At 73.3% G+C, this 57,671-nt stretch carries 28 protein-coding genes (1 of these 28 running past the window's edge); 26 read left to right on the forward strand and 2 right to left on the reverse strand.

Annotated elements, in window-relative coordinates:
* The 3 genes from ACWCYY_RS23720 to ACWCYY_RS23730 all read left to right on the forward strand — a co-directional run.
* Positions 1-717, forward strand: a 717-nt coding sequence (locus ACWCYY_RS23720) for a ferritin-like domain-containing protein (RefSeq protein WP_449797157.1), incomplete at its 5' end; no start/stop codon positions are given.
* 71 nt (positions 718-788) lie between these two features.
* A complete protein-coding gene (locus ACWCYY_RS23725; protein ID WP_345287869.1) occupies positions 789-1,193 on the forward strand; it encodes a cupredoxin domain-containing protein in 405 nt (134 codons plus the stop codon).
* Between the two features lie 122 nt (positions 1,194-1,315).
* Entirely contained in the window at positions 1,316-1,897 is a 582-nt protein-coding gene (locus ACWCYY_RS23730; RefSeq protein WP_449797158.1) for a hypothetical protein, read from the forward strand.
* Positions 1,898-1,916: 19 nt separating this feature from the next.
* Here the strand turns inward: ACWCYY_RS23730 and ACWCYY_RS23735 are convergent, their stop codons facing one another.
* Positions 1,917-2,711, reverse strand: a complete 795-nt coding sequence (locus ACWCYY_RS23735; RefSeq protein WP_345287872.1) for an SDR family NAD(P)-dependent oxidoreductase — start codon at positions 2,709-2,711, stop codon at positions 1,917-1,919.
* Positions 2,704-3,234: a cupin domain-containing protein gene (locus tag ACWCYY_RS23740; RefSeq protein WP_345287873.1), complete on the reverse strand. Its 531-nt coding sequence runs from the start codon at positions 3,232-3,234 to the stop codon at positions 2,704-2,706. The genes ACWCYY_RS23735 and ACWCYY_RS23740 overlap by 8 nt, the downstream gene beginning before the upstream one ends.
* Positions 3,235-3,464: 230 nt before the next feature.
* On the opposite strand from ACWCYY_RS23740, the gene ACWCYY_RS23745 reads away from it, so the two are divergent.
* From ACWCYY_RS23745 to ACWCYY_RS23855, 23 genes are all read left to right on the forward strand, one after another.
* Positions 3,465-5,750: a M9 family metallopeptidase gene (locus ACWCYY_RS23745; RefSeq protein ID WP_449797159.1), complete on the forward strand. Its 2,286-nt coding sequence runs from the start codon at positions 3,465-3,467 to the stop codon at positions 5,748-5,750.
* A 330-nt stretch (positions 5,751-6,080) separates the two neighbouring features.
* Complete coding sequence (locus ACWCYY_RS23750; protein WP_449797160.1) at positions 6,081-7,031, forward strand: LysR family transcriptional regulator; 951 nt, start codon at positions 6,081-6,083, stop codon at positions 7,029-7,031.
* 164 nt (positions 7,032-7,195) lie between these two features.
* Complete coding sequence (locus ACWCYY_RS23755) at positions 7,196-7,621, forward strand: ATP-binding protein (protein WP_345287877.1); 426 nt, start codon at positions 7,196-7,198, stop codon at positions 7,619-7,621.
* Positions 7,622-7,652: 31 nt separating this feature from the next.
* Positions 7,653-8,036, forward strand: coding sequence for a VOC family protein (locus ACWCYY_RS23760; RefSeq protein WP_449797161.1), 384 nt, complete (start codon positions 7,653-7,655; stop codon positions 8,034-8,036).
* 152 nt (positions 8,037-8,188) lie between these two features.
* The gene (locus ACWCYY_RS23765; RefSeq protein WP_449797162.1) at positions 8,189-11,140 is read left to right on the forward strand and encodes an ATP-binding protein; all 2,952 of its coding nucleotides are present in this window, start codon (positions 8,189-8,191) and stop codon (positions 11,138-11,140) included.
* 49 nt (positions 11,141-11,189) lie between these two features.
* Positions 11,190-11,417, forward strand: a complete 228-nt coding sequence (locus tag ACWCYY_RS23770; RefSeq protein ID WP_449797163.1) for a hypothetical protein — start codon at positions 11,190-11,192, stop codon at positions 11,415-11,417.
* 132 nt (positions 11,418-11,549) lie between these two features.
* The gene (locus ACWCYY_RS23775) at positions 11,550-12,233 is read left to right on the forward strand and encodes a Tat pathway signal sequence domain protein (protein ID WP_449797164.1); all 684 of its coding nucleotides are present in this window, start codon (positions 11,550-11,552) and stop codon (positions 12,231-12,233) included.
* Between the two features lie 79 nt (positions 12,234-12,312).
* Entirely contained in the window at positions 12,313-13,032 is a 720-nt protein-coding gene (locus ACWCYY_RS23780; protein WP_345282683.1) for a hypothetical protein, read from the forward strand.
* Between the two features lie 159 nt (positions 13,033-13,191).
* The gene (locus ACWCYY_RS23785; protein ID WP_449797165.1) at positions 13,192-16,227 is read left to right on the forward strand and encodes a discoidin domain-containing protein; all 3,036 of its coding nucleotides are present in this window, start codon (positions 13,192-13,194) and stop codon (positions 16,225-16,227) included.
* A 226-nt stretch (positions 16,228-16,453) separates the two neighbouring features.
* The gene (locus tag ACWCYY_RS23790; protein WP_449797166.1) at positions 16,454-17,845 is read left to right on the forward strand and encodes a DUF1996 domain-containing protein; all 1,392 of its coding nucleotides are present in this window, start codon (positions 16,454-16,456) and stop codon (positions 17,843-17,845) included.
* 386 nt (positions 17,846-18,231) lie between these two features.
* Positions 18,232-18,510 carry a hypothetical protein gene (locus ACWCYY_RS23795; protein ID WP_449797167.1) on the forward strand — a complete coding sequence of 93 codons (279 nt, stop codon included), beginning with the start codon at positions 18,232-18,234 and terminating at the stop codon, positions 18,508-18,510.
* A gap of 225 nt (positions 18,511-18,735) precedes the next feature.
* Entirely contained in the window at positions 18,736-27,078 is an 8,343-nt protein-coding gene (locus ACWCYY_RS23800; protein ID WP_449797168.1) for a DNRLRE domain-containing protein, read from the forward strand.
* Between the two features lie 18 nt (positions 27,079-27,096).
* Positions 27,097-27,432 carry a hypothetical protein gene (locus ACWCYY_RS23805; RefSeq protein ID WP_345282690.1) on the forward strand — a complete coding sequence of 112 codons (336 nt, stop codon included), beginning with the start codon at positions 27,097-27,099 and terminating at the stop codon, positions 27,430-27,432.
* A 469-nt stretch (positions 27,433-27,901) separates the two neighbouring features.
* Complete coding sequence (locus ACWCYY_RS23810; protein WP_449797261.1) at positions 27,902-29,725, forward strand: phosphodiester glycosidase family protein; 1,824 nt, start codon at positions 27,902-27,904, stop codon at positions 29,723-29,725.
* A 508-nt stretch (positions 29,726-30,233) separates the two neighbouring features.
* Positions 30,234-32,372 carry a collagenase gene (locus ACWCYY_RS23815; protein WP_449797169.1) on the forward strand — a complete coding sequence of 713 codons (2,139 nt, stop codon included), beginning with the start codon at positions 30,234-30,236 and terminating at the stop codon, positions 32,370-32,372.
* 182 nt (positions 32,373-32,554) lie between these two features.
* A complete protein-coding gene (argB, locus tag ACWCYY_RS23820) occupies positions 32,555-33,358 on the forward strand; it encodes an acetylglutamate kinase (protein ID WP_380149772.1) in 804 nt (267 codons plus the stop codon).
* A 115-nt stretch (positions 33,359-33,473) separates the two neighbouring features.
* Entirely contained in the window at positions 33,474-34,805 is a 1,332-nt protein-coding gene (locus ACWCYY_RS23825; protein ID WP_449797262.1) for a lysine N(6)-hydroxylase/L-ornithine N(5)-oxygenase family protein, read from the forward strand.
* A 226-nt stretch (positions 34,806-35,031) separates the two neighbouring features.
* Entirely contained in the window at positions 35,032-35,265 is a 234-nt protein-coding gene (locus ACWCYY_RS23830) for a phosphopantetheine-binding protein (RefSeq protein WP_449797170.1), read from the forward strand.
* A 47-nt stretch (positions 35,266-35,312) separates the two neighbouring features.
* Positions 35,313-36,302 carry an ABC transporter substrate-binding protein gene (locus tag ACWCYY_RS23835; RefSeq protein ID WP_449797171.1) on the forward strand — a complete coding sequence of 330 codons (990 nt, stop codon included), beginning with the start codon at positions 35,313-35,315 and terminating at the stop codon, positions 36,300-36,302.
* Between the two features lie 120 nt (positions 36,303-36,422).
* Positions 36,423-47,408, forward strand: a complete 10,986-nt coding sequence (locus ACWCYY_RS23840) for an amino acid adenylation domain-containing protein (RefSeq protein ID WP_449797172.1) — start codon at positions 36,423-36,425, stop codon at positions 47,406-47,408.
* The gene (locus ACWCYY_RS23845; protein ID WP_449797173.1) at positions 47,405-57,064 is read left to right on the forward strand and encodes an amino acid adenylation domain-containing protein; all 9,660 of its coding nucleotides are present in this window, start codon (positions 47,405-47,407) and stop codon (positions 57,062-57,064) included. The genes ACWCYY_RS23840 and ACWCYY_RS23845 overlap by 4 nt, the downstream gene beginning before the upstream one ends.
* 38 nt (positions 57,065-57,102) lie before the next feature.
* Positions 57,103-57,327, forward strand: coding sequence for an MbtH family protein (locus ACWCYY_RS23850; protein WP_380149775.1), 225 nt, complete (start codon positions 57,103-57,105; stop codon positions 57,325-57,327).
* Between the two features lie 81 nt (positions 57,328-57,408).
* Positions 57,409-57,671, forward strand: partial view of an ABC transporter ATP-binding protein gene (locus ACWCYY_RS23855; RefSeq protein WP_380149776.1) — the beginning only. Its footprint extends 1,519 nt past the window's final position; 263 of the gene's 1,782 nt are visible here — the first part of the coding sequence; the start codon lies at positions 57,409-57,411; its stop codon lies beyond the right edge, outside the window.

Below are 57,671 nucleotides of genomic sequence, written 5' to 3' on the forward strand. Positions count from 1 at the left end.
AGCGCGGTCGACCTCGCCGAGGAGATCCGCACCCGCCGCCACGATCAGGGCCTGGCGGACCAGGGCCGCCGCCGCTTCCTGCTGGGCGTGGGCGGGGTGGGAGCGGCGATGGTGCTGGCCGCCTGCTCCAGCGACCCCAAGAGCTCGACCGCGTCCCCGTCCGCCTCCGGCGGGAGCGGCTCCGGCTCGCCGATGGCGTCCGCCTCCGGCCAGTACACCGGTGACCTGAAGGTGGTCGCGCTGGCCACCGCGCTGGAGAACCAGGCGGTCGGCGCCTACCAGGCGGCGCTGGACGCGGCCAAGGCCGGCAAGCTCGGCACCGTGCCGTCGGCGGTGGCCACCTTCGTGACCACCGCGATGGCCCAGCACGCCGACCACGCCAAGGCTTGGAACGCGGTGCTCACCGGGGCGGGCAAGCCCGCCGTCACCAACGTGCCGCTGTCCAACCAGGCCGACGTCACCGCGGCCCTCGGCAAGGTCACCGACGTCGGGTCGGTCGCCAAGCTGGCCCTGCAGCTGGAGGACCAGGCCGCGCAGACCTACCTGTTCGCGACCTACAACGTCACCAGCCCGGCAGGGATCGCCACCGCCGCCACCATCGCGCCGGTGGAGGCGATGCACGCCGCGATCCTGCACTACGTGCTGGGCGAGTACCCCGTCCCGGCCGACTTCCTGCCCGTCGACAAGGCCGCCAGCCCCAGCCTCCTGACGGTCTGACGACTCCGGGGCAGGGTCGCGGACGGGAATCGCGCGACCCTGCCCCGGCCCTGCACCTGGAGAGCACGCCCGTGCACACATCCCCCGCCCGTGCCCTGATCGCCGCTGCGGTCACCGTCCTGCTGATGCTCGCGGTGGGTTGTTCCGGCTCGACCGGTCCCACCCGGGTCAACCCGGTCGCCACGGTGAGCACTTCGCCCCCGACCGGGGAGACCTCCACCGCCTCGGCCGTGAACCTCACGATCAAGGACTTCGCGTTCGCCCCCGCCGACCTCACCGTCGCCCCGGGGACCCGGATCGTGGTCGCCAACCAGGACAGTGCTCCGCACACCGTCTCCGCCACCGGCAAGGCCTTCGACACCGGCCGGGTCGAGGCCGGTGCGTCCGCGACCTTCACCGCCCCCGCCGCCCCCGGCAGTTACCCGTACCTCTGCGACATCCACCCGTTCATGGGCGGCACCCTCACCGTCCGATGACCACGCCGTACGCGGCGGAGCCCGGCCTGGGCAGTCCGCGGCCCCGCGGGATCCGGTCCGGTACCGAAGGCAGAGTGCGATCCACCGCCGCGGGGCCGAGCACCCGTCCAGGAGTCCCGAGCGTGACGCCCGCCCTCGTGCCCGTCCCGATCCGCTGCGGCAGCCGCCACCCTCAGGAGTGCGCCCTGCTCCTGCGGCGCTCCGTCGCCGAGTCCACCGGGTGGCGACCCACCGCGGCCGTCCTGGCCGTCGGTGAGCGGGCCGCCTGCCTGGCGCACCGGCTGGCCGAACGCCACACGCCCGCCTTCACGCTCGGCACCGGCCGGGCGGCGTCCGGCGTCCGGGGGCCGTACACAACCGACCTCGGTGCCGAGGCGCTGCTCCTGCCGACCCTCGGCCTGCCGCGGCTGTCCCTCGCGCTGGTCAGCGGCTACTCACCGGGCCGCACCGAACAACTCCTGCTGGACCTGGACGTGTTGCTGCGCCCGGACGCGCCGGTGCTGTTCCTGCCGAGCCGGCGCGTGCCCGGTCTGCGACCGTACACGGCTCCGGCCGGTGCCTCGGCGTTCCACCGGCTGCGGGTGGTGCGGCTCGCCCACGTGGGCTGTGCCGACCCGGGCGACCTGGCACCCGTCGGGCTGCCGTACCAGCACGACAGCCCCGTCCTGGCGGCGGGCCGTCCGTCCCGGCGCACCGTCGGGTGACCGGGGCACGGCCGTCCGGTCACCAGCCGGGACGGGCACCGACGCCGCCGTCGACGACCAGGTCGTGGCCGGTGATCCAGGAGGCGAGGGGGGAAGCGAGGAAGAGGCAGGCGTCGGCGACGTCGCGGGGGGTGCCGAGGCGGGTGAGCGGGGCGGCGCTCCGCCAGCGGGTGACGCCGTCGGGCCAGGCCTCGGTGAGGCCGGGGCGGTCGATGAGGCCGGGCGAGACGGTGTTGACCCGCAGGCCGCGGGGGCCGAGTTCCAGGGCGGCGGCGCGGGCGAACATCAGGAGGGCGGCCTTGGCGGTGGCGTAGTGGGCGTGGCCGACGGCCGGCCGGCTCCCCTCGATGGAGGCCAGGTGGGTGATGGAGCCGCCCGGGGGGAGGAGGGGTACGGCGGCCCGGGTGAGGCGGACGGGGCCGTGCAGGTCGGTGTCGACCACCGACTGCCAGTCGGAGTCGGTGAGTTGGTCGAGGGCGGTGACGGGCTGGATGCCCGCGCAGTTGACCACGGCGTCCAGGCGGCCGTGGTGCTCGGCGGCGCGCTGGACGGCAAGGGCGGTCTCGGTCTCGCTGCCCAGGTCGCCGTGGACGGTGGCGGCGCGGCCGCCCCGGGCGGTGATCCGGTCGGCCATCCCGGCCAGCGCCGGGGTCGAGCGGCGGCCGTGCAGGACCACTGCCGCGCCGACCTCGGCGAAGCGTTCGGCGACGCCGGCGCCGATCCCGCCGGTGGCGCCGACCACGAGGACGGCCAGGCCGGCCAGGCCGAGGGGGTCGGCACCGCCGGAGCCCGAGGGGTGGCGGGGGTCAGTCACGGCGGCCCTTCCAGTGGTCGTCGGTCGCCATGGTGAGCGGCCCGTCAGGGCGGCACAACTGCCGGATCAGCTCCGCCCGTTGCGGGTAGGCGGCCGCCAACTCGGGTGCGGTGCCGCCGTGGTAGTCCGAGGGGAGGAAGCCCGGGGCCATGCTGGCGCCGAACAGTGACCAGCCGCCGCCGGGTGCGACCCGGGCGCCCATCCAGCTGCCGCCGGGCACCACGTGCTGGACGCGCGGGGCGGGGCCGTCGCCACCGAGGAGCACCAACTCGTCGGTGCCGTCCGGGTGGAGGAGCAGCAGCTCCAGCGGATCGCCCCGGTAGAAGTGCCAGACCTCGTCCCGGGGGAGCCGGTGCAGGGCGGAGAAGTCGCCGGGTCCGGGGCCGAGGAGGGCGAGGATCACCGAACCGGCGGGACGGCCGGCGGCGTCCTCGGGCCCGGCCCAGATCCGGTCGAACCGCCCGCCCTCGGCGGGCAGCGGCACCAGCCCGTACGCCCGGGCCACCTCGTCCGCGGTGCTCATCCGGCACTCCCCTCCTCCGCCCGTCGGTGCGACGGCACCGGACGATCCTAGGGACACGGAGGGCCCGGAGGTGGGAGGCCACGCCTGGTCCCGGTCGAGGGCTAACGCTGTTATGGCCCGGACAAGTTGGGGGTTATCCCCTTCCTGAACAGCCAATGGGCGTGCAATGGTACATGTCACCCAGCACCCCCCACTGCTGTCGGAGGACCTTCACCATGCGCTTCACACGCATGCCCAGAGCACTGTTCACAGCGGCGCTCACCTGCACGATGGCGCTCGGCGCCCTCTCGGCCCAGAGCCAGGCTGTCCCCAACAGCCCGTTCCAGGCGCCGAGCAGCGCGAACAGCGCGAGCACCGCCGGCCCCAGCCGCCCGGCCCCGCAGCCCGCCGCGGCCACCGTGGCCAAGGAGCAGGCGGCGCACGCCAAGGAGGACGCCAAGCTCGACCTCAGCCTGCGGGCGCCGCGCACCGCGCCCCGTACCCAGGACGCGGTGGACGTCAAGTCCAAGACGCAGCAGGCCCCGAGCGCCCAGGCCGCGGCCGCCTGCAACACCTCGGACTTCACCTCCCGCACCGGAAGCGCGCTGGTGACGGCGGTCAAGGGCGCCACGGTGGACTGCGTGAACACGCTGTTCACCCTCACCGGCACCGACGCCAACAAGGCGTTCCGCGAGGCCCAGATGGTCACCATCGCCAACGCGCTGCGCGACGTGGCCGTCAACTACCCGGGCAACAACACCACGTCGACCGCGCAGCTGGTGCTCTACCTGCGCGCCGGGTACTACGTGCAGTTCTACAACTCCGGCGCCGTCGGCAGTTACGGCACCACGCTGAAGAACGCGATCCGGCCCGCGCTGGACGCCTTCTACGCGGCCCCGCGCTCCAGCGACGTCACCGACGCCAACGGCGACATCCTGAGCGAGGCCGTCACGCTGATCGACAGCTCCGGCGAGAACGCCCGCTACCTGTACGTCGTCAAGCGCCTGCTCAACGGCTACGGCACCTCGTACGACGCGTACTGGGGCATGAAGGCGGCCGTCAACAACGTCTACACGGTGCTCTGGCGCGGCCACCAGGTGCCCGAGTTCGTCACCGCCGTGCAGAACGACACCAGCGTGCTCACCCAGCTGGACTCGTTCGCCACCAAGTGGAACGCCAAGCTCGGCTCCGACACCGGCTACTTGGTCTCCAACGCCGGCCGCGAGCTCGGCCGCTTCCTCCAGGAGGCGCCGCTCCAGCCCACCGTCCGCCCGCTGGCCAAGCACCTGCTCGACCAGAGCCAGCTGACCGGCCGCACCTCCGCGCTCTGGATGGGCGTGGCCGAGATGGCCGACCAGTACGACCAGGCCAACTGCTCGTACTACGGCACCTGCGACCTGCCCAACCGGGTCAAGGCGGCCATCCTGACCGTGCGTCAGACCTGCAGCCCCAGCCTGAAGATCCAGGCCCAGCAGATGAGCGCCGCCGAGCTCGGCGCCACCTGCACCAGCCTGGCCAACCAGGACGCCTTCTTCCACAACCTGGTGCGCGACAACGGCCCCGTCGCCGGTGACAACAACACCAACCTCGAGGTCTCGGTCTTCGACTCCAGCAGCGACTACCAGACCTACGCCGGCGTCATCTTCGGCATCGACACCGACAACGGCGGCATGTACCTGGAGGGCAACCCGGCGACGGTGGGCAACCAGGCCCGCTTCATCGCGTACGAGGCTGAGTGGGTCCGCCCCGCCTTCCAGATCTGGAACCTCAACCACGAGTACACCCACTACCTCGACGGCCGCTTCGACACCTACGGCGACTTCGACGCCGGCCAGGTCAAGCCGATCATCTGGTGGGTGGAGGGCTTCGCCGAGTACGTCTCCTACCACTACCGCGGCGTCAAGTACGACGACGCGATCACGGAGGCGGGCACCCACCGCTACGCGCTCTCCACGCTCTTCGACACCACCTACGACAACACCGACCAGACCCGCACCTACAACTGGGGCTACCTGGCGACCCGTTACATGCTCCAGTCGCACCGCTCCGACGTGGACGCCGTGCTCGCCAAGTACCGCACCGGCGACTACGCGGGCGCCTACACCTACCTGAAGTCCACCATCGGCACCCGCTACGACGCCGACTTCAACAGCTGGCTCACCGCCTGCAACGCCGGCAACTGCGGGACCGTCACCACCCCGCCGGCGAACGAGTGCACCAACGCGGACAGCCGCCAGCTCGACAAGAACTGCGGCCGCTCCAACCTCTCCGCCACCACCGGGAACCTCGCCTACCTGTACATCTACCTCCCGGCCGGCACCCCCAAGCTCACCATCACCAGCACCGGCGGCACCGGCAACGCCGACCTGTACTACAACGCCAACGGCTGGGCCACCAGCACCTCGTACACCGCGCGGTCCACCGGCGCCACAAACGCCGAGACCCTGACCATCAGCAACCCGCCGGCGGGCTGGAACTACATCAGCCTCTACGCCCAGCAGGGGTTCAGCGGGGCGTCGGTCGTCACCACGTACTGACCGACCCCCGCGTGACCGGCGGGACCCCGGGCGGAGCGGGGAGTGGGTAACCCGCACCGCCCGGTACGCAGGACGGCCCGGCCCAGCACGGTGGGCCGGGCCGTCCGGCACGTCCGGCCCCGGCGGCAGTGCGGTCCGGCCGCATCCGACCCTTGGGAGAGCAAGTGGAGCGGGCCGGATAACAGGAATCTCCGGACGGTGTTTCAGCAGGTCGGGACGGGTTTCGGCCGCGCTCGACGGGTTCGCCTCGGGCTCTTGGCGGGACGGCGGATCTCCCATAACCTCCCGGCGGGAGCAGTGGTGCTCACCCGAGGAGATGGGGGACCGCGCGTGGAACTGGAGCTGCGGCACCTGCGCACCCTGTGCGTGATCGCCGAGGCGGGCAGCCTCGGCCGGGCGGCGGCCGTGCTCGGCCACAGCCAACCGGCCGTCAGCACCCAACTCGGCCGGATCGAGCGGCACTTCGGCGAGGACCTGTTCCTGCGCACGCCCACCGGCGTGAAGCCCACCGCGTACGGCGCCCAGGTGTTGGCCCGGTCCCGCGAGGTGCTCGCCGCCGTGGAGCGGATCGGTCGCCGGGAGGACGAGGCCCCGGCCGCACCGACCGGACGCGCCCTGCGGCTGGCCGCCACCAACACGCCCGTGCTGCCCGGCCTGGTCCGGCGGCTGCGCGGCCAGCTGCCCGAGGTCCCGCTGACCGTCAGCAGCGTCTACGCCTCGTCCGCCATCGTGGACCTGCTGGAGCACGAGGAGATCGACGCCGCGCTGGCCGTCGACTACCCCGGCCAGGAGCTCCCGCACTCCGCCGCCGTCGAGCACCGCGGCATCATCACCGAACCGGTCTTCCTGGCCCTCCCCGCCGGGCACCGGCTGCGTCACCGGGCCGAGGTCTCCCTCGCCGAGCTCGCCGACGAGGCCTGGTTCCTCACCCCGGACGACGGGGCCGGCTGGCCCGGCTTCTTCCACGCCGCGTGTGCGGCGGCCGGCTTCACTCCGGCGGTGGTGCACGAGTTCCTCGGTGACCAGGTGCAGCTGCAGCGGATGATCGCCGAGGGCCTGGGCGTCTCCGTCGTGCAGGCCACCATCCAGCCGATCCCCGGGGTGATCGTGAAGCCGCTGACCGGCACCCCGCTGTGGACCAGGTACCTGCTGGTCTGGCGCCGGGACGGCCGGGCCGGGGAGGTGGCCGAGACCCTCTACCGCTCGGCCGTGGAGTCCTACCGGGAGCTGATCAGCCGGGCCCCGCACTTCCAGACCTGGATGGCGCGGACCTACGGCTGAGCAGGGCCGGAGGCCGACGAGGGGAGGGCCGGGGCGGACCGGAAGGCGGGGCTCCGCCCATTAAATAGGTACCCGTGACTTGGGCACCCCCGGTTGATCCGGTGCCGGGTTCGGGCGAGGCTGTCCGGCAGGAGGCCCGCCCCACACGCCTTCAGGAGTCGCGAATGATCGCCATCGACCAGACCGCCCCCGACCTCGCGGTACGCGAGGGATCGGCAGCGTGCGCCATGCCGGCCGATCCCGCCGCCGTCCCGGCCCTGAGGCACTTCGCCCAGGTGCTGGCCCGGCAGTGGGGGGTGCCCGACAGCGTCGAGGAGGCCCTCGCGCTGATCGTGACCGAGCTGGTGGCCAACGCGGTGCGGCACAGCGGGAGCCCCGAGGTGGCCGTGCTGCTCGCCAGCGACGGTCTCACCGTGGTCGTCCAGGTGCGGGACAACGGCCACTGGCGCCCGCAGGCCACCACCGGCCCCGAGGACTGCACCGGCCGCGGCCTGATGCTGGTCGAGGCCTACGCGGCCGGCTGCACCATCCGGCGCACCGCCACCGGCACCCAGGTGACGGCCGAGCTGCTGGTGCCCGAGGCCGCGTGAGCACGTCACCGCCGCGTGCGAAGCTGCCGGGATGAGATCACGCACCAAGGGCATGTGGTGGGGCACGACGATCGAGGCCCCCGACCCCTCCGCGCTGGCACGGTTCTACGTCGACCTGCTGGGCTGGCACCTCGGCCACGAGGAACCCGGCACCGCCGTGGTCGCCTCCTCGCCCCAGGGCCCCTTCCTGGTCTTCCAGCAGGCGGACGGCTACCGGCCCCCGGTCTGGCCCCCGAGCGAGGGCGCGCAGCGCCCGATGATGCACCTCGACTTCCAGGTGGGGGACCTGGAGGAGTCGGTGGCCGAGGCCCTCGCCCTCGGCGCCACCCTGGCGGACCACCAACCGCAGGCCCACGTCCGGGTGCTGTTCGACCCGGCCGGTCACCCCTTCTGCCTCTGCCGCGACGACGGCTGACCACCGGGCCAGCCGCACCCCCCGGGTCGGCTGGCCCGCCGGGCCTGCTGAGTCTCCGCGCCGGCGGTGCGGGGAGGCCCCGCCGGACGGCCTCGCCGTTTGCCCCCTGACCTGCGCCGATCTAGCGTGGCCAGGACAGGGAAGGTGATCGCGTGGCAGCAGGCCCCGGGCGACCGGCCCCCGGCAGGAGCTTCGAGTTCGTCGGCCGTCAGCGGGAGCTCGGGCTCCTGCTGGCGGCCGTGCGGCACCCGCCTGCCGTGGTCCTGGTCGAGGGGGAGGCCGGGATCGGGAAGTCCCGGCTGGTCCACGAGGCCGCGCTCGCCCTGACCGCGGAGGGCCACCGGGTGCTCACCGGCCACTGCCACCCGCTGCGCGAGCCCTTCCCCTACGGCCCGGTGATGGACGCGCTGCGCAAGGGCGGCCGCTGGCTCCCCGCCGAGGGCGTCCCACCCACCGCCGGTGCCCTCGCCCCGCTGCTGCCCGACCTCGCCGACCGCCTGCCCTCCCCGCCGCCCCGGGCCCGCGACGCCCAGGCCGAGCGGTACCAACTCGTCCACGGTGTAAGGGCGTTCCTCTCCGCGATCGGCCCGGCCGTGCTGGTGGTCGAGGACCTGCACTGGGTCGACGAGGCCACCCGGGAGCTCCTGCTGCTGCTCGCCCGCGACCTGCCCGAGCGGCTCGGCCTGGTCGGCACCTACCGGGCCGAGGACCTGCCGCCCCGCACCCCCGTCCTCGGCGCCGCCTACCGGCGCCCGCCCGGCACCAGCGGCGCCGTCATCCGGCTCGCCCCGCTCTCCGAGGCGGCGATCGGCGAACTGGCCGCCGCCGCCCTCGGCGGGCAGGCCACCCCCGACCTGACCGCCGCCCTCTACCAGCGCAGCGAGGGCCTGCCGCTGGTCGCCGAGGAGGACCTGATCACCCTGGCCGAGCAGAGCCTGCACGGCCGGGCGGCCGAGGCCGCCGCCCACCTGGCCCACGCCGAGGTGCCCCGGGGCCTGCGCGAGGCCGTCACCGAACGCCTGGCCACCCTCTCCGAGACCGGCGCCGCCGTGGTGGACGCGGCCGCCGTGCTGGCCGTCCCCGCCGGCGAGGAGCTGCTCGCCGCCGTCGCCGGGCTCGACGCGGAGCGCGGCGCGCAGGGGCTGACCGAGGCGCTCCAGGCGGCCGTCCTGCGCGAGACCGGGCACCGTGACGGTGCGCGGGGAGAGGGGCCGCAGCGGGAGGACGTGCCCCCGCCGCACGGGGTCCGGCACGGGGCGGGGCACGGCGGGCAGTACGTCTTCCGGCACGTGCTGGCCCAGCAGGTGGCGTACCGTCACGTGCCCGGACCGCAGCGGGCCCGGCTGCACCGCCAGGCCGTCGAGGCGCTGCGAGCCCTGACGCCCCCTCCGCTGGTCCAGATCGCCCACCACACGCTGGCCGCCGGGGACCGCGAGGCCTGGCTGCCCAGGGTGGAGGAGGCGGCCGAGCAGTCCATCGCGCTGGGCGACACCGGCACCGCCGCCGCCCTGCTCCACCAGGTGCTGGAACAGCCCCACCTCTCCGCCGGCGACCGCTCCCGCACCGCCCTGGCCCTCGGCCGGATCGCGGTCAACGGGCCGGACCACCTGGCCAACGCCGCCGTGCTGCGCTCCATCCTGGCCGACCCCCGGCTGCCCACCGCCACCTGCGGCGAGATCCGGATGGACCTCGGCCTGCTGATGGTCAACCACGGTGGCGACCGCTCGGGTTACGAGGAGATCGCCCGCTCCATCGGCGAGTTGGAGTCCAAGCCGGAGAAGGCCGCCCGGGCGATGATCGCGATGGCGATGAACGAACGGGACGAGGCGGCGGCCCACTCCCGGGCCTGGCTGGAACGCGCCGAGCAGACCCTCGCCGCGAGCCCCGACCAGGCCGTGCGGGCGGCAGCCCGGGCCACCCGGCTGACCCTGCTGGCCCGGGACGGCGACCCGGCGGTCTGGGCCGAACTCGACCGCCTGCCGCGGCAGTCGGAGGACACCGACCTGCTGCGCCAGACCACCCGGGCGGTCTACAACGTCGGCGAGCTCGCCATCGAACTGGGCCACGACCAGCGGGCCGCCGAACTCCTGGCCGAGAGCCGGGAGTTGGCCCGCCGGGCGGACATCCCCTACCTGGAGTGCTACAGCCGGATCGCCCTGCTGCGGCTGGACGGGGTGGCCGGCCGGTGGGAGGGGATCGAACGGGGCTTCGCCGAACTGGCCGACCAGTACCCGGACATGGCGATGGCCGGGACGGAGCAGAGCCTCACCCTGGGCCGGCTGGCCACGGCCCGGGGCCGCACCGCCGAGGCCCTGCGCCACTACCGGGCCGCCGCCGAGTACGGCGAACGGGAGTCCCAGGTGACCTCCGCCGTCCGTGCCGCGGTCGGCCTGGCCGCCGTCCGGCTGGCCGAGGGCGCTCCGGAGGATGCCTGGGCCACCGTCACCCCGGCGGTGCGGCTGCTGGCCCGGGCGGGTGCGTGGGCGCGGGCCACCGGCCTGCTGCCGGTGGCGGCGGCCGCGGGCCTCGCCTGCGGGCAGGAGGCGGCCGCGACAGCCTTGGTGGAGCAGGCGGGGAAGGGCCTGCGAGGCCGGGACGGGCCAGGGGCGCGGGCCGAGCTGCACCTGGCCCACGGCCTGATCCAGGCGCAGGCCCAACCGGCTCTGGCGGTCGAGCACCTCACCACCGCCCGGGACATCTGGCGGGCCGTCGGCCGCCCCTACGAGGCCGCCAGGGCCGCCGAACTGCTGGCCCGCGCCCTGGCGGCCACCGAACGGGACCGGGCGGCCGCACACCTCACCGAGGCCGTCGACTCCTTCACCCGCCTCGGCGCCACCGCCGACACCGCCCGCTGCGGCCCCCTCCTCCGCGAGCTCGGCCTCACCCGCCCCGCCGCCCGCGGCCGCCAGGGCTACGGCTCCCGCCTCTCGCCCCGCGAACGCCAGGTCGCCGACCTCCTGGTCGAGGGCGCCACCAACCAGGCGATCGCCCAGGCGCTCTTCCTCTCCCCGCGCACCGTCGAACAGCACGTCGCCCACGTCCTGAAGAAGCTCGACACCACCCGCAAGACCATCTCCGACGTCCACCCGGGCGACTCGGCGTAAGCCGCGAAACCGTTCGACGGCGGGGCGGGTGGTGCGGGAGGGTCGGGGCATGACCTTCTCCTTCGAGCGGAACGTCCCGGTGTCCCGTATGGTGATGATCTCCGGGTTCGAGCTCAACTCCGACTACCACGTCGAGATGGAGCCGCCCGTGTTCGTCGCGGTCGGCGAGAGCATCGACTACGAGAGCGGGGACCTGGTGGTGACGGCGCCCTCCGGGGCGCGGCGGCGGTACGTCGCGGGAGGTCACTGGATCTGCCGGATCGGTGGCCGTCGCTGACAATTCGTCAGCAAGGGTTGACCGCGCACCGACGCGGGCCTACAACGTAGGGACGCCGTCCGGAGGGCCCCAAGTCTTCGGGCGGGCACGAAAGTTCACCTTCTCGCCCCTACCGAGAAAGAGGCCTTTCCCATGCGCGCTCGCACCCACCTCGCCCTCGCGGCGGCGGCCGCCACCCTCGCCGTCGGTGCCCTCCCGGCCTCGGCGGCGGCCCCTGCCTCGCCGGTGGCCGCCGCCGTACTCAGCACCGGCGGCGCGGCCGGCCCGGCCGTCGCGGTCGGCGACGTCCTCACCGCTCCGCTGGTGTCCGGTGCCAAGGCCACCTTCTACTCGACCGCCGCCGGTGGCACCGGTGTCACCTGCGCGGTCTCCCAGTACACCTCCAAGGTCACCTCCAACCCCGCCGCTCCCGGCGTCGCGACCGCCGCGCTGACCGGACAGACCTTCAGTTCCTGTACGGCGAACGTCACCGGTGTCACCTCCGTCAAGAGCCTGACGGTCGGGAACCTGCCCTACACCGTCTCGGTCAGCGACGCGGCCGGCCTCCCGGTCACGATGGCCGGCGGCTCGGCCGGTCCGATCCAGGCGACGGCCGTGCTCAACTCCTGGTTCGGGACGCTGACCTGCACGTACCAGCTGAGCGGCGCCTTCACCGGCAGTGCCGACAACACGGCCCACAGCCTCTCCTTCCGCAACGAGTACTTCGTCAAGAGCGGCGGCTCGGGCCTCTGCCCCGGGGAGGGCTACTTCTCCGCGTCCTACGGTCCGGTCGCCGATAGCAGCCAGGCCGGCAGCCCGGTGGTCACCGTCAACTGACCAGCCCCGCAAGGCCTGTGCCCCGGCCGGACCCGCATCCGGCCGGGGCCTCGCCGTGCCGGTCCGGTACCGTCCCGGTATGGAGAGGACCACCGCGCTGCGCGGCATCGCCGCGAACGGCTCCCGGCTGACGCCGGAGGAGCTCGCCCGGAAGGCCACCGAGCTGGAGCTGCCGCTCGCCGACCTGTACGTGCTGGCGGGCCGTCAGGTGCCGGACGGGCTGCTGCCGCCGGAGCGTGACGCCGAGGTGGCGAGGGAGTTCGGGTACCGTGCCAGCCTCTGCGACCACGGGGCGCTCGCTGAGCTGGAGGAGTTCGTGCGCGGGCTGCCGAGGCTGGCGGCGCCGGGGCCGTTCACGCAGTCGGGCATCGGGCACGACCGGCCGTACGGCCCGGGGTTCGCCACGGTGTTCGCCGGGCTGATGCGCAACCGTGGCTTCGGGATCCGCTCGCTGCCGTTCGTCGGGCTGTCCCGGAGCACCCTGGTCCAGATGGTGCGGAACTACGAGGACGAGGGCATGAAGCCTCACCACGAGTACCAACTGTGCGCGGTGGCCGGGGTGTTGGGATGGACGCTGCGGGACCTCTTCGCGGTCGCGGGGGACCCGTTCGAGGAGCGCCTCAGGCCGGTGATCCTCTGCCGTCACCTGGGCCGGGTGTTCGTGGCCGCCACCCACCTGACCACGGATCAGCTGGTCCAGGCCCTCGGGGAGGCTGACCGGCTGAGCGGCAGGCGGTACCAGGGAGTGTGGCGCGGGGTTTCCGAGGGCGACGTCGAGGGGTGTCCGGACTACCGCTGACGGCCACCGTCTTCGGGAGGTGTCGGCATGGGCGCCTCCATCTGCCTTTATTCGTACGACTCTTGACAGCGAGTCGGGGGCACAGCACGCTCTGAGCAATGGGAGAGCGCTCTCCCGTTCATGTTCCGGTCACCCCCACCCCGACGCCGGAGAGTTCCCATGCCCGCATCACCAGTGCGCCCACCCGCCCTGGCCCTGCTGCTGGCGGTCACGCTGACCGCGGCCGCGCTGCTGTTCCTCCCGTCCGCCCGCGCCCAGGCCGCGCCGGTCCTGCTCTCGCAGGGCCGGCCGGTGACGGCCTCCAGTACCGAGCACTACGGCACCGTCCCCGGCAACGCGGTGGACGGCGACGCCGGCACCCGGTGGTCCAGCGCGGCCGCCGATCCGCAGTGGCTCCAGGTCGACCTGGGCGCGGTCCGGACCGTCGGTCAGGTGGTCATCCGCTGGGAGACCGCGTACGCGAAGGCGTACCGGATCGAGCTCTCGGCGGACGCCACCTCCTGGACGACGGCCTACTCGACCACTACCGGACCGGGAGGTGTCGAGACGCTCGCGGTCTCGGGTCAGGGCCGCTACGTGCGCCTGTACGGGACCCAGCGGGCGACCCAGTACGGGTACTCCCTCTGGGAGTTCCAGGTCTACGGAAGCGACGGCGGAACGCCCACGCCCAGCCCGACCCCCAGCCCGACCCCCACGCCGACCCCCACGTCGACACCCACCCAGGAGCCCGGCTGGAGCACGGTCTTCGCCGACACCTTCGACGGCGCCGCCGGTACCCGGCCGGCCGCCGCCGACTGGACCGTGCAGACCGGCCGGTCCTACCCCGGTGGTCCGGCCGGCTGGGGCACCGGCGAGGTGCAGACCGCCACCGACGCCGCCGCCAACGTCGGGCTCGACGGTGCCGGACGGCTGGCCCTGACGGCGCGCCGGGACGGTGCCGGGGCCTGGACCTCGGGGCGGGTGGAGAGCCGCCGCTCCGACTTCGCGGCCCCGGCGGGCGGCAAGCTGATGATCACCGTGAACGCCCGTCAGCCCGACGCCGCCGACGCCACCGGCTACTGGCCGTCGGTCCGTGTGATGGGCGCGGGGAACCGCGACGGGCTCAACACCTGGCCGGGAGCAGGGGAGTTGGACCTGCTGGAGGCGGTGAACGGCCACGACCGGCTCGGTGCCACCCTGCACTGCGGCAGCAACCCGGGCGGGGTCTGCAACGAGCCGAACGGTCTGACCAGCGGCCTGGCGAGCTGCCCGGGCTGCCGGAGCGCCGTGCACGAGTACGCGGTCGTGCTGGACCGCTCGACCGCCGACGAGCAGGTGCGGTGGTACCTCGACGGCCGTCAGGTCTGGCAGGTGAACGAGTCGCAGGTCGGCGTCGCGGCCTGGGACCGGGCCGTCCACCGTGGCTTCTACCTGGTGCTCAACCTCGGCATCGGCGGCGGCTACCCGGACGCGGTCTGCGGCTGCACCACGCCGACGGCCGCCACGACCCCCGGCGGGACGCTGGCCGTGGACTCCGTCACGGTCCGCAAGGCCGAGGGCCCGGCCTCGGCGCCGATGACCGACCCGGCGGTGCCGAGCGGCCGCTCGGTCGTCAAGGTGACCGGATCGCAGGGTAGTTGGGGTCTCTCGGTGAACGGTGCGCCGTACCAGGTGAAGGGCGTGACCTGGGGCCCGGCGGCCGCCGACGCCGTCGCGTACGTGCGCGAGCTCAAGGCGGCCGGGGTCAACACGGTGCGCACCTGGGGCACCGACGCGGGCAGCCGCCCGCTGCTGGACGCGGCCGCCGCGCACGGCCTCAAGGTGGTGGCCGGCTTCTGGCTCAACCAGGGGGCGGACTACGTGAACGACACGGCGTACAAGAACGCCACCCTGGACTCCGTCCGCCAGTGGGTCACCACCTACAAGGACCACCCCGGCGTCCTGATGTGGGACCTGGGCAACGAGGTGATCCTCACCGCGCAGGACCACACCTACAACGGCACCACGGTCGAGCAGCAGCGGGTCGCCTACGCGCAGTTCGTCGAGCAACTCGCCCGCGCCGTCCACGCGGTGGACCCCGACCACCCGGTCACCTCCACCGACGCCTACACCGGTGCCTGGGCCTACTACCGGGACCACACACCCAGCCTGGACCTGCTGGCCGTGAACGCCTACGGCTCGGTCTGCAACGTCCGGCAGGACTGGCTGAACGGCGGGTACGCCAAGCCCTACATCGTCACCGAGACCGGCCCGCGCGGCGAGTGGGAGGTGCCGAACGACGCCAACGGCGCCCCGACCGAGCCGACCGACGTGGAGAAGCGCGACGGCTACACCCGGGCCTGGGGCTGCATCACCGGCCACCCCGGCGTCGCGCTCGGCGCCACGATGTTCAACTACGGCCAGGAGTACGACTTCGCGGGCGTCTGGTACAACCTGACGCCGAACCGGTGGAAGCGGCTCGGCTTCCACGCCCTCGCGGCGGCGTACGGCGGATCGGCGGCGCAGGGGAACACCCCGCCGGTGATCTCCGCCCTGACGGCCGACGCCACGGTGGCGGCGGGCGGGAAGCTCACCCTGCGCGCCACCGTGACCGACCCGGACGCCGATCTGATCCGCTACCAAGTCCTGTACGGGACCCGCACCTTGGACGGTGGCGGCGGGCTCCGGCAGGCTGAGTGGACCGAGGGCGGCGACGGCACCTTCACCGTCACGGCTCCCCGGACGCTCGGGGTCTGGAAGGTCTACCTCCAGGCCCACGACGGCCACGGCAACGTCGGCATCGAGACCCGCACCGTCCGGGTGGTGCCCGGCTCCGCGCCGGGCACCGACCTCTCCACCGGCCGCCCGGCCACCGCCTCCTCCTACCAGGCCAACGGCAACGGCGCGCCCTACCCGCCGGCCAACGCCACCGACGGGAACTGGTCGACCCGGTGGGCCAGCGAGTGGAGCGACCCGCAGTGGCTCCAGGTGGACCTCGGCCGGGTGGCCACCGTGCGGCACGTCCGGCTCGGTTGGGAGTCCGCGTACGCCAAGGCGTACCAGGTGCAGTTCTCCTCCGACGGGACGCAGTGGACCACCGGGTACGCGACCACGACGGGCACCGGCGGGCTGGAGGACCTGGACGTCTCCGGCAGCGGGCGGTACGTGCGGGTGCTGATGACCCAGCGCGGCACCGCCTACGGCTACTCGTTGCACGAGTTCGGCGTCTACGCCTGACGGCTCGGCGGCTCGACGGTCTGACGGCCTGACGGCCGGCCCGGCGGCTGTCAGGCCGGTCACGGGGCTGCGTCCCTCCGTTCCTGACGGCCGGTCAGCCCGGGCCGGCTTCCGCGCCCGACGGGCGGTCGAACAGCGGGAGCGCGCCCCCACATTCCCCCCGGCCCGGGCCTGCCCCACCCCGCCCGGTCCGGGGCCCCACCCATCCACCCGACCTGGAGGTCCGATGCGACCCCGATTCCTCTCGCGCGGTGCCCCGCGCGCGGCGCTGGCCGCCGCGTTCACCGCCGCGCTCGCCTTCGCCGGTCTGACCGGCGCGACCTGGCACGCGGCCGCGGCCGCCGATCCGCTGATCTCGCTCTCCAAGCCGGTGACGGCGTCCTCGATCGAGAGCGCCAACTTCCCGGCGGGGGCGGTGGTCGACAACGACCCCGCCACCCGGTGGGCCAGTGCGTGGAGCGACCCGCAGTGGATCCAGATCGACCTCGGCGGCCCGGCGACGGTCAGCAAGGTCGAGCTCCAGTGGGAGGCCGCGTACGCCAAGGCGTTCCGGATCCAGACCTCGCCGGACACGGTCAGCTGGAGCACGGTCTACGAGAACGCCGCCGCCACCGGCGGCACCCAGAGCCTGCCGGTCTCCGGCACCGGCCGGTACGTCCGGCTGACCGCCACCCAGCGGGCGAACGGCTACGGGTACTCGCTGTTCGAGTTCAAGGTCTACGGGCAGGTCACCACCCCGACCACGGGGTACGTGTACGCCGACCCGCCGGTGACCGGGGTGGTGCCCTCCACCTACCAGCCGCCGCACGCGTACTTCCACGAGTTCCAGGCCAACTGCACCGCCACCCACAACCTGCCGGACGACCCGATCGTCTACCCGGGCAAGGCCGGCGCCTCCCACCTGCACACCTTCCTCGGCAACCCGACCGTGACCGCGGGCTCCACGCTCGCCTCGCTGCAGTCCGGCACCACCACCTGCCTGGCACCCGGCGACAAGTCCGGGTACTGGATGCCGGCCGTGCTGGACGGCAACACCCCGGTGATGCCGAACAACCTCCAGACCATCTACTACAAGGGCGCGGTCACCGACTACACCAGCGTGCGGCCGTTCCCGCCGGGCCTGCGGTTCGTGGTCGGCAGCCCGACGGCCAGCGCCACCGAGTTCGCCACCAGCCCCGGCTACGTGGCCGGTTGGGAGTGCGGCGACGGCTACCACAGCGTCGACCTGCCGACGGCCTGCCCCGGCGGCGGTGACGTGGCGATCCGCTACCAGGCGCCGAGCTGCTGGAACGGCATCCACCTGGACACCCCCGACCACAAGAGCCACATGGCCTACCCGATCAACGGCGTCTGCCCGTCCACCCACCCGGTGGCGGTGCCGATGATCGAGTTCAAGGTCGGCTTCCCGGCCGACCTCAACCACCTGGCGCAGCTCCACCTCTCCAGCGGACGGGGCTTCACCTTCCACTACGACTTCTTCAACGCCTGGGACCCGCCGACCCTGGCGGCCCTGGTGAACCACTGCATCGTGGGCGGCCTCCAGTGCGACCCGCGCGGCTACGACCAGAACCAGCCGCAGAAGGGTGCCGCGCTGAACGCGCAGTACCGCCTGCCGTAGTCGGCCCGGCCGACCCACCGTCAGGCTCCGTGGTCCGCCCGCCCTCCACCTCCTACGGGGCGGGCGGGCGGGCCACGGGGCCGTTCACATCCCCAGGAGGGGCCATGACCTGCCAACGCCGCATCCGACCGCCGCTCGCCGTCCTCGCCCTCCTGCTGGTGTCGGCGGGGTGCGGTGGTGGTGCTCCGGCGGAGGAGCACCACCACCGTGTCGGGGCACCGGCCAGTGCTTCGGCGTCCGGGCCCTCGGAGGCGTCACGGATGGTCTGCGGGGGTTTCGTGCTGCGGCAGTTGGCCGGTGCACTCGGGAGCGAACCGGTCACGACACCGGCCGGGAGCTGGGACGGCCGTGTGTACAGGTGCCCGTACGTCTACGGAGAAGGGGAGTTGGTGATCACCGTCCGGGAGTCGGGGGTGGACGCGGGTGCGGACTTCGAGGGGCTGCGGGCCTCCGGGGGAGTGGTGCGGGAGCTGACCGGGCTCGGGGAGGCGGCCTTCGTGCGGGCCGACGGGTCGACGGTGGTCCGCAAGGACGGGATGGTGCTGGTCGTGGACGTGAGCGGGCTGCCGGATCCTTTCGGGTTCCCGGCGCGCGGGAGGGTCGACCTTTCGGTCATGGCGGCGACCACGGTCATGACCTGTTGGAAGGAGCACGTTGTGAAGTAAGTGAGGAGGTCGTGAGTTGACTTGGCGTCAGATGACCGATTGTGGCCGATTTTTCATCATTGACGGTCGGTTGCCGGACATCCCCCAGAAGATTGGACGCCTCCTCCGTATGAGAGGTTGGCCCCGCCCATGCCATGGGCTTATGTATCCTTTATCTGATCTTGGGGAGTAGTTTTGCTACGCAACTCCCAGGCTTCGCACGCATACGCGGGCGGAGCCTTCTCTGTGCGCAGGGTGCGGCGAATAGCCGTGCTCGCCGCACTCGGGCTGGTGGTGGAGACCGGTGTCGCCCTGGGCGCGCTGAGTCCCGCCGTCGCCGTCGCCGACACCAAGCCGCCGGTGGCCTCGCCCGTCAACGAGGCGCCTGACGAGGCATCGGCGCTGCTCGCCGCCCGGCTCAACAAGCGCCGGATCGAGGTGACCGGGGCCCGGACCGCCAACACCACGCTCTGGGCCAACCCCGAGGGCACGCTCACCCAGGAGGTGGCCGGCGGTCCGGTCCGCATGAAGGTCGGCGAGGCGTGGGTCCCGGTGGACACCACCCTGGTCGAGACGGCGGACGGCTCGGTCGCGCCGAAGGCGCACCCGGAGGGCCTGAAGTTCTCCGGCGGTGACGCGGCCGTCCAGGTCGGTGACGCCCTGCCGGGCACCACCCCGGCCGCGCCGGCCGACGTTCCGTCAGCGTTCGCGGCGCCCTCCGCCACGGCGACGCCCAGTGCGACGGCCTCGGCCCAGCAGCACGCCGCCCGTTCGGCGCTGCGCGCCGCCGCGCCTGCCGCCGACCCGAAGACCCCGGCCGCCCCCGCCGAGCGCGAGCTCGTGAAGGTCGGCAACGGCGAGGCCCAGGTCGAGCTCGGCTGGCTGGGCAAGTTGCCCAAGCCCAAGCTGTCCGGCAGCAAGGCCACCTACGTCAACGCCCGCCCGGGCGTCGACCTGGTGCTGGAGGCCACCCGGACCGGCTTCGAGCAGTTCCTGGTGGTGAAGGACCGCAGCGCGGTCTCCCAGGCCGGGACGCTCAACCTCCCGCTGGACACCACCGGTTACTCGGTCGAGAAGCAGGACGACGGCGCGATCCACCTGGTGGACCACGTCGGCCACAAGCCCACCGTCAAGGTGCCGGCCCCCGTGATGTGGGACGCCGCCGTGGACGAGAAGTCCGGCGAGCACCTGAACCGCGGCGCGGTCTCGATGGAGCTGCGCGGTCAAGGTGCGGACGCCGAGCTGGTGTTCACCGCCGACGCCGCGTTCCTCGCGGACCCGAAGACCGTGTACCCGGTCACCATCGACCCGACGGTGGACCTGGGCACCAACTTCGACACCTTCGTGCAGAAGGGCACCACCAGCGACCAGTCGTCCTCGACCGACCTCAAGGTCGGCACGTACGACGGCGGCACGACGGTGGCCCGCTCGTTCCTGCACTTCCCGACGTACGGGTTCCGCGGCAAGCAGATCCTCGGCGCCACGCTGAACCTGTACAACTACCACTCCTCCTCCTGCACGGCGAAGGAGTGGGAGGTCTGGAACACCAACTACGCCTCCACCGGCACCCGGTGGACCGCGCAGCCCGCCTGGGGCCAGGAGTACGCGTGGTCCTTCGACACCCGTGACACCGACACCGGTGACGCGTACCAGTGCGCCAACAGCGACGGCAGCGGCTGGGTCAAGGCGGACGTCAAGAACCTGGCCGCCGCCTGGGCGGCGAACTCCAACGACTACAACGCCCTGGGTCTGAAGGCCGACAACGAGTCGGACTCGCTCAGTTGGAAGCGCTTCTACTCCTCGGAGGGCGCCGCACCGCCCTACCTGTCGGTGACGTACAACTCCGTCCCGCCGACGCCGAGTTCGATGGACGTGCTGCCGTCGGTGCCGGGCAACCCGGCCTACACCAGCTCGGCCACCCCGCGCTTCCAGGTGCTGGCGGCCGACGCGGACGGCGGCAACGTCGGCGTCAACGTCGACCTCTGGAAGGGCTCCACCTTCGTCAACGGCATCTACCGGACCGTGCCCGCGGGCACCTACCTCCAGGTGACGCCGGCCGACCTCGGTGTGGCCAAGCTCGACGAGGACACCACCTACTCGATCTGGGGCCGCGTCTCCGACGCCAACTCCCAGTCCGGCTGGGTCGGCACCTCCTTCCTGGTGGACACCGTCAAGCCCGGTGCGCCGTTCGTCACTTCGCCGACCTACCCGGCCGACGGCCTGTGGCACGGCGGGGCCGGACAGGCGGGCCAGTTCACCTTCACGCCGGTGGCCGGCCAGACCGACCTGATCGGGTTCGTCTACACCCTGGACGGCGGGGCACCGGTGACGGTCGCCGCCAACCAGACGATCACCACCTCCATCACCCCGGCCACCGACGGCAAGCACACCCTCAAGGTGCAGGCCAAGGACCGGGCGGGGAACCTCTCGGACGCGACCAGCTTCGCCTTCCAGGTGGGCCGGGCGGGTCTGACCTCACCGGTGGACGGCAGCCAGTCCGCGAAGCGCGTGAAGCTCTCGGTGGACGCGCAGGCCGACCTCAAGCGGGTGGTCTACCAGTACCGCCGCGGTCCGGGCGCGACCGAGTACAACGTGCCGCTCACCAACCTGACCAAGGCGGACAACACCCCGGTCACCGACCCGAAGCCGCGCCTGGCGGACCTCGGCACGCACGCCAACTGGACGGTGGTCGACACGCTCGGCAACGTCGGCGGCGTGGTCCAGGTCCGGGCCCTGATGTTCCCGGAGGACGGCTCCGGCGCCGGTGTGGCCACCGGCTGGAACACCATGACGGTGGACCAGAACGCCGACGGTGCGGCCAGGTCTGACGTCGGGCCCGGCGCGGTCAACCTGCTCACCGGTGACTACTCGACCGACGTCACGGACGCGGACGAGTTCGGCATATCGGTCAAGCGCACGTTCTCCTCGCGCGGCCTCGGCCGCGGCTGGGAGACCCAGGGCGAGCGTCTGACGGCCAATCAGCGTCAGGTCGGCACCGACACCACCGGCTTCACCGCCGGGCAGGCGACGGTCGAGCGTTCCACGGTGCGCGGCCACGACAACTCGACCGACTCGCTCAGGGTGGTGCCGGCCGCGAGTGGCTGGGACTCCTTCGCGGCGCTCGGCCCGGAGTACACGCTCGGCCAGGGCATGAAGCCGGGCAAGACCTACCGGCTGAGCGCCTGGATCTACGTCCCGTCGGCGACGGGTCTGGACACCAGCGCGCTGCCGCATCGTGGTCTGAAGATCGTCGGTGTCTACAAGAGCGGTGGCACCTACGGCGAGACGGCCTCCTCGAAGGCCTCGTTCACCGACGGCTGGCAGCAGCTGACGCTGGACATGGTCGTGCCCAAGGACGCCACCGAGGCGTGGTTCCGCCTCTACAACGGCAACGTGGGCGGCAGCGGGAAGGAGGTCTTCTTCGACGACATCTCGCTGAAGGAGATCGTCGCCCCGTTCGGCCCGCAGTGGGCCGGTGGCCCCGACGCGGGCACCGGCTCCGAGTACCGGTCGCTCTCCTTCCCGGAGTCCGACCTGGTCGAGATCAAGCACACCGACGACTCGGTCACCACCTTCGCCAAGGGCACCGACGGGACCTTCTTCCCCGAGCCCGGCGCGGAGTCGGTGACCCTGACCACCGTCCCCGCACCCTCGGGCGCGTTGGTCACGTCCTTCGGGCAGTGCCTGGAGGTGCCGAACGGCGCTCCGGGCAACGGCGTGAACCCGCAGTACGCGCCCTGCACCGGTGCGCCCAACCAGCAGTGGACCTACGGGGACGACCTGTCCCTGAAGGTGATGGGCTACTGCCTGGACAACCCGTGGGGCGCCACCGCCGACAACACCCGGATGGTGCTGTGGTCCTGCGGTTCGGGCAGCCCGAACCAGCAGTGGCGCCTGCAGGCCAACAAGTCGTTGGTCAACGGCCAGTCCGGCAAGTGCCTGGACGCCAACCTCGGCGGCACCATCTGGTCGTGCTGGGGCGGCTCCTGGCAGCTCTGGGACCTGCAGACCAACGGGACCGCGTACAAGCTCTCCGACCTGGACGGCTCGTACACGCTGTTCTCCCGTCAGGCGGGCTCCGAGGTCTACCAGGTGACGACGGAGACCGGTCCCGACGCCGCGTCGACCACCCGGTACTCCTACGACACCACCGACGGGCGCTCGCTGCCCAAGCGCGTGATCGCTCCCGTCGAGCCCGGGGTCGACGACCTCAACGGCTGTACGCTGAACCCGCTGCCGCGCGGCTGCGAGGTCATGGACTACGACTACCCGGCCGTCACGACGGCCGTGGCCGGCACCCCCGGCGACTACGTCGACCGGGTCCGCTCGGTCAAGGTCTGGTCGTGGAACCCGGCCACCTCCCAGCAGGAGGCAGTGGAGGTCGCGCACTACGCGTACGACGAGCAGGGTCGACTGGCGCAGGTCTGGGACCCGCGTCTGGCCACCCCGCTCAAGACCACCTACAGCTACGACACGTCGGGCCGGGTCACCAGGGTCGCCCCGGCCGGTGAGCTGCCCTGGTCCTTCGACTACGGTCGTGCCAGCGCCACCGACACCGATCAGGGGCGTCTGCTCAAGGTCCGCCGCGAGAGTCTCGTGCCCGGCACCAAGAGCACCGTCAACGGTGAGATCGCCACCAAGGTCGTTTACGAGGTCCCCCTGACCCCGGCGGCCGGCGGTCCCTACGACCTGTCCGGTCCGACCGTGGCCACCTGGGCGCAGACGGACGCGCCGACGGATGCCACCGCCGTCTTCGGCCCCGAGGACGAGCCCGGAATCCATGCGGCCACCGCCGCCAGCCCGGGCACCGGCGGCTACAAGGCGGCCACCGTCCACTACCTCAACGCCTCCGGGCAGGAGGTCAACACCGCGACACCGTCGGTGACTTCGGGCGGTGACATCGACACCAGCGAGTACGACCGCTTCGGACACGTCATCAGGTCCCTCGAGGCGACCAACCGTTCCATCGCGCTCGGCATCCACCCCGACACCGCGCGGTTCGAGGCCGAGCTCGGACTGCCGGCCGGTTCTGCGGACCGGGCCCGCTTGCTGGATTCGCGGACCACGTACACCGCTGACGGCCAGGACGTCGCCGAGACGCTCGGCCCGCTGTACCGGGCGACCCTCTCGGAGACCATGGCGGGGCAGACCAACCCGGTCACCGTCACCTCGGAGGCGGAGACCCTTCCCCAGCTGGGTGCCAACTACCCGCTGAAGATGGACGCCGACTGCTGCGGCCTGACCTGGTCGGGCGGTGCGCAGCTGAGCCTGCGCGGCACCGCGGCCGGCGCCGAGGACACCGTGCGGGTGACCGTGCCGGAGGAGGGCGACTACGTCCTCAGCGGCCAGCTCACGAAGTACAACGACCACGGCATCGTGCAGCTGTCGATCGACGGCACCAACCTCGGCTCGCCGATCGACGAGTACGCCGCGACGCCGGCGGTGGCGCCGTTCACCACCGGTGCGCCGATCCACCTGACCCGCGGTGACCACTCGCTCAAGATGCTGGTGACCGGCACCAACGCCGCCTCCACCGGCGAGCGGTTCCACGCCGGGTTCGACACCTTCACCCTGACCAAGACCACCGTCAACCCGACCCTCCCGGTGGGCACTTCGGTGCTCGCCCGGGACCACAACGCCAACACCTACGACGAGGGCAAGCCCGACGGCCAGGCCTACCACCTGATCACCACCTCCACCGACGGTGCCCGCATCGACGGCTACGCCACCGACGCCGAGCTGCGGGTCACCAAGAACGGCTACGGCACCCCGATCGGCGGCACCTCCGGTTGGGTCCTGAAGACCCCGACCTCGGTCACGTCCGATGCGGCGAGTCAGACGCCGCTGACCGCGACCATCAAGTACGACGCGTCGGGCCGTGCACTGGAGTCCCGCAAGCCGGGCGCCACGGGCGCGGATGCCTCGACGGTGAAGACGGTCTTCTACACCGCCGGCGCCAACCCGGACGACTCGGCCTGTGCCAACCGCCCGGAGTGGGCGGGCAACCCGTGCGTCACCGGCCCCGGTGGCGCGATCACCGGTGCGGACTCGGCGCGGATGCCGACCACCCTCCCGGCCAAGCGGATTACCCGGTACTCCCGCTTCGGCGACGCCGAGGAGACGACGGAGACCAACGCCGGCAAGTCCCGCAAGAGCGTCACCACCTACGACGGCGCGGACCGCATCACCTCCATCGAGATCACCTCGGACGAGGGCCTGGCCCTGCCGAAGGTCACCACCGAGTACGACCCGGCGACCGGCGACGCGGTGAAGACCACGGCGGGCGGCAAGTCGCTCACGCGTGTGATGGACGACCTCGGCCGTCTGATCTCCTACACGGACTCCGACGGTGGCACCACCACCACGGAGTACGACAAGTTCGGCAAGCCGACCAAGGTCTCCGACCCGACCGGCTTCACCACCTACACCTACGACCGGGCCAAGGAACCCCGGGGCATGGTGACCTCCATCAGCGACAGCCTCGCCGGTGAGTTCACCGCCAAGTACGGCTCCGACGGCCAGCTCGTCGAACAGTCCTACCCGGGCGGCATCGTCCGCAAGGACAGCTTCAACGCGGTCGGCGCGGCCACCAGCCGCACCTACACCCGCACCTCGGACAACAAGGACGTCTGGTCCCAGAGCGTCGACGTCTCCACCCAGGGGGCCGTCGCCAAGGACACCAGCTCCACCTACACCAAGTCCTACACCTACGACCGCGTCGGCCACCTCACCAAGGCCGAGCACTCCTCCGTCACCACCGGCTGCGTGACGCGTCAGTACACCTTCGACGCCCACTCCAACCGGACCAAGAAGGCCACCTCGCAGACCGGCAACGCCGCCGCCTGCAGCGCGGCCAACCCGACGGAGGAGACCCACACCTACGACAGCGCCGACCGCCTGACCGACGCGGGCTTCACCTACGACGCTTTTGGTCGCACCGTCACCACTGGCACCGGCTTGACCAACACCTACTGGGCCAACGACAAGGTCGCCTCCCAGGAGAAGGGCGACACCAAGCAGCAGTGGGCCGTCGACGCCGCCCACCGCCTGACCGCGTTCACCACGGCCAAGAAGCAGGCCGACGGCTCCTGGGCGAACGCCACCTCCAAGCTCAACCACTACGGCGACGACTCCGACGAGGTCCGCTGGACCATCGAGGACACCACCCAGGGCACCCTGACCCGCAACGTCTCCGGGCCCGACGCCGACCTCGTCGCCACCACCTCCAAGACCGGAGACACCAAGCTCCAACTCACCAACCTCTTCGGCTCGGTCGTCCTCACCACCGACGCCGCCCTCACCACCCCCGTCGTCCTCGACTTCGACGAGTTCGGCATCCCGCTGGAGGGCCAGGCCGGCGTCCGCTACGGCTGGCTTGGCGGCAAGCAGCGCTCCGCCGAGGCGCTCGACGGCGACATCCTCATGGGTGCCCGCCTCTACAGCCCGGCTCTCGGCCGCTTCCTCCAGATCGACCCGGTCCCGGGCGGCAACGCCAGCCCGTACGACTACTGCACCGGCGACCCGGTCAACTGCACCGACCTCGACGGCAACTGGGGCTTCTCCTTCAAGAAGGTCCTCAACGTTGTCGCCAAGGTCGCCGAAGTCGCCTCCTACATCCCAGGCCCCATCGGCGCAGCGGCAGCTGCGGTCTCAGCCGTCTCCTACGCCGCAACCGGCAACTGGGCCAAGGCCGCCGAGATGGCGGTGACCGCCGCGGCCCAGGTCGTCGGGGCGGGGGCAGCCGTCAAGGCTGCTGCCACGGCGGTCAAGTCCATCAGGGCTGCCAGTCGCGTCGGTCGGGTGGCTGCGCGGGCAAGGGTCAGCACCCGGGCGAGTGGGGGAGCCTGCCGGTTCCCCAACTCCTTCGCCCCGGGCACCCAGGTCCTGATGGCGGACGGTGGATACCTGTCGATCTCCGCGCTCCGGGTCGGTGACTTCGTCACTGCCGTGGACCCGGTGACGGGCGTCCGTACTGCCGAACCCGTTCTGGACGTCATCGTCGGCTACGGCGTCAAGCACCTGGTCACCATCGACACCGATGGTGACCCGGAAGCCCCGCCGGTCGTGGCAACCTCCAACCACCCGTTCTGGGTCGAGGGCCGGGGCTGGGTCCAGGCCGGCGATGTCCGGTCGGGAGACGGTCTGCTGACGGCGGACGGTGGGATTTCCACCGTGACGGCCACCGAGGATCTCGGTGGTGTCACCGACCAGCTGGTCTTCAACCTCAATGTCGGAAACCAGCACACCTACGCGGTCCAGATTCCTGGCGGCGATGCGGTTGTCCACAACTGCAACTCTGCGGTTCTGACCGAGCATCAGTACAGCACCCACATTCATCCGCGCCACGTTTCACGTGCTGGTTGGGCGAACAAGTCGAAGTTCAAGACCCAGGATCCGCGCAAGGTCAAGCGCATGATCAAAACTGCGATCAAGAAGGCTCAGGCCCAGCCGAACACGAATGGAACGCCGGGTCACATTCATGTCCACGACTTCAAGCGAACGACCGGGTACGATAACCGGGGCCGGGCGAAGACCCGTGTCAAGGTGGTGGTCCGAAACGGCAAGGTCGTCACGGCCTACCCGTACTGAGATCGAAGGAGGTATTCCGTGGGAATCGATGTCGAATGGCATTCCGAGGATTCCGATCTGAGCGACTGGGAGGCTTCCCGCCGCACGCTGATCGGAGACGTAGGGGATGACGACGAGATCCTCTCGGACTTGGTCTCCGGGCTGAACCCCGCGGACTACCCTGCCCTGGGAGCGGTGGACCCGTACGGGGACACCCACCTCGACAGCGCCGGAGCCGAGAAGCTCCTCGCCGAGGTCCTGAGGTTGACGAGCTCGCAACCGGCAGAGATCGCAACGATGTTGACCAGCGTTGCGACACTGTTGGAGAACTGCATCGATCGGCCGGGAACGTTCGTCGTGTTCGCTGGCGATTAGCAGTGACGAACAGCGGTAACGACCGCCGGTAGAGAGACGCGACGGCCCGCCGGATCATCCGGCGGGCCGTTGCGTCTACTCAGCCACAGGGGAGGACCAGGGACGGGATGTCGCCGGGCAGGCGGTCGACCTGACGGCGGATGAGCTGGTGGAGCTGATGGCGAGCGGGGGAGGCACGGTTCCGGTTCGGCCCGGTCGACCTGACTGTTCACGCCCGGAACACCGAGCTGCGTCTGGTCAAGGCGTACCGGGCCCGTTGTCGGAAGCGGCGGCTGACGGAGGAACGGCGGGAGCTGGTAGCGGAGTTCGCGAGGGGAGGCTTCGACGTTTCGGAGCTCTCCTCGATCCTGGCGGGCGGCTGACGGTCTCCGGAGGGTAGGGGCCCTCGGGGTGCGCGTGGGAAGATCATCGGCGGTCGCGGACCAAGTGGTCCGGTCCTTCTGCTGTCGTACGAACCACGAGGGTGAAGATGCGCAAGATCCGCTCCCTGCTTCCGGCGCTCCTGGTGCTGGGCATGGTGCCCGTCGTGGTGCCGTCGAGCTCGTTCGCGGTCGGGACCCCGCCGGTCTCCCCGCCGCCGGGTCAGATGCCGGTCGGTCCGTACGATCCGGCCGACCCGCGGACGTGGACGGTGGCGTGGCCGAAGGACGGGCCGCAGCAGATCGCGGACGGGATCGGCTACCGGACGTACAGTCAGGGCTTCGCCTCGGGTGCGCCGTTCGGGGAGGCCGCCGGCGATCACTGGAGTCTGTCGGTCCGTTACCAGCCGGAGGGGACCGAGGTCCTGAAGACCCGGAAGGCGGATGCGGACGCGCAGGTGGCCAAGCTCGTCCAGGACGTGCCCGCGCTGGCCGGGCTCGTGCGCGCCGTGCCGGTCTCCGCCCCCACGGCCGCGGGCGGTTGGAGCGGGGACGTCGCGGCGTCGGCGGAGCCGGTGGCCTGGGCCGTCCGGGTCGGGAGCTTCGGGTCGAAGGCCGAGGCCGCCGCCTTCCAGGACGGGGGGAACCTGGGGTACGTCCTGAAGGACGGTCAGCCGGTCGTCGTGGACGGCAAGCCGGTGCGCTACACGGCCCGGGTGCTCTACGACGCCCTGGACGGGCGTCCGACGACCGGGCCGTGGTCGGTCCGGGTGGTGACCGTCGATCCGGCGAAGTACGACGTCCAGAGCACGTTCGGCGGGACGATGGCCAATCCGAACTCGGTGCGGGACATGGTCAGGGCGAGCGGCGCCGTGGTCGGGATCAACGCCTCCGAGGGCGTGCCGGGGAAGTACCAGCCGGGGGTGCCGGCACCGGACACCTACACCGGGGACGTCCAGGGGGTCCTGGTGCGGAACAACCGGATCGACAGCGAGGCCAACAACGGCCGCAGCGCCTTGGTGCTGAACGGCAGGAACCCGGCGAACCAGGCCGGTCCGATCGTCCCCGCCCGGATCGGGGAGGTCAGCACCACGGTCAAGGTGACCGCGACCGACCCCGTCACCGGGCAGCCGGACCCGCGCAGGGTCTTCGGCGTCAACCGCCCTGCGGGCTACGTCATCGGCTGCGGCTTCGAGAGCGCGAAGCCCGAGGAGGCGGCACCGCGCCGGAACTTCCCCTGCGCCAACCCGGACGACCTCACGGTCATCAGGCCGGAGTGGGGCACCCAGGTGCCGGCGGTCTCGCCGGACCTCGGGGCGGAGCCCTTCGAGCTGCTGCTCAGTTCCGGCTGGGTGGTCCAAGGGGTGCACCAGCCCGGGGTCCCGGTCCCGGCGGGGAAGCTCGTGCTGCAGGGCATCGGCGCCGGCAGGGACTGGCTGATGAAGTACCAGGCGACGGGAACGGTGCTCAAGCCGTCCGCCGACATCCTGGACACCCCGACCGGGAAGTCCGTCACCAGCGGCGAGTTGGGGGTCGTCGCCGGGGGGTGCGGGCCGTCCCTGCTGCGGGACGGTCAGCCCTACCTCAACGTCAGGGCCAACGGGCTGGTCGCGGCGAACGGCAGGCCCAACAGCGCATCGGCCGAACGGCATCCCCGGACCCTGGTCGGCGTCACGGCCGACGGCAAGATCCAGATGGTCACCGTGGACGGCCGCGACCCGAGCGCCAGCGTGGGCATGACCTTCCTGGAGACGGCCCACCTGATGCGGTGGCTCGGTGCCGAGCAGGCCCTCTCGATGGGCTGCGGCGGTGACACCGGCCTGGTGGTGAACGGCGTCCTCCAGAACAACCCGATGGACGACTGGGGCACCCCGGACCGGAGCTCCCCGTACGAGCGCCGGCTGCCGAACGCGCTGGTGGCGGTCAGGAGGTAGGCGGGGACGCGCCCGCCCGTGCCGCGAGGGCGGTGGATCCGGCCACGGGGCACGGGGTGTGAGCGACCGTCAGCGCTGCGGTCGGCCGGGTCCGGCCGTCGTGGAACGCACGGAACCGCACGGGATCCGAAACGGGGAGGGCCGTCGAGCGCCGGATCCGAACAGGATCGCGCACGAGTGGCCGAAATCCGTGTTCCGGCGGAGTGTGACATGTGCCATGGTATGGGGCATTCCCCACCGTGTTCGTACCGGAGGCCGACGGGCCACCGGTGCTTCGCCGGTCCGCTACCCCGCACCGGCCGCACCCCACTGCGCGGCCGATGAGCACACCGGAGCACCCCCACGTGAGCACCTCACGCCCTTGGCGACTCCCGCAGTCGGCAAGGCTCCTGACGATCACCCTGATCCTGTTGCTGGCCGTCGGCCTGTCCGCTCCCGCCGGGCGGGCCGCGGCCCCACTCCCATCGGGTCCGCCGTCGTCGCACCGGACGGCCGGGCCGGGACCCCCATGCCCGGCCCGGCCACCGCCACCCCGCCCACCGTGCAGGGCGAGGCGGCCCGGGACGAACCGCTGGCGCCGGACAGCCTGGCGCCGGTCCAACTCGCCCCGCAGCGGCCGGAGCCGGCCGCCGCCAAGGGATCCGGTGCCGCGGCGGCGGACGCGGAGGCCGCCGCCTGCACCGTCTCCGAGTTCACCGGCCGGACCGGGGCCGCCCTGGTCGAGAAGGTCAAGGCGGTGGACTTCTGGTGCATCAACGGCCTGTTCGTGCTGCCGGCCGCCGAGGGCCGACAGGCCTTCGCCGAGCCGCAGATGGTCGCGGTGGCCGATGCCGCCGCCGAGGCCGCCACCGCCTACCGGGGTGACAACGGCGGGCGCATCGTCCAGCTGATGTACTACCTCCAGGCCGGCTACTTCTGGCAGTCCAACAACACCGCCGCGCAGGGCCCCTACAGCCCCGCCCTGCGGACCGCCGTCCGGGCGGCGGTGGACGCCTTCTTCGCCAACCCCCGCTCGGGGGACGTCACTTCGGCGAACGCCGATCCGCTCACCCGGGCCGCCGTCCTGCTGGACTGCCTGCGGGAGAGCGCGCGCTACCTGCCGATCGTCAAGCGGCTGCTGAACGCCTACGACAGCGCCACCTGGGACCGGCAGAACCTGGCCTGGGCGGTGAACCCGGTCTTCACCCTGCTCTACACCGGCCACTCCCAGCCCGGCTTCGTGGACGCCGTCCGCGCCGACCGGGGCCTGCTGGACGCGCTGTACGGCTTCACCCTGCGCAACCAGGCGCTGCTCAGCGGTCCCGACCGCCGGGTGTTCTGGCACTCCGTCAACGAGCTCGGCCGCTTCGTCGCCCACCCCGACTTCCGGCCTCGGCTCCAGCCGATGCTGCGCACCCTGCTGGACCGCTCCTCGGTCACCGGCGACACCCGCTACCAGCGGGCCGCCGTGGTCGCCTCGATCCGCTACTCCGACCCGGAGAACTGCGGCTACTACGGCACCTGCGAGGAACCCGAGCGGCTCAAGGCGGCCAACCTGACCGTCTCCCACGCCTGTGGTCCGAGCATCGCCATCCGGGCCCAGGCGGCCACCACCGCCCAACTGGCCGGTGCCTGCGCCAGTCTGACGGGCCAGGACGCCTTCTTCCACGCCATCGCGCGGGACAAGGGCCCGGTGGCGAACGACCTCAACTCCCGGATGGAGGTCGTGATCTTCGACACCTCCTGGGAGTACACCACCCTGGCGGCGGCGATCTACGGGATCAAGACCGACAACGGCGGGATGTACCTGGAGGGTGATCCGGCCAGGGCCGGGAACGACGCGCGCTTCGTGGCCTACGAGGCCGAGTGGCGCCCGCAGTGGGAGGTGTGGAACCTCAACCACGAGTACACCCACTACCTCGACGCCCGCTACGACATGTACGGCACCTTCGAGGAGGGCAGCGTCACCCCCACCGTCTGGTGGACCGAGGGCCTCGCCGAGTACGTGGCCACCTCCTACCTGAAACAGGTCAACCAGGCCGCGATCACGCTGGCCGCCGGCCGGCACGACTACCGCCTCAGCGAGCTCTTCGACACCACGTACGCCAACACCACCCAGGACCGCACCTACCGGTGGGGCTACCTGGCGGTCCGTTACATGCTGGAGCAGCGCCGGGCGGACGCGGACGCGGTGCTGGCGAAGTACCGCGCTGGTGACTGGGAGGGCGCCCGCACCCTGCTGAAGACCACCATCGGCACCCGCTACGACGCCGACTTCGACCAGTGGCTGAACCGCTGCGCCGCCGGTGCCTGCGCCGTGGTGCCGACCGGGCCGGTACTGGCGGAGTGCGGCGGCGACCGGCGGCAGCTGGGCGCGAACTGCGCCCGGACCGACGTCCGGGCCACCACCGGGAACTACGCGCACTTCTTCGTCCTGGTCCCGGCCGGGACCAAGCAGCTGCGGGTGACCACCGGCGGCGGCACCGGCAACGGGGACCTGCGCTACAACCCCTACGGCTGGGCCTATGACAACGCCTACGTGACGGCTTCGGCCGGTCCGGACAACGCGGAGACCCTGACCGTCACCGACCCGCCGGCCGGCTACGTGTTCTTCAGCCTGCAGGCGCGGCAGGGCTTCGCGGGGGTGACCGTCTCGGCCGACTTCTGAGCCCCGCGCGACACGTACGACCTCGGTGCCCCGGCGCTCCGCTTCGGCGGTCCGCCGGGGCACCGGCCGTTCCGGCCCCGGGGAGGGGCGCTGACGCGTGGTCAGGGCGGTCGGGGTGGTGACGGATGCCCCGAGAAGACAGTAAGGTAAACCTTACCTAAGTCTTTTTGAAGGGGAGTCCGTTGGCCAGCCGGATCGTGGTGGTGAAGTTCGGTGGGAACGCCATGGTGGACGAGGAGTTGAAGGCGGCCTTCGCCCGGGACGTGGTCGCCCTGCATCGGGCGGGGGTGCATCCGGTCGTGGTGCACGGGGGCGGGCCGCAGATCAGCTCCCAATTGGACCGGCTGGGGTTGGAGTCGAGCTTCACGGCGGGGCTGCGGGTGACCACGCCGGAGACGATGGACGTGGTGCGGATGGTGCTGGCCGGCCAGGTGCAGCGGGAGCTGGTGGGGCTGTTGAACCGGCACGGGCCGCTGGCGGTGGGGCTGACGGGGGAGGATGCGCACACCATGACGGCGGTGAAGCGGTACGCCGAGGTGGACGGAGAGCAGGTGGACATCGGGCTGGTGGGCGACGTGGTGAGCGTCGAGGCCGGTGCGGTCCGGGCGCTGATCGCCGACGGCCGGATTCCGGTGATCTCCTCGATCGCGCGCGGGGCGGACGGCCACGTCTACAACGTGAACGCCGACACCGCCGCCTCGGCGATGGCGGTGGCGCTGGGCGCCGAGGTGCTGGTGATGCTCACGGACGTGCCGGGGCTGTATGCCAACTGGCCCGAATCCGTCGAGGTGATAGGGGAGTTGACCGCCGGTCAGCTGGAAGGGCTGCTGCCCTCGCTGGCCGGGGGGATGCTGCCCAAGATGGAGGCCTGCCTGCGGGCGGTGCGCTCCGGGGTGGGTGCGGCCCAGGTGCTGGACGGGCGGGTGCACCACAGCCTGCTGGCGGCGCTGGGCGGCTCGGGTGCGGGGACCACGGTCCTTCCTTAGTTGGTGCACATACCGAATTTGACTCTCGATCAGTCATGCGAGAAGTTGATTAGGTAAGCCTTACCTAATCAATCAACTCCTCTCTGACTCCAACGGAAGGAACACGATGTCGCGTCTGCGCGAGACCAGCCCGGGGCAGGACGCCGGTGCCGAGGACCTGATAGGCATCGGCTTCGGCCCCGCGAACCTGGCGCTGGCCATCGCCGTCGATGCGCACAACGAGCGGAACCCGCAGGAGGCGCTCTCCGCCCGCTTCGTGGAGCGGCAGGAACGCTTCGGCTGGCACCGGGGCATGCTGCTGGAGGGCGCCACCATGCAGGTCGCCTTCCTCAAGGACCTGGTCACCATGCGGGACCCGCGCAGCCGGTTCAGTTTCCTCTGCTACCTCCAGGAGCGGGACCGGCTGGCCGACTTCATCAACCAGAAGTCCTTCTACCCGACCCGCCTCGAGTTCCACGACTACCTGGAGTGGTGCGCCGCGGAGTTCACCGACGCGGTGGACTACGGCCGCAGCGCGGTCCAGGTCCGGCCGGTGGTCGAGGCGGGCCGCACAGTGGCGGTGGAGGTCGTGACCGAGGCCGCGGCGGGCGGGGCGGAACGCAGGACCCACCGGGCGCGGAACCTGTCGGTCGGGACCGGCCTCACGCCGTGCCTGCCGGCCGGCGTCACCGCGGGGGAGCGGGTCTGGCACACGCGTGACCTGCTCCACCGCGCGCCGGAGCTGACGGAGCTGAAGCACCGCAGGTTCACCGTGGTCGGTGCCGGGCAGTCCGCCGCCGAGGCCGTCGAGTACCTGCACCGCGCCTTCCCCGAGGCCGAGGTCTGCGCGGTCTTCTCGCGCTACGGCTACAGCCCGGCCGACGACAGCCCCTTCGCCAACCGGATCTTCGACCCCGAGGCCGTCGACCACTACTACGGCGCGCCGGAGTCGGTGAAGCAGCGGCTGCTCGACCTGCACGCCAACACCAACTACTCGGTGGTGGACGGCGATCTGATCGAGCAGCTGTACCGCACGGTGTACCAGGAGAAGGTGGCCGGCCAGGAGCGCCTGCGGATGCTCAACACCACCCGCCTGGTCGGTGTCGAGGAAATGGCGGACGGGGCCCGCGCCCAGGTGCGGAACCTCGCCACGGGCGAGGAGTACGGCCTCGACTCGGACGCGGTGGTGCTCGCCACCGGGTACGCCCACGTCGACCCGCGCGAGCTGCTCGGCGAGCTGGCGGCCGACTGCCTGGTGGACGGGGGAGGGCGCCTGCGGGTCGACCGCGACCACCGGGTGCTCACCGCCGAGCACGTGGAGGTCGGGATCTACCTCCAGGGCGGCACCGAGCACACCCACGGGATCACGTCCTCGCTGCTGTCGACGCTGGCGGTCCGCTCCGGTGAGATCAGCGACTCGCTGCTGCTGCGGCGCACCGCCGCGCGGCTCCGCACGAGCGTCGGATAGCGCTGCGCCCGCAGGGGCGCGAGGCCCTGCTGACGTGCGGCTCCGCCGCGCGGGCGCGCAGCGGAAGAAAGTGGCCCGATCGCCGGGTGCGGAGAGCCACTTGCAAGTGAACGCCCGTACCCGGCAACCGGGGCATGCCTTGCTGCTGCGCGCCCGCGCGGCGGAGCCGCACATCAGCAGAGCCTCGCGCCCCTGGGGTGACCACTACCAACGAACGGATTGCGCGATGCCTGGACTCGATCTGGAGAGCCTGCGGGCCGATCTCGCCGAGGTGCTCGGCGAGGAGCCGGAGGCGATCGGGGACGAGGACGACCTGCGGGACCTCGGGCTGGACTCGATCCGGCTGATGAGCCTGGTGGAGACCTGGCGCACCCGCGGGGCCACCCTCGGCTTCGCCGACCTGGTCGAACTCTCCCCCACCCCCACCCTGGCCGGCTGGGCCGCCGCCCTCGCGCCCTGACCCGCCGTCAGCACTGCACCTCGCACCTCCCCCCATCTAGGAGAACCATGAACACCCGTGTCCTGACCAGCCGCAGAATCGCCGCCGCCGCCACGGCCGCCGCGGTGCTCTCGCTGGCCGCCTGCGGCTCCGACGCCGCCAAGGACGCGAGCACCTCCGGCGACGCCAAGGCCTCCGCCGCTGCTCCGAAGACCGTCCAGGCCACCAACGGCACCGTCACCGTCCCGGCGAAGGTCGAGCGGATCGTCACCGTCTCGTACGCCACCGGCGCGCTGCTCGACCTCGGTGTCCAGCCGGTCGGCACCTCGACCCTCGATGAGAACAACCCGGTCGAGCTGCTGCCGACCCAGAAGGAGGCGGCGGCGAAGATCGAGCCGATCGGCTCCGGCGTCGAGCTCAACATCGAGAAGATCGCCTCGCTCCGCCCGGACCTGATCGTGGTCGAGGGCGCCAGCGCCTTCGACTGGGGGATCAAGAAGCTGGAGGGCCTCGGCGCCCCGGTGCTGTACTTCGCCGTGGACAAGCCGGTCGACCTGCTGAACGCGCAGGAGAAGATCGCCACCGCCGTGGGCAAGGAGGCCGAGTTCAAGAAGCTGAAGTCGGACTACGAGGCCAAGGCCGCCAAGCTCAAGGCCGACTACGCCGGCAAGCTCAACTCGGTGAAGTGGACCATCGCCTCCTCCTACGGCGGTGGCGAGTTCCTGGTCGACACCAGGACCAGCTGGGTCGGCCGGGTGCTGGCCGACGCGGGCGCCCAGTTCTCCACCGCCTCGGCGGACGACAAGGAGCACGAGGTCACCTACTCGACCGAGAAGCTGGACGTGCTCGGCGACGCGGACGTCATCCTGGTGCCCAAGACCGTGGCCACCGGCCAGGTGCCGCAGGACACCAAGGACCTGGAGAAGCAGCCCTCCTGGCAGAACCTCAAGGCCGTGAAGGCCGGGAAGGTCGTGCCGGTCGGCTACGCCACCACCGACCGGTACGGCACCTCGATCGACGTGCTGAACCAGATCGAGACCGTCCTCAAGGGCCTCTAGCCCTCCGCGAGACCCCGGGCGGCCGCCGAGCAGTGGCGGCCGCCCGGCCCCCGCACGCGCCCGCACCACGGCCGGGCCGCGCCCCGCAACTCCCGCACCGCACCCCCGGAGAGACCGACCATGGCAGAGGCCAGCACCCAGCCGACGGAGACCACCGCGCAGGCCGCCCTGCCGCTCACCGCGGCCGAGGCGGGCGTGCTGGCCGCCCAGCGGATCGACCCGGAGAACCCCTGCTACAACGTCGGCCAGTACGTCGAGCTCGACGGACCGGTGGACGCCGCCCTGCTGGAGCGGGCGCTGCGGCAGGTGCTCGCCGAGGCCGAGGGCCTGGACTTCCGGCTCGCCGAGCGGGACGGCGCCGCCTTCCGGCTGCCGCCGGTCTTCGACGCCGAGGCGTGGCGGTTGGAGCGGTTGGACACCCGGACGGCCGGGGACCCGGACGCCGCCGCGATCGCCGTGGTGCGCGAACTCCTGGCGCGGCCGGTCGAGTTGGCGGGGGACGGCCCGAAGCCAGGCGCGCTGCTGGCCCGGACCGGTGAGCAGCGGCACCTGCTCTTCCAGTGGTTCCACCACCTGGCGGTGGACGGCTACGCGGTGGCGATGCTCACCCGCCGGGTGGCCGAGGTGTACAGCGGGCTGGCCGCCGGGCAGGAGCCCGGACCCTCGCCGCTGCGGCCGGCGGCCGTGCTCGCCGAGGCCGAGGCCGCCTACCTGGCCTCCCCGCAGGCCGCCGAGGACCGCGCCTACTGGACGGCCCGCTTCGCCGACCTGCCCGGCGCCCCCGGGCTGACCGAGCTCACCGCCCCGGCCTCGGCCACCGTGCTCCGCCACCGGCTGGAGCTGACGGCCGCTCAGTCGGCCGCCGTGCTGGCCGCCGCCCGCACCGCCAAGGCCACCTGGGCCGAGGCCGCCACCGCCGGGTACGCCGCCTACCTGCACCGGATGACCGGCAGCGTCGAGCCGGTCATCGGCACCCACTTCATGGCCCGCACCGCCCCCGGCACCCTGCGGGTGGCCGGCACCGCCGTCAACATCCTCCCGCTGCGGCTGCCGGTGGACGGCGGCGAGGACTTCACCGCACTGCTCCGCCGGGCTGCCGCCGTGCTCAAGGAGGCCCGCCGCCACCAGCACCACCGGGGCGAGGAGCTGCGCCGCGAACTGGGCCTGGTCGGGGCCGAACAGCGGCTCTACGGGCCGCTGTTGAACATCAAGCCGTTCGACCTCGCGCTGGACTTCGCCGGGGTGGCCGGACGCACCGTCAACCTCGCGGCCGGCCCGGTGGACGACCTCCAGTTGGCCGTGACCAAGAGCCCGGACGACGTGATCGCCCTGGAGTTCGACGCCAACCCCGCGCTGTACACCGCCGAGGAGCTGGCCGCCCACGCCGAGCGGTGCGCCGCGCTGCTGGTGGCGCTGGCCGAGGCGCCCGGGCGGGCGCTGCGGGACCTGCCGCTGCTGACCGGGGCGGAGCAGGCGGCGCTCGACGGGTGGAACGCGACCGGCCGTCCGGCGGACGTCCGGTCGGTGGTGGAGCTGTTTGCCGAGCGGGCCGCTGTCGCGCCGGAGGCAACCGCGGTGAGCGCCGTGGACGGCACCCTGACGTACGGTCAGCTGGACGAGCGGGTGGGCCGGCTGGCCGCGCTGCTCGCCGGACGCGGGGCGGCCGGGCGGTTCGTGGCGCTGGCGCTGCCGAGGAGCACCGCGCTGCCGGTGGCCGCGCTCGCCGTGCTCCGGGCCGGCGGCGCCTACCTGCCGATGGACCTCGACTACCCGGCCGACCGCCTCGCCTACATGGCCGAGGACGCCCACCCGGTCTGCGCCGTCACCACGGCGGAGGCGGCCCGCTTGGTGCCGGCCGGCCTGCCGGTGGTCGTGCTGGACGACCCGGCCACCGTCGCCGAGCTGGCCGCTCTGCCTCCGGCCCCCATTGCCGCGCCGGACCCGGCCGAGCCCGCGTACGTCATCCACACTTCCGGCTCCACCGGCAAGCCCAAGGGCGTGGTGGTGGAGCACGGGGCACTGGCAGCCTTCCTGGCCGCGATGCGCCCGCAGCTCGAACTCGGCCCGGGGGACTCCCTGGTGGCCGTCACCACGGTGTCCTTCGACATCGCGGGCCTGGAGCTGCACGGCCCGCTGACCACCGGCGCCACCCTGGTGCTGGCCGACCGCGACACCGTGCTCGACCCGGCCGCGCTCGGCGCGCTGGTGCAGGAGCACCGTCCGAAGGTGCTGCAGGCGACGCCCACCCTGTGGCACCTGCTGCTGACCGAGGCGGCGGAGTCGGCCGAGGCTGCGGGCGGCGCGTACGAGGCGCTGGCCGGGGTGCACGCGCTGGTCGGCGGCGAGGCGCTGCCCGCCGAGCTGGCCGAGCGGCTGGCCCGGGCCACCCGGCGGGTGACCAACGTGTACGGCCCGACGGAGGTGACCATCTGGGCCACCTCCGCCGAGCTGACGCCCGACCACACCGGTGTGCCCGGCATCGGCGTCCCGTTCGCCGGGACCAGGGCCCACGTCCTGGACGGCGCCCTGCGGCCCGTCCCGCCCGGTGTCCCGGGGGAGCTCTACCTCGCCGGTGAGCAGCTGGCCCGCGGCTACCTGGGCCGCCCCGGCCTGACCGCCGGCAGGTTCGTCGCCGACCCGTTCGCCCCGGGGGAGCGGATGTACCGCACCGGTGACCTGGTGCGCCGCACCCCCGACGGCGCGCTGCACTTCCTCTCCCGGGTGGACGACCAGGTCAAGCTGCGCGGCTTCCGGATCGAACTCGGCGAGGTGGAGGCCGCCCTGACGGCCCGTCCGGGCGTCACCCGCGCCGTCGCCGCCGTCCGCGAGACCGCCCCCGGCCGCCCGCAGCTGGTCGCCTACGTGACCGGCACCGAGGCCGACCCGGCCGCTCTGCGCGCCGACCTGGCCGCTGCCCTGCCCGAGTACATGGTCCCCGCCGCGATCCTGGTGCTGGACGCCTTCCCGCTGACCGCCAACGGCAAGATCGACCGCCGGGCCCTGCCGGACCCGGAGCTCACCGCGACCGCCGGCCGGGCGCCCCGGACCGAGACCGAGCGGGTGATCGCCGACCTGGTCAAGGAGGTGCTCGGCCTCGCCGAACTCGGCGTGGACGAGAACTTCTTCACCCTCGGCGGCGACTCCATCTCCGCCATCCAGCTGGGCAGCCGGGCCCGCCGGGCCGGGTACGCCATCACGCCCCGCGTGGTCTTCGAGCGCCGCACCGTCGCCGGGATCTCCGCCGCCGTCGAGGCCGCGACCGCGCCCGTGGAGACCGAGCAGCGCCCCCTGCTCGACCCCGAGCAGCGCGAGCGCCTGCTCGCCGCCCACCCTGGGGCCGAGGACGTGCTGCCGCTCTCCCCGCTCCAGGAGGGCCTGCTGTTCCACGCCGAGCAGCAGCGCACCGAGGACGCCGACGACCTCTACACCTCGCTCACCTCCCTCCAGCTGCGCGGCCCGCTCGACCAGGAGCGCCTCGCCGCCGCCGTGGACGGCGTCGTCAACCGGCACGCCGCGCTGCGCGCCTCCTTCAGCACCGACGCCCTCGGCCGCCCCGTCCAGCTGATCGCCCGTCAGGTCACCGTCCCGTGGACCCACCACGATCTGACCGCCCTGCCCGCCGACCGGCAGGCCGCCGCGCTCGCCGAGATCGAGCAGCAGGAAGCCGCCCGCCGCTTCGACCTCACGGCGCCGCCCCTGGTCCGCTGCGCCCTGGTCACCCTCGGCGCCGACCACCGTCACCTGGTGCTGACCCGTCACCACACCGTCATCGATGGCTGGTCGATGCCGGTGCTGCTGCGCGAGCTGTTCGCCGCCTACGGCGGTACCGAGCTCGCCGCGCTGCCCGCCACCACCCCCTACGCCCGCCACCTGGAGCGGCTGGCCGGCCGGGACCAGGCCGCCGACTCCGCCGCCTGGAGCGCGGCGCTGGCCGGCCTGGAGGGCCCGACCCTGCTGGCCGACGCGCTCGGGGCCCCGGCCGCCGGCTCGGCCCCGGGCCGGGAGCTGGAGCTCCCGATCGGCCCCGAGCTGGCCGCCGCCCTCACCGCCACCGCCCGCACCCACGGACTGACCCTCAACACCCTGGTCCAGGGCGCCTGGGCGATCCTGCTGACCCGCCTCACCGGCCGCGCCGACGTGGTGTTCGGCGCCACCGTCTCCGGCCGCCCCGCCGACCTGCCGGGCGTGGAGTCGATGGTCGGCCTGTTCTCCAACACCGTGCCGGTGCGCTTCGCCCCGCGCGAGGACGAGCCGGTGGTGGAGGCGCTGGCCCGCCTTCAGACGGCCCAGTCCGCGCTGCTCGACCACCAGCTGCTCGGCCTCGCCGAGATCCAGGCCCTCGCCGGGCACGGCACGCTGTTCGACACCCTGCTGGTGGTGGAGAACTACCCCGTCGACCCGAACGCCCTGACGGCCCGTGAGCTCCGGGTCGCCGGCCTCACCCACCGGGGCGCCACCCACTACCCGCTGACCGTGCTCACCCTGCCCGGCGAGCACCCGCAGCTCACCGTCGAGTACCGCCCCGACGTCTTCACCGACGCCCAGGCCGCCGCCGTCGGTGCCCGCCTGCTGCGCCTGCTCACCACGCTCGCCGAGCACCCGCGCACCCCCGTCGGCGCGCTGGAGATCCTCGACCCCGCCGAGCGAGCCCAGCTGCTGGACGGCTGGAACGCCACCACCCGCCCGCTGCCCGGCGGCACCGTGTTGGACGTCTTCGCGGCCACCGCCGCCACCACCCCCGAGGCCCTCGCCGTGGTCTGCGGCGAGCAGCGCCTCACCTTCGCCGAGCTGGCCGCCCGCGCCGAGCTGACCGCCCGTCACCTGGCGGCCCTGGGCGCCCGCCCCGGCACCGTGGTCGCCCTCGCGCTGCCGCGCTCCGCCGAGTCGGTCGCCGCCCTGCTGGGCGTGCTGAAGTCCGGCGCCGCCTACCTGCCGGTGGACCTGGACCACCCGGCCGAGCGCGTCGCCCTGATGCTGGAGGACGCCGAGCCGCTGCTCACCCTGACCACCGCCGAGGTGGCCGAGCGCCTGCCCGTCCTCGACGCGTACGGGCTCGGCCCGGTGCTGACGGAGCGTCTGGGCGAGCTGTCGGCCGAGCCGGTGGCCCCGCACCCCGACGACCTCGCCTACGTCATCCACACCTCCGGTTCCACCGGCCGCCCCAAGGGCGTCCAGGTGCCGCACCGGGGCCTGGCCAACATGCTGGAGCACCACGCCGCCACGGTCTTCGCCCGCGCCGTCGAGGCGGCCGGGGGCCGGCGCCTGCGGGCCGCGCACACCGCGTCGTTCTCCTTCGACTCGTCCTGGGAGCAGCTGCTCTGGCTGCTCACCGGGCACGAGCTGCACGTCTACGGCGAGGAGCTGCGCCGCGACCCGGAGGCGCTGACGGCCCGTCTGCTGGCCGACCGGATCGACACCCTGGACGTCACCCCGTCCTTCGGCCGCCAGCTGGTCGAGTGCGGCCTGCTGGACGACCCGGCGCACCGGCCGCTGCTCTTCCTGGTCGGCGGCGAGGCGGTGGACGAGGCGCTCTGGACCCGGCTGCGGGAGACCGAGGGCGTGATCGGCCACAACTTCTACGGCCCGACCGAGTACACGGTGGACACCCTCGGCGCCGACCTGGCCGACAGCCCGACCCCGTCCGTCGGCCGCCCGATCGGCAACACCCGGGTCTACGTGCTGGATTCACGTCTGCGCCCGGTGCCCGCCGGGGTGGCCGGTGAGCTCTACATCGCGGGCCCCGGCCTGGCCCGCGGCTACGGCAACCGCCCGGCGCTGACCGCCGCGCGCTTCACCGCCGACCCGTACGGCGACCCCGGCACCCGGATGTACCGCACCGGCGACCTGGTCCGCCACCGCCCCGACGGCACGCTGGACTACCTCGGCCGGGGCGACGACCAGGTGAAGATCCGCGGCTTCCGGGTCGAGCCCGGCGAGGTTGAGGCCGCGCTGGCCGCGCTGCCCGGGGTCACCCAGGCCGCCGTGCTGGTGCTGCCCGCCCCGGGCGGGGCCAAGCGCCTGGTCGGCTACGCCGCCCCCGCGGAGCTGGACACCGCCGTGCTGCGCAAGGCGCTGGCCACCACCCTGCCCGAGTACCTGGTGCCCTCCGCGATCGTGGCGCTGGACCGGCTGCCGCTGAACGTCAACGGCAAGCTGGACCGCCAGGCCTTGCCCGCGCCGGACGCCGCCGCCTACGCCGCGGCGGCCGGCCGGCCGCCCCGGGACGAGCGGGAGGCGCTGGTCTGCTCGGTCTTCGCCGAGGTGCTCGGCCTGCCCGCGGTCGGTCCGGACGAGGACTTCTTCGCGCTCGGCGGCCACTCGCTGCTCGCCACCCGCGTCACCGGCCGCCTGCGCGCCGGGCTCGGCGTGGAGACCGCCGTCCGGGACCTGTTCGAGACCCGCACCCCCGCCGCCCTCGCCACCCGCCTGGCGACGGCCGCCGCGGGGCGCCCCGGCCCGACCGACCGCCCGCGCCCGGAGCTGCTGCCGCTCTCCGCCGCGCAGGCCCGGCTCTGGTTCCAGTACCGCCTGGACGGCGCCACCGCCGCCTACACCATCCCGTGCGCGGTGCGGATCGACGGCCCGCTGGACAGCGAGGCCCTGCGCGCCGCCTTCGGCGACGTGGTGGCCCGGCACGAGGCGCTGCGCACCGTCTTCCCGGACCGCGACGGCCGCCCGTTCCAGCGGATCCTGACGCCCGCTCGGGCCGGGGTGCCGTTCGCGGTGGAGGAGACCACCGTGCACCGGCTGTCGCGTGCGGTGGCCGCCGCCGGGGCGTACGCCTTCGAGCTGGCCGAGGAGATCCCGGTCCGCGCCACCCTGCTCACCACCGGGCCCGAGCGGCACGTGCTGAGCATCGCGGTGCACCACATCGCCGGTGACGAGTGGTCGGAGGGCGTGCTGCTGCGCGAGCTCGACCAGGCGTACGCGGCCCGGCTGGCCGGCACCGAGCCCGGCTTCGCCCCGCTGCCGCTCCAGTACGCCGACTTCGCGCTCTGGCAGGCCGAGCTACTGGCCGCGAGCGAGGGCCCGGCTGCCCAGCAGGGCGCCTACTGGTCCCGGCAACTGGACGCTCTCCCCGCTGAGTTGGCGCTGCCCACCGACCGGCCCCGGCCGACCGAGCCGAGCGGGCGCGGCGGCGCCGTCCGGCTGGCGCTGCCCGAGGCGCTGCACACCGAACTGCTGGCCTACGCCCGCCGACGCGGCGTCACCCCCTTCGTGGTCACCCAGGCCGCCGCCGCGCTGCTGCTCGGCACGCTGGCCGGGACGACGGACGTCGCCCTCGGCACCCCCGTCGCCGGGCGCACCGACGAGGCGGTGGAGTCGGTGGTCGGGTTCTTCGTCAACACCCTGGTGCTCCGTCACGACCTCGGTGGCGCCCCGAGCTTCGACCACCTGGTGGAGCGCAGCCGGGACGTGGTGTTCGGCGCGCTGGCGCACCAGGACCTGCCGTTCGACCGGCTGGTGGAGATCGTCAACCCCGAGCGCTCGCTCGGCCGGCACCCGCTGTTCCAGGTGATGGTGCAGCACCGCAAGGCCGGCGAGGGGCACACCGGCCTGTTCGGCGCCCGTACCGAGCTGCTGCCCGACCCGGTGCACGCCGCCCGCTTCGACCTGGCGCTGAACTTCGCCGAGTCGGCCGACGGCTCCCGCACCGAGCTCACCGTGATCCACGCGGAGGACCTCTTCGACCGCGCGACCGCCCGGCTGTTCGGCGAGCGCCTGCTGGCCGTGCTCACGGCCGCGCTGGCCGCGCCCGGCCGGGAGGCGGCCCTGATCGAGCCGCTCTCCGCGCAGGAGCGCCGGGGCCTGGCGGGGGAGTGGAACGCCACCGACCGCGAGGTCCGGGACGGCACCCTGCTGACCCGGATCGCCGAGCGGGTGGCCGCCACCCCCGAGGCCGTCGCGGTGGACTTCGAGGGCGCCACCCTGACCTACCGTCAGCTGGACGAGCGGGCGGGGAGGCTGGCCCGGGTGCTGGCCGCCCGGGGCGCCGGACCGGACCGGATCGTGGCCGTCGCGGTGCCGCGCTCGGCCGAGCTGATGGTGGCCCTGGTGGGCGTGCTCAAGTCCGGTGCCGCGTATCTGCCGCTGGACACCGAGTACCCGGCCGAGCGGCTGGCCGCGATGGTCGAGGACGCCGCGCCCGTCGCCGTGCTCACCGTGCCGGGCGTGGAGCTCCCCGCGCTGCCCGGGGCGCCGCTGCTGGCGGTGGACGCCGACGGCCCGCAGGCCGAGCCCGCCGCCCCCGGCCCGGACCACGGCGCGTACGTCATCTTCACCTCCGGCTCCACCGGCCGCCCCAAGGGCGTGCTGGTCACCCACCGGGCCATCGTCAACCGGCTCGACTGGATGGCCGAGGTCTACCGCGTCACCGCCGAGGACCGGATCCTGCAGAAGACCCCGGCCAGCTTCGACGTCTCGGTCTGGGAGTTCTTCCTCCCGCTGGTCACCGGCGCCCGGGTGGTGCTCGCCCGCCCCGGCGGCCACCGCGACCCGGTCTACCTGGCCGGGCTCGCCGCCACCGCCGGGGTGACGGCCTGTCACTTCGTGCCGTCGATGCTGACCGCCTTCACCGCCGCCGCCGAGCAGGACCCGGCGCTGCGGGACGGCTTCACCGGCGTGCGGAAGGTGTTCTGCTCCGGCGAGGCGCTGCCCGCCACGGCCGTCGACCGCTTCGCCGCGCTCTGGCCGCAGATCGAGCTGCACAACCTCTACGGCCCCACCGAGGCGGCCGTGGACGTCACCTATCACCGGGCGTGGGCGGGGGCGGGCACCGTCCCGATCGGCCGCCCGGTCTGGAACACCAAGCTGTACGTGCTGGACGCCCGGCTACGGCCGGTGCCGGTCGGCGTCCCCGGTGAGCTCTACCTGGCCGGCGTCCAGCTGGCCCGCGGTTACCTCGGCCGCCCCGGGCTGACGGCCGGCCGCTTCGTCGCCGACCCCTTCGGGGCCGGTGGCCGGATGTACCGCACGGGTGACCTGGTGCGCCGCCGGATCGACGGCGAGGTGGAGTACCTCGGCCGCACCGACGACCAGGTGAAGATCCGCGGCTTCCGGATCGAACTCGGCGAGGTGGAGGCCGCGTTGGCCGCCGTGCCGGGTGTCGCCCAGGCCGCCGTCACCGCCCGCGCCCTCACCGAGGGCGGCGCCCGGCAGCTGCTCGGCTACGTCACCGGTGCCGTCGACCCGGCCGCCGTGCGGTCCGCCCTGGCCGCCGCCCTGCCCGAGCACCTGGTGCCCGCCGTGGTCACCGTGCTGGATGCGCTGCCGCTGAGCGTCAACGGCAAGCTGGACCGCAAGGCACTGCCCGACCCCGCGCGCGGTCCGGTGGCCGCCGCCCCGAGCGGGAAGCCCGCCGCCGCGATGGCCCGGGTCTTCGCGGAGGTGCTCGGCCTGGACTCGGTCGGCGAGGACGAGAACTTCTTCGCTCTCGGCGGCGACTCCATCGTCTCCATCCAGCTGGTCAGCAAGGCCCGCAAGGCCGGGCTGGAGATCACCGCCAAGGACGTCTTCACCCACCCGACCCCGGCCGCCCTGGCCGCGGCCGCCACCGGTGTGGCCGACGCACCGTCAGCGGCCTTGCTCCCGGTGGCGCAGGACGGCGAGCTGCCCGTGCTGCCGGTGGTCCACTGGCTGCGCGAGCGCGGCGGGCCGATCGACCGCTTCAACCAGTCGGTGCTGCTCACCGTCCCGGCCGGGCTGGACGAGCGGGCCCTGCGCACCGCGCTGGCCGCCCTCGCCACGAACCACCCGGCGCTGCGGCTGAAGCTGGACCGCACCGACGGGGTGTGGACCCAGGAGGTGCTGCCCGCCGCCCAGGCCCCGGCCGTCGCCGACCCGGCGACGCTCCGGGTGGTCACCGGCCTCGGGGCCCTGGCCGCCGAGGCCGACCGGGCCGCCGCCGGGCTGGACCCGGACAGCGGCCGGGTGCTGCGGGCGGTCTGGTTCGACGCCGGACCGCAGGAGGGCCGGCTGCTGCTGACGGTCCACCACCTCGCCGTGGACGGCGTCTCCTGGCGCACCCTGCTGCCCGAACTGGCCGACGGCTACGCCCGGGCCGCCGCCGGGCTCGCCCCCGTCGTCGAGCCGGAGGCGTACGGCATCGCCGACTGGGCCCGCGCCCTGCTGGCCGAGGCGCACCGCCGCCCCCGGGTGACCGAGGCCGCGTACTGGCGCACTGCGCTGGCCGGCCCGGCCGGTCCGCTCGGGGAGCTGGCCGCCGATCAGGAGCGGGACACCGTCTCGACCCTGCGCACCCTGCGCCGGACGCTCTCCGCCGACCGCACCGCACCGCTGCTCGCCGAGCTGCCGCAGGCCTTCAACGCGGGCGTGGACGAGGTGCTGCTGGCCGGGCTGGTGCTCGGCGCCGCAGCCGCCCACCCGCAGGCCGCCCCCGTCCTCCGGATCGACCTGGAGGGCCACGGCCGGGGCGCCGAGCTGACCGGGGTGCCCGCGCCCGATCTGGCGCGCACCGTCGGCTGGTTGACCACCGTGCACCCCGTCCGGCTCGATCTGGCCGGGCTCGACCCGGCGGCCGCGCTCGCCGGCGGCGAGCAGGCCGGTCGCGTGCTCAAGCAGGTCAAGGAGCAGCTGCGGTCCGCCCCCGACAAGGGGTTCGGCTTCGGCCTGCTGCGCCACCTCAACCCGCAGACCGCAGCCCTGCTGGCCGGGGCCCGCCGCTCCGAGGTGCTGTTCAACTACCGCGGTCGGCTGGACGGCGCCGGAGCCCCGCTCGGCGGCTGGCCGTTCGCCCCGGCCGACGAGCGCGCCGTGGTGACCGCCGCGGCCGGGCCCGACCCGGCCCAGGCCGCCGGGTACCCGCTGGAGATCGACGCCGTGGTGCAGGGCGGCCCGGACGGGCGCCCCGAGCTGGCCGTCGAACTCAGCTGGCCCGAGGCGCTGCTGACCACCGCTCAGGCCGAGGCGCTGGCCGAGGGCTGGTTCGCCGCGCTGGACGCGCTGGCCCGGCACGGCGCAGGCGACGGGGCCGGTGGGCTCACCCCCTCCGACCTCGGCCTGGTCAGCCTCAAGCAGGCCCAGATCGACCGCCTGGAGGCCCGCCTGCGCGGCGGCGCCCGCCCGAGTCGCAGGCGCCGCCCGTGACCGCCCCCGACCGCCCTGTCCGTACCGAGAACACCGAGAACACCGAGAGCACCGAGAGCACCGTGACGAACTCCGCCGAACCGACCGACCAGCAGCCGGCCATGTCCGACCTGGAGGACGTCTATCCGCTGTCCTCGCTCCAGGAGGGCCTGCTCTTCCACGCCCTCTACGACGACACCGCGCAGGACGTCTACGTGGTGCAGTCGCACCTTGACCTGGCCGGGGACGTCGACACCGTCCGGCTGGCCGCCGCCGTGGACGCGCTGCTCGTGCGGCACGCGAACCTGCGGGCCGGGTTCTGGTACGAGGACCCGGAGGCGGTGGTCCAGTTCGTCCCGCGCACCGTGGCCACCCCGCTGCGCGAGGCCGATCTGACCGCGTTCGCCGGACAGGCCCGGGAGGCGGCCCTGGACGCGGCGATGACCGAGGACCGGCAGCGCCGCTTCGACCTCTCCGCCCCGCCGCTGCTGCGGCTCACCCTGGCCCGGCTCGGCGCGGAGACCGCGCGGCTGGTGATCACCTGTCACCACCTGTTGCTGGACGGCTGGTCGATGCCGATCCTGGTCCGCGAGCTGCTGGCGCTCTACGGCTCGTACGGCGACCCCGCCGTCCTGCCGCCGGTGCGCCCGTACCGGGACCACCTCGCCCTGCTCGCCACCCGGGACACCGCCGCCGCCGAGGCCGCCTGGGCCGAGGCGCTGGCCGGCTTCGACCAGCCGCACCCCGTCGGCCCCGCCGTCTCCGCCGTGCCCACCGCCACCGTGGAGCTCACCGCCGGGCCCGAGCTGTCCGCCGCGGTGACCGCCGCCGCCCGCTCCCGCGGCCTGACCCTCGGCAACCTCGCTCACACCCTCTGGGCCGTGCAGCTCGGCTCGCTCACCGGCACCGCCGACGTGGTCTTCGGCACCACCGTCTCCGGCCGCCCCGACGACCTGCCGGGCGCGGAGGGCATGGTCGGCCTCTTCATCAACACCGTGCCCGTCCGGGTCCGGCTCTCGGCCACCGACACGCTGGCCGGCGCCACCGCCCGGGTGCAGCGCGAGCAGGCCGCCCTGATGGCCCATCAGCACCTGGGCCTGGCCGCGATCCAGAAGCAGGCCGCCGCCGAGGGCCCGCTCTTCGACACCCTGCTGGTGGTGGAGAACTACCAGGGCAGCGGCGAGGGCCTCGCCGAGTCCTTCGGCGCGCCCGCCGGGCTGGCGATCACCGGCCTCGGCGCCCGGGACGCCACCCACTACCCGCTCGGCCTCACCCTGCTGCCCGGCAGCGAGCTGCGGATCGAACTCGACCACCGCACCGACCTGTTCACCCCCGCCGAGGCCGCCCTCGCCGCCCGGCGCTTCCTCGCCCTGCTGGCCGCCTTCGCCGCCGACCCGGACACCCCGCTGGCCCGGCTCGACCTGCTCACCGCGGACGAGCGCGCCGCGCTGCCCGACGCCGTCTCCGGCGGCCCGCTGGCCGTCCCGGCCGCCCCCGTCACCCAGCGCCTGGCCGCGCATGCCGCCGCCACCCCGCACGACCGCGCGCTGGTGGCCCCGGCCCTGGCGGGCGGCACCGCCGAGCTGTCCTTCGTCGAACTCGACGGCGCGGCGAGCCGCCTGGCCCACCTGCTGGTCGCCGCAGGCCTGGGCGCCGAGCGGATCGCCGCGCTGGCGCTGCCCCGGTCCGCCGAGGCCGTCACCGCGATCCTGGCCACCCTCCGGGCCGGCGGCGCCTACCTGCCGCTGGACCTGGACCACCCGGACGAGCGCCTGGCCGACCTGCTGGCGGACACCCGCCCCGCCGTGGTGCTCACCACCCGCGCGGTCGCCCACCGCCTGCCCGCCGTCCCCGGCGCCACCGTCCTGCTGCTGGACGACCCGGCCGTCACCACCGAGCTGGCCGCCCTGCCCGCCACCGCCCCGGCCGTGACGGTCGATCAGGACGCCCCCGCCTACGTCATCCACACCTCCGGCTCCACCGGCCGCCCCAAGGGCGTGGTGATCACCCACCGGGGCCTCGGCACGCTCGCCGAGGAGCACCTCGGCGGCCCGTTCGCCGAGGTGGCCGCCGGCCGCCGGCTGCGGGTGCTCGGCACCGCCTCGTTCGCCTTCGACTCCAGCTGGGACCAGCTGCTCTGGCTGCTCGGCGGCCACCAGCTGCACCTGCTCGGCGAGGCCGACCGCCGCGACGCCGAGGCCGTGGTGGCGTACGTCGGGGCCGAGCGGATCGACGTGCTCGACAACACCCCCAGCTACACCCGCCAACTGATCGACAGCGGCCTGCTGACGGGCGGTCACCGCCCCTCGGTGCTGCTGCTCGGCGGCGAGGCGCTGCCCGAGCCGCTCTGGACCGAGCTGCGCGCCGTGCCCGGCCTGACCGCGCTCAACTACTACGGCCCCACCGAGGCCACCGTCGACGCCCTGCTCGCCGATCTGGCCGACACCCCGGAGCCGGTGGTCGGCCGCCCGCTGCGCGGCTCCCGCGCGTACGTGCTCGACGGCCTGCTGCGGACCGCCCCGGCCGGCGCGGTCGGCGAACTGTACCTGGCGGGACCGCAGTTGGCCCGCGGCTACCTGGACCGGCCCGGCCTGACGGCCGAGCGCTTCGTCGCCGACCCCTTCGCCGAGGGCGAGCGCATGTACCGCACCGGCGACCTGGTGCGCCTCCGCGCCGACGGCGTGATCGAGTACCTCGGCCGCACCGACGACCAGGTGAAGATCCGCGGCCACCGGATCGAGCCCGGCGAGATCGAGGCCGCCCTGACCGAGCTGCCCGGCCTCGCGCAGGCCGCCGTGCTGGTGCTCCCCGGCGCCGTCCGCCGGATCGCCGCCTACGTGGTGCCCGCCGCCGGTGCGGCCGCGCCCACCCCGGACGAGCTGCACGCCGCGCTCGCGGCCCGGCTGCCCGAGTACATGGTGCCGTCCGCCTTCGCCGTGCTGGACGCGCTGCCGCTGAACATCAGCGGCAAGCTCGACCGGGCCGCGCTGGCCGCGCTCGCCCTCGACTTCACCGGCGAGAGCGGCGCCCGGGCCGCCGAGACCGAGACCGAGGAGCTGCTCTGCGAGCTGTTCGCCGAGGTGCTCGGCCTGCCGGAGACCGGCGCCGACGCCGACTTCTTCCGCCTCGGCGGTGACTCGATCTCCTCGATCCGGCTGGTCGGTGCCGCCCGCGCCGAGGGCCTCGCCCTCAGCCCGCGCGACGTCTTCGAGCTCCGCACCCCCGCCGCCCTGGCCGCCCTCGCCGACCGGCGGGAGAGCGCCGAGGCCGGGCCCGAGCTGCCCGAACTCCCCGCCGCCACCGAGGCGGAGCTGCGGCTCGCGGCCGCCGCCGTGCCCAAGCTGGAGGTGGCCGAGCTCTGGCCGGTCTCCCCGCTCCAGCAGGGCCTGCTCTTCGAGGCCGGGTACGACGACCAGGGCATCGACGTCTACACCTCACGGGACGTCATCTCGCTGTCCACCCGGGTCCCGCTCGCCGTGCTGCACGGCGCGCTGGCCGGGCTGCTGGAGCAGCACCCCAACCTGCGGGCCGGTTTCCTGGCCGACGCGCTGGACCGCCCGGTCGCCTTCCTGCCGCGCCTGGTCGAGGTGCCGCTCACCGAGGCCGACCTGTCGGCGCTGGACGAGAGCGCCTTCGAGGCCGAACTCGCCCGCCTGGTCGAGGCCGAGGCGCACACCCGCTTCGACCTGGCCAACCCGCCGCTGCTGCGGGTGGTCTCGGTGCTCGCCCCCGACGGCGGCCAGCGCATCCTGCTCACCAACCACGCCCTGCTCTGGGACGGCTGGTCGGCCGGCCTGGTGCTCCAGGAGCTGCTGACCCGCTGCCACCTCGGCCTGACCGGCAGCACCGACGGCCCCGCGCTGCCGGAACCCGGCCTGCCCTACCGGGACTTCCTGCGGTGGCTCACCGCCCAGGACCAGGAGCAGGGCCGGGCCGCCTGGCGCAGCGCGCTGGCCGGACTGGAGGAGGCCACCCTGCTGGCCCCGCAGGCCCGCGAGCGCGCCGCCCTGCTGCCCGAGCAGGTCACCGCCGCCCTCTCCCCGGAGCTCTCCGCCCGCCTGGCCGGGTACGCCCGGGCCCACGGCCTGACGCTGAACACCGTGGTCTCCGGCGCCTGGGCGCTGCTGCTGGCCGGACTGACCGGCCGTCAGGACGTGGTCTTCGGTGCCACCGTCTCCGGCCGCCCGGCCGAGCTGCCCGGCATCGACGCCACCATCGGCATGTTCCTCAACACCGTGCCGGTCCGGGCCCGGCTGGACGGCGGCGAGCGGGTCGCCGACTTCCTGGCCCGGCTCCAGCGGGAGCAGACCGAGCTGCTGCCCCACCACCAGACCGGCCTCGGCGAGATCCAGCGCGACACCGGCCTCGGCCGGCTCTTCGACACCCTCCAGGTGGTCCGCAACACCCCCGCCGACGACGAGCTGCGGGACCGGATCCGGGCCGCGCTCGGCGTCCGGCAGATCGCCGACGTGGACGCCACCCACCTTCCGCTGATCTTCATCACCAACCCTGGCGAGGTGCTGGACTTCGAGTTCAAGTACCGCCCCGACGTCTTCGACCGCGAGACGGTCGAGCAGCACGCCGAGCGGATGGTGGCGCTGGTCACCGCGCTGGTCACCGACCCGGGCCTGCTGGTGCGCGACGTGGACGTGCTGACGGTGCGTGAGCGCGGTCTGGTGCTGGGGGAGTGGGCGGAGACCGGCCGGGAGCTGCCGGACGCGACGGTGGCGGATCTGCTGGCGGAGCGTGCCGCGTTGGTGCCGACGGAGACCGCGCTGGTGTTCGGCTCGCGGTCGTGGTCGTACGCGGAGTTGGACGCGATGGTGAACCGGCTGGCGCGGTTGTTCACGGCGCGTGGGGCGGGGCCGGAGAGGGTGGTGGCGCTGGGGCTGCCGCGGTCGTTGGAGATGGTGGCGGCGCTGTTCGCGGTGCTGCGTACCGGTGCGGCGTACCTGCCGCTGGAGCTGGACTACCCGAAGGACCGCTTGGCCTTCATGGTCGAGGACACCGCCCCGGTCGTCCTGGTGACCGACTCGACGGCGGCCGCGCTGATGCCGGAGCACGCGGCGACGGTGCTGCTCGACGACCCGGCGGTGGTCGCCGAGCTGGCCGGGATGTCCCCCGAGGCCCTGGGCGTGACGGTCGATCAGGACCTCCCGGCGTACGTCATCTTCACCTCGGGCTCGACGGGCCGCCCGAAGGGCGTCGTCACGCCGTACCGGGGTCTGACGAACATGCAGCTGAACCACCGCGAGGCGATCTTCGATCCGACGGTCGAGCTGGCCGGCGGCCGTCGGCTGCGGATCGCGCACACGGTGTCGTTCTCCTTCGACATGTCGTGGGAGGAGCTGCTCTGGCTGGTCGAGGGCCACGAGGTGCACGTCCTCGACGAGGCGCAGCGCCGTGACGCCCAGGGCTTGGCGGACTACCTCGACGCGCAGGCGATCGACGTCATCAACGTGACGCCGTCCTACGCCCAGGCGCTGGTGGACTGCGGTCTGTTGGACGAGGACCGGCACCGGCCGGCGCTGGTGCTGCTGGGCGGTGAGGCGGTGGCGGAGACCCTGTGGTCGAAGCTGCGCGACACCCCCGGGGTACTCGGGTACAACCTGTACGGGCCGACCGAGTACACCATCAACACCCTCGGCGGCGGCACCACCGACTCCGCGACCGCGACCGTCGGCCGTCCGATCTGGAACACCCGGGCCCACGTGCTCGACTCCTTCCTGCGCCCCGTCCCGGTGGGCGTCCCCGGGGAGCTGTACGTGGCCGGTGTCGGTCTGGCGCGCGGCTACCTCAACCGCCCCGGTCTGACCGCCGAGCGCTTCGTCGTCGACCCGTTCGGCGAGCCGGGCGCCCGGATGTACCGCACCGGCGACGTGGTGCGGTGGCGCGGCGACGGCCTGCTGGACTTCCTGGGCCGGGTCGACGACCAGGTGAAGATCCGGGGCTACCGGGTCGAGCCGGGCGAGATCGAGGACGCCCTCGCCCTGCACCCGACGGTGGCTCAGGCCGCCGTGGTGGTGCGGGAGGACGCCCCCGGGGTGAAGCGCCTGGCCGCCTACCTGGTGCCGGCCACCGGTGCCGCCGTGGAGGTGGCCGCCGTCCGGGCCGAGCTCGCCGCCCGGCTGCCCGAGTACATGGTGCCGGCCGCCTTCGTGGTGCTGGACGCGCTCCCGCTGACCGTCAACGGCAAGCTGGACCGCGCCGCCCTGCCCGCCCCCGAGACCGGCGGTGCCGGCACCGGGCGGGCCCCGCGCGACGCCCGCGAGGAGCTGCTGTGCGGGCTGTTCGCCGAGGTGCTCGGCCTGGCCGAGATCGGCCCCGAGCAGCACTTCTTCGAGCTGGGCGGCCACTCCTTGCTGGCCACCCGCCTGGTCGGCAAGGTGAAGGCGTCGCTGGGCACCCGCCTGACGGTCCGTGACCTCTTCGAGGCCCCGACCCCCGCCGGCCTGGCCCTGCGCACCGAGACCTCCGACCCGCGCCCGGCCCTGACCAGCCGCGAGCGCCCGGCCGACCTCCCGCTCTCGCACGCCCAGCGCCGGATGTGGTTCCTGCAAAATCTGGACGGTTCCGGCGCCACCTACAACGTCCCGCTGGTGGTCCGGGTGAACGGCGCGCTGGACCTGGACGCGTTGCGGGCGGCCGTCCGCTCAGTCACCGAGCGGCACGAGAGCCTGCGCACCGTCTTCACCGAGCGGGACGGCGGGGTCTTCCAGACCGTGCTGGCCCCGGCCGGTGAGGTGCACGTCCGCCGCTCCACCGAGGAGACGCTGACCGCCGACGTCGAGGCCGAGGTCCGGTACGGCTTCGACCTGGCCGCCGAACTCCCGCTCCGGGTCTCGGTGCTGGAGCTGGGCGAGGCCGAGCACGTGGTGGTGCTGCTGTTCCACCACATCGCCGGTGACGAGTGGTCGATGCTCCCGTTCATCGAGGACCTGAACCAGGCGTACGCCGCCCACCTGACCGGCGGGCAGCCCGGCTGGGCGCCGCTGCCGGTGCAGTACGCCGACTACACCCTCTGGCAGCAGGAGCTGCTGGACGGAGCCACGGATCTGGCGGAGCGTCAGGCGGGCTACTGGCGCGAGGCGCTGGCAGGCCTCCCCGAGGAGCTGCCGCTGCCGACCGACCACCCGCGCCTGCCCACCGCCCGCCTGGCGGGCGACACCGTGTACGCCCAGGTGCCGCCGGCCGTCTACCGCGGCCTGCGGGCCGCCGCCCAGGCCACCGGCACCACCACCTTCATGGTGCTCCAGGCCGCCGTGGCCACCCTGCTGCACCGCCTGGGTGCCGGCACCGACATCCCGCTCGGCGCCCCGGTGGCCGGACGCTCGGACAGCGCCCTGGACGGGCTGGTCGGCTTCTTCGTCAACACCGTCGTGCTCCGCAACGACCTGGCCGGCGACCCGACCTTCAGCGAGCTGCTGGCCCACACCCGGGACACCGACCTGGCCGCCTTCGCCCACCAGGACCTCCCCTTCGACCGCCTGGTGGAGGCCGTCAACCCGCCCCGGGTGCCCGGCCGCCACCCGCTCTTCCAGGTGATGCTGGGCTACCAGCACAGCGCCGGGGGCGAGGGGAGCCTGCTCGGTCTGAAGAGCCGCATCCTGCCCTTCGAGCTGGGCGCGGTGAAGTTCGAACTGGACTTCAACTTCGAGGAGATCTCCTCCGAGGAGCAGATCGACATCGCCTTCGAGTACGCCACCGACCTCTACGAGCGGGGCACCGCCGAGGCGCTGGTGGAGCGGCTGCTCGCGGTGCTGGCCCAGGTCGCGGCCGACCCGGCTCGCCGGATCGGGTCACTGGACGTGCTGACGGTCCGTGAGCAGGAGTTGGTGCTGGGGGAGTGGGCCGCAACCGCCCGCGAGCTCCCCGACGCCACGGTGGCGGACCTGCTGGCCGAGCGGGCCTCGCTGGTCCCGACGGATACCGCGCTGGTCTCCGGAGAGCGCTCGTGGACGTACGCGGAGCTGGACGCGACGGTGAACCGGCTGGCGCGGTTGTTCACGGCGCGCGGGGCCGGGCCGGAGAAGGTGGTGGCCCTGGGGCTGCCGCGTTCGCTGGAGATGGTGGCGGCGCTGTTCGCGGTGCTGCGCACCGGCGCGGCGTACCTGCCGCTGGAGCTGGACTACCCGAAGGACCGCCTCGCCTTCATGGTCGAGGACACCGCGCCGGTCGTCCTGGTCACGGACTCCACCGCGCTGGCCCGGATGCCCGCGTACGCGGCGACGGTGCTGCTGGACGACCCGGCGGTGGCGGCCGAGCTGGCCGGGCTGTCCTCCGACGCCTTGGGCGTGACGGTCGATCAGGACCTCCCGGCGTACGTCATCTTCACCTCGGGCTCGACGGGCCGCCCGAAGGGCGTCGTCACGCCGTACCGGGGTCTGACGAACATGCAGCTGAACCACCGCGAGGCGATCTTCGATCCGACGGTCGAGTTGGCCGGTGGCCGTCGGCTGCGGATCGCGCACACGGTGTCGTTCTCCTTCGACATGTCGTGGGAGGAGCTGCTCTGGCTGGTCGAGGGCCACGAGGTGCACGTGATGGACGAGGCGCTGCGCCGCGACGCCGAGGCGCTCTCCGCCTACTGCGCCGAGCACCGGATCGACGTCATCAACGTCACCCCGTCCTACGCCCAGGCGCTGGTCGACCAGGGCCTCTTGGACGAGGACCGGCACCGTCCGGCCCTGGTGCTGCTGGGCGGTGAGGCGGTGGCGGAGACCCTGTGGTCGAAGCTGCGCGCCACCCCCGGGGTACTCGGGTACAACCTGTACGGGCCGACTGAGTACACCATCAACACCCTCGGCGGGGGCACCAGCGACTCCGACACCGCGACCGTCGGCCGTCCGATCTGGAACACCCGGGCCCATGTACTGGACGGCTCGCTCCGCCCGGTACCGGTCGGCGTCCCCGGTGAGCTCTACGTCAACGGCGTGGGCCTGGCCCGGGGTTACCTCAATCGCCCCGGTCTGACCGCCGAGCGCTTCGTCGCCGACCCGTTCGGCGAGCCCGGCGCGCGGATGTACCGCACCGGCGACGTGGTCGCCTGGCGCCCGGACGGGCTGCTGGACTTCCTCGGCCGGGTCGACGACCAGGTGAAGATCCGGGGTTACCGGGTCGAGCCGGGCGAGATCGAGGACGCCCTCGCCCTCCACCCGACGGTGGCCCAGGCCGCCGTGGTGGTCCGGGAGGACGTTCCCGGCGTGAAGCGCCTGGCCGCCTACCTGGTGCCGGCCGCCGGGGCGCGGGTGGAGACCGCCGCCGTCCGTCGTATGCTGACGGAGCGTCTGCCGGACTACATGGTCCCGTCGGCGTTCGTGGTGCTGGACGCGCTCCCGCTGACCGTCAACGGCAAGCTGGACCGCAAGGCCCTCCCCGCACCCACCGGCGCGGACTTCACCGCCACCGGCCCCGTCCGGGCACCGCGCACCCACGCCGAGGTGCTGGTGCACTCCGCCTTCACCGACGTGCTCGGACTGCCGGACCTCGGCATCGACGAGAACTTCTTCGACCTCGGCGGCCACTCCCTGCTCGCGATGGCGCTGCTCCAGCACCTGCGGGCCGACTTCGAGGGCAACGACCTCTGCCTGGGCGACGTGCTCGCCCGGCCCACCGTCGCCGCCCTCGCCGAACTCCTGGCCGGACCGGTGGCGGACGCCCCGACCTGCCAGTCCTGACACCCACTCACCCCCTTCCAGCCACAGAGGAGAACCCCATGAGCTCGACCAACCCCTTTGAGGACGACGCCGCCCAGTACTACGTGCTGGTCAACGAGGAGAACCAGCACTCGCTCTGGCCCGCCTTCGCCGAGGTCCCGGCCGGCTGGACCGTGGTGCACGGCGAGGACAGCCGCCAGGGCTGCACCGACTACGTGGACGCGCACTGGACCGACATGCGCCCGGCCAGCCTGATCGCCCGCACCGAGGCCGCCTCCGCCTGATCCGTGGCATCCGGGGGCGGTGAGCCCCGCGCCACCGCCCCCGCCCCGGACCACTTCCGATCCCGAACAGACGGACACCAGTTGAGCACCGATCAGATCGCCCCGGCCGACCCCGGCGGGCTGACCGCCGAGGACCTCGCCGACGAGGACCTGGACCCCGCCGCGCTCTCGCCCGAGCGCCGCCGCCGGGCCCGCGCCCTGCTGCGCGGCGCGCTGCGCCCGCACCGGGGCCTGGTGGCCGCCGCCATGGTGGCCGCCGCGATCCGCCAACTCGCCCTGCTGGCCGTGCCGTGGTGCGTGCAGCAGGCCATCGACGAGGGCCTGGAGAAGAACGACAGCGGCAC

This window comes from Kitasatospora sp. NPDC001664 (genome assembly GCF_053596675.1).

Bases quoted from the DNA above. Each gene is read 5' to 3' on its own strand.
- ACWCYY_RS23740 (WP_345287873.1), bottom strand. From the start codon at position 3,234: ATGAGCACCGCGGACGAGGTGGCCCGGGCGTACGGGCTGGTGCCGCTG.
- ACWCYY_RS23745 (WP_449797159.1), top strand. From the start codon at position 3,465: ATGCCCAGAGCACTGTTCACAGCGGCGCTCACCTGCACGATGGCGCTC.
- ACWCYY_RS23755 (WP_345287877.1), top strand. From the start codon at position 7,196: ATGATCGCCATCGACCAGACCGCCCCCGACCTCGCGGTACGCGAGGGA.
- ACWCYY_RS23760 (WP_449797161.1), top strand. From the start codon at position 7,653: ATGAGATCACGCACCAAGGGCATGTGGTGGGGCACGACGATCGAGGCC.
- ACWCYY_RS23770 (WP_449797163.1), top strand. From the start codon at position 11,190: ATGACCTTCTCCTTCGAGCGGAACGTCCCGGTGTCCCGTATGGTGATG.
- ACWCYY_RS23775 (WP_449797164.1), top strand. From the start codon at position 11,550: ATGCGCGCTCGCACCCACCTCGCCCTCGCGGCGGCGGCCGCCACCCTC.
- ACWCYY_RS23780 (WP_345282683.1), top strand. From the start codon at position 12,313: ATGGAGAGGACCACCGCGCTGCGCGGCATCGCCGCGAACGGCTCCCGG.
- ACWCYY_RS23785 (WP_449797165.1), top strand. From the start codon at position 13,192: ATGCCCGCATCACCAGTGCGCCCACCCGCCCTGGCCCTGCTGCTGGCG.
- ACWCYY_RS23790 (WP_449797166.1), top strand. From the start codon at position 16,454: ATGCGACCCCGATTCCTCTCGCGCGGTGCCCCGCGCGCGGCGCTGGCC.
- ACWCYY_RS23810 (WP_449797261.1), top strand. From the start codon at position 27,902: ATGCGCAAGATCCGCTCCCTGCTTCCGGCGCTCCTGGTGCTGGGCATG.
- ACWCYY_RS23815 (WP_449797169.1), top strand. From the start codon at position 30,234: ATGCCCGGCCCGGCCACCGCCACCCCGCCCACCGTGCAGGGCGAGGCG.
- ACWCYY_RS23830 (WP_449797170.1), top strand. From the start codon at position 35,032: ATGCCTGGACTCGATCTGGAGAGCCTGCGGGCCGATCTCGCCGAGGTG.
- ACWCYY_RS23835 (WP_449797171.1), top strand. From the start codon at position 35,313: ATGAACACCCGTGTCCTGACCAGCCGCAGAATCGCCGCCGCCGCCACG.
- ACWCYY_RS23840 (WP_449797172.1), top strand. From the start codon at position 36,423: ATGGCAGAGGCCAGCACCCAGCCGACGGAGACCACCGCGCAGGCCGCC.
- ACWCYY_RS23850 (WP_380149775.1), top strand. From the start codon at position 57,103: ATGAGCTCGACCAACCCCTTTGAGGACGACGCCGCCCAGTACTACGTG.